This window comes from Frigoribacterium sp. Leaf186, assembly GCF_001423905.1.
GTDB lineage: Bacteria > Actinomycetota > Actinomycetes > Actinomycetales > Microbacteriaceae > Frigoribacterium.
Map to the genome: position 1 here is coordinate 156368 of NZ_LMPQ01000001.1, position 57671 is coordinate 214038.

A 57671-nucleotide genomic window follows, 5' to 3' on the forward strand; every position below is an offset into this window, starting at 1 on the left:
GGCCGGGGGCAACGACATCATCCGCCCGGGCACCGACCCGGACGAGGTCGCCGCGGGCTTCGAGGGGCTCGTGGCACGCCTGCGCTCCGACGGCGCGACCGTCGTCGTCTTCACGGGGCCCGACATCGGTCTCACGCCCGTGCTCGGCCGCCTGCGGGGCAAGGTCGCGATCTACAACGAGCACGTCCACGCCATCGCCCTGCGGCACGACGCCGTCGTCGCCGACATGTGGGCCCTGCGTCAGCTCGTCGACCCGCGCATGTGGGCGCCCGACCGGCTGCACTTCAGCCCCCTCGGCCACCACACGATCGCCCGGATGGTGCTGCAGGCGCTGGCCGTCGAGAACGACCTCGAGCCCTACGACCCCGAGCCGCTCGAGCGGCGCCCCTGGCGGTCGGCCCGAGCCGACGACATGGGCTGGGCCCGTGAGTACCTGGTGCCGTGGGTGGTCCGTCGCATCCGCCACCAGTCGTCGGGCGACCTCATCCGGGCCAAGCGACCCGACGCCGTCACGATGCTGCACCGCGACGCGCCCTGAGTCGTCACGCCGCGAGGGTCGAGTCGCCCACGACGAGCCTCAGAACACCTCGTCGGGGTGCGTCAGCCGCCACCAGGCGCCCGGTTCGGCGATGGTCGCGTCGAGTTCGAGCGGGACGACGTGTCGCTCGCCGTCGACCGTGAAGGTCACCTGACCCACCCGGCTGCCGGCCGGGGCCGCCCCCACATCGTCCGTCTCGACCGAGGCCTCGACGGTCTCGTCGCCCCAGACGAGCACGCTCGCGTCCTCGGCGGCGACCGCGCGGGCGCCGTCGCCCCAGGGCAGCTCGTAGCCGGCGAAGGCGTCGCCGCGGCTGGCCAGCGTGAGGGTCTGGAACCGATCGGCGACGCTGGCGAGCAGGGCCTGCACGTCGCGGTCGAGCGAGTCGTGGTCGACCCCGCCGAGCATGGCGCCGACCACGGTGACCTGCTGCCCGCCGACGGTGTAGTCGGCCGCGAACAGCAGGCAGGCACCCGCCTCGTCGAGGGTGCCGGTCTTGATGCCGACCACGCCGTCGAGGCCGAGCAGTTCGTTGCTGTTGCTGATCTCGCCGATGCCCGGCACCGAGGCGGTCGTGGTGCCGACGGTGCGGGCGACGTCGGGGTCGGCCAGCGCCAGGCGGCCGAGGGCGACGAGGTCGGTCGAGGTGCTCGTGTTCTGCGGTGAGAGCCCGGTGGGTTCGACGAGGGTCGTCGCGGTGAGGTCGTGCTCGGCCAGCCACGCGCGTGCTGCCTCGACGAACGCCTCGTCACTGCCGAAGGCCCAGCGTGCCAGCACCTCGGCGTAGTTGTTGGCCGACTCGATCAGCATCACCTCGAGCACCTGACGCTCGGTGAGGGACTGCCCGGCCGCCATGGGCGCCACCTTGCCGTTCCGGGCCCGGTACGAGTCGACCAGGGCGGCCTCGGCCGGGCCGAACGTCAGCGTCGGTCCGTCTCCCCCGTCGAGCGGTTTCTCGTCGAGCACGACGAGGGCCGTGACCACCTTGCTGATGCTGGCGATCGGACGAGGGAGTTCGTCGCCGCTCGTCGTGAGGCTGTCGTCCCAGCCCACCGCCTCCACCGCGGTGGCGCCGTAGCCGGGGAAGCTCAGGTCGGTGCTCCGCTCGGCCGGTGCGGTGTACGCGGCCACGTCCGCCGCGGCCGGGGCCAGCGGGCTGAGCAGCGCCAGGGGGACGTACCCGCCGACCGCGACGACGAGCGCGAGCAGCGCGGTCACGCCCACGCGCCTCCGGACGGCCCCCGGGCGCCGACGTCCGACGCGGGTCACGAGGCCACCGTCGGCCCGTCGGTCGGCACCCGCAGGGCCCACAGGGCCACGGCCGAGGCCGCGGCCACGTTGAGGCTGTCCACCCCGTGCAGCATGGGGATGGTGACGACCGCGTCGGCGGCCTGCAGCGCCGCCCGGCTGAGGCCGTCGCCCTCGGTGCCGAGCAGCAGGGCGACCCGTGCGGGAGGCGCGGCCGCGTAGGCGTCGAGGGTCACGGCGTCGTCGCTCAGCGCCAGGGCCGCCACCTCGAACCCCGCCTCGCGCAGCAGCCCGGCGCCTGCCGGCCATTCGGGGAGGCGCGTCCACGGCACCTGCAGGACGGTGCCCATGCTCACGCGCACGCTCCGGCGGTACAGCGGGTCGGCGCACCGCGGCGTGATCAGGACGGCGTCGGCCCCGAGGCCCGCCACGGCCCGGAAGATCGCCCCGACGTTGGTGTGGTCGACGATGTCCTCGAGCACGACGACCCGGCGGGCGCCGTCGAGCACCGACCCGACCGAGGGCAGCTCGGGACGGTGCATGGCGGCGAGGGCTCCGCGGTGCAGGTGGTAGCCGGTGAGGGTTTCGAGCAAGGCGGCGTCGCCGACGAAGATCTCGCCGTCGTGGTCGGCGACCAGCGGCTCGATGTCGGCCAGCCAGCGGTCGGTCATCAGCACCGACCGGGGCACGTGGCCCGCCCGCAGCGCCCGCTCGATGACCTTCGTCGACTCGGCGATGTACAGGCCGCCCTCGGGCTCGGACACGCGTCGGAGCGCGACGTCGGTGAGCCGGTTGTAGTCGGCCAGGGCCTCGTGGTCGAGGTCGGTGATGCGGGTGACGTGCACGGTGCTCCACGGGGGACGGCCCCGGCGGGCGGACGGCCGGCGGAATCGAATCGGAGGGGGACGCGTTTAGGCTAGCGTCACCGCACCCGAAGGAGTCCCACCCGTGTCGAACGCCCCCGCGGCCCCCACCGACGAGCAGGCCCTCGAGGCCGCGGTCGAGGCCCTCCGCGGGCGCCGCGTGGCCGTGCTCACCGGGGCCGGGGTCAGCACCGACTCGGGCATCCCCGACTACCGGGGCGCCGGGGCTCCCCCGCGCAACCCCATGACGTTCCAGCAGTTCCTCTCGAGCGAGACCTACCGCAAGCGCTACTGGGCTGGCAGCCACCTCGGCTGGAAGTCCTTCCGCGCCGCCGGTCCCAACGAGGGGCACCGGGCCCTGGCCCGGCTCGAGGCCGCGGGCGTGACGAACGGCGTGATCACCCAGAACGTCGACAACCTGCACGTGCGTGCCGGGTCACGGCGCGTCGTCGACCTGCACGGCACCGTCGACCGGGTGGTGTGCCTCACCTGCGGGCAGGCCTTCGCGCGCGACATGGTCGCCGCCCGCCTCGCCGCCGAGAACCCCTGGATCGACGAGCCCGACCAGGTGCGCCTCGCGCCCGACGGCGACGTCGAGGTGCACGACATCGACGCGTTCGTCGTGCCGACCTGCACGGTCTGCGGCGGGCTGCTGAAGCCCGACGTCGTCTTCTTCGGCGAGTTCGTGCCCACCGAGCGCTTCGCCGAGGCGCGGTCGATGGTGGTCGGAGCCGAGGCCCTGCTCGTCGCCGGGTCGTCGTTGGTGGTCAACAGCGGCATCCGGCTGCTCGACCAGGCGACGCGTCGCAAGCTGCCCGTCGTCGTGCTCAACCGCGGTGCGACCAAGGGCGACTCGCGCGCCACGGTTAAGCTGGACGCCGGCACGTCGGAGACCCTGGCTGCCCTGGCCGAGCACCTGGGCGCGTAGCCTCCGGGGCCGCCCCACCGGAGGAACGATGACGCTCTTGTACCTGGTCCGCCACGGCGAGACCGACTGGAACCGCGCCCGTCGCATCCAGGGCTCCACCGACATCCCGCTGAACGACCTCGGCCGGTCCCAGGCCCGCGAGGCCGGTGACCTCCTCGCCCGTCGTCGCTTCGACGCCGTCGTCGCCAGCCCCCTGTCGCGGGCCGCCGAGACCGGCTCGATCATCGCCGAGCGCCTGGGCCTCGCCGCACCCGAGCTGGTGCGCGAAGTGGCCGAGCGACGGTACGGCGACGCCGAGGGCCTGACCGGCGAGCAGGTCGAGGCGAGGTTCCCGCACGGCACGCCGGTGCCCGGGCGCGAGAGCCGTGGTGCCCTGGTCGCCCGGGTGCTGCCCGCGCTGGCCGCGATCGCCGCCCGGCACGGGGCCGACGCCTCCGTCGTGGTCGCCACGCACGGCGCCGTCATCCGTGCGGTGGTCAACCACGTCTCCCCCGACACCGACGCCCACCTCGGCGTGCCGATCCGCAACGGGTCGGTCCACTCGTTCGAGTTCGCCGGTGACGCCCTCGTCCTGCGCGAGTTCGACGACCCGATCGAGGTCGAGTCCGAACGTCCCGGCACCTACGACTTCGATTACCAGAACGCGCTCGAGCGCGACGGCTCCGACCAGGCGTGACCGTCCCGGCGTGACCGTCCGGGCGGCGACCGTCGTGGCAGGCCCGCCGTCGTGGCAGGCCTGCCGCGCGCTACCGTCCGCTCGACCGGTGCCGGTGGCTGCCCGCCGCCGCGACGTCCGCCAGCGTGCGCAGCAGCACGTCGGCCGAGTCGCGCCAGCTGAAGCGGGCGGCCTGTTCGATCGACGCGGCCGAGCGCGCCTCCCACTCTCCCTCGAGGCGGCGGACCGCCGCGGCGATGGACGCGGGCGACGACGGGTCGAAGTACAGGGCAGCCGTGCCTCCGATCTCGCGGAAGATCGGAATGTCGCTGACGACCGCGGGCGTGCCGAGCGACATGCCCTCGACGAGCGGGATGCCGAAGCCCTCGGCGCGCGACGCCGTCACGACGGCCGTCGCACCGAGCAACGCCTCGCGGTACGCGTCGTCGCTCGCTCCGTCGTGGAACACCAGCGAGCCTGCGGGCGCCACGGCCTCCAAGGAGGCGCGCTCGGCGTCGGACACGCGGCTCATCAGGTGCAGTCGGCAGCCGTCGAGCAACGGCAGTGCCCTGGCCAGCGTGGCCACGTTCTTGTACGGCATGAACGAGCCCATGTAGACGAGGTCCCGGCGTTCGGGTGCCCGGCGGGGCGTCGCGCCGTCGACCGGGTCGGAGGCGTTGTACACGACCGTCACGGGTCGCCGGGTCAGCCGGTGGCGTCGCATCTCGTCGCGCGTGGTGCGGCTCACGGTCACGATCGCGTCGGCCCGGTCGAGCAGCACCCGCTGCGGCCACCACGCCAGGTGGTAGAGCCGCCAGAGCAGCCTGATCGGCAGCGCGAACTCGGGTGGGGGCGTGCGGTTCGTGTAGTAGATCAGGTCGTGCAGGGTGAGCACGAGCGGGTAGCGACGCCCGAACGAGCCCATCGTCTGCATCGGCGACCAGACCACGTCGGGCCGCAGCCGGTTCACCTGGAGCGCCACGAGCGGCTCACGCACGCTCGTCGGCGAACTGACGAGCAGGTGCGGCTGGTCGGGCAGCTTGTCGAGCTGCCGCGGGTCGCTGACGAGCATCGTCACCTCGTGACGCTCGGCCACCGCCCGGACGACCCCGGCGCTGAACCGGCTGATGCCGTCGTGGCGTCCGACCCGCACGTACCGGCAGTCGACGACGATCCTCATCGGACGAACGCCTCGATCGCCGCGGCCGCCTGGCGGGGCTTCTCGTAGTGGATCAGGTGGCCGACCCCCTCGATCACGTCGAGGGTCGCGTCGGGGAAGACCGCCCGCAACCGGTGCTGCGCGGGCAGGGCCGTGATGTCGTCGCGGTCGGCGGCGACCAGCAGCGTGGGCACGGTGACGCGCGCCGCGTACGTGCTCACGTCGCTCGACACGGAGGCTCGGAAGGCGTCGAGCACGACGCGACGGTCCGAGAAGCGCGAGAAGTAGCTGTCGTGCTGGTCGTGGATCCACCGACGCAGCGACCGGTCGTGCGTCTTGACCATCGCGAGGCTGGTGATCCGCGTCACGGCGGCGTTCTGCAGCACCTGCTGGCCGGCGCGCTCGGGCAGGGCGGCCCCGGCCCAGTAGTAGAAGACGGCCAGGCGCGTCACCACGCCGCGCGGCCCCTGCAGGGCAGGCGCGGCGATCGGGTTGACCAGCACCAGCCGGGAGGCGCGGAGCCCGTCGGCCACCGCGGCCGACGTGACGATCGAGCCGAACGAGTGCCCCAGCACCACGACGTCGTCACCGAGCGAGAGGGCCGCCACGAAGGCGGTCAGCCAGCGGGCGTAGGCCGCGACGCTGTGCTCGCCGTCGAGCGGGGTCGACTCGCCGAAGCCCGGCAGGTCGGGCATCACCACCCGGGCGTGCCCGAGGTGCGCCACGACCGGTTCGAGACCGTGGTGGTCACCGCGGAAGCCGTGGACCGCGACGATGGTGACCCGCGCCTCCTGCCCCTCGGGGGGGTCGTAGGTCCAGTACCGGGTGGTGCTGCCGGCGACCTCGACGACGTCATCGCGCACCGGTCGGGCGTCGAGGCGGGCACGGTACGGCGACTTCACGCGCGGGGGTCGGACGATCACGCGCCCGAGTCTACGAGCGACGCGCTGATCGGAGTGCGCGCCCCACGGCGTCCGCCCGTAGGGTGGGCGCGTGAGCTTCACTGCCCCGATCCAGCAGCCCGGACTGACCCTCGACCCCAACTGGCACCGCCGTGCGGTGTTCTACGAGGTGATGGTGCGGTCGTTCGTCGACAGCAACGGCGACGGGGCGGGTGACCTCCAGGGGCTGCTCACCCGGCTCGACTACCTGCAGTGGCTCGGCGTCGACGCCCTCTGGCTGCCGCCGTTCTTCCAGTCGCCCCTGCGTGACGGTGGCTACGACATCCAGGACTACAAGGCGATCCTGCCCGAGTTCGGCACGCTCGACGAGTTCCGCGACCTGGTGACCAAGTCGCACGAGCGCAACATGCGCATCGTCATCGACATGGTGCTGAACCACACGAGCGACCAGCACGAGTGGTTCCAGCAGAGCCGAGAAGACCCCGAGGGCCCGTACGGCGACTTCTACGTCTGGCGCGACACCGACGACGAGTACTCGAACATCCGCGTCATCTTCGTCGACACCGAAGAGAGCAACTGGACCTTCGACCCGGTGCGTCGTCAGTTCTTCTTCCACCGCTTCTTCTCGCACCAGCCCGACCTCAACTTCGAGAACCCCGCCGTGCAAGAGGCCGTGTTCGACGTCGTCCGCCATTGGCTGGCGATGGGCGTCGACGGGCTCCGGCTCGACGCGATCCCGTACCTCTTCGAGACCGAAGAGGGCAACGGCGAGGGCGAACCCGCGACCCACGACTTCATCAAGCGGCTGCGCACGATGGTCGACGAGGAGTTCCCCGGTCGCGTGCTCATCGCCGAGGCGAACCAGTGGCCCGCCGAGACGGCGGCCTTCTTCGGGACCGAGGACGAGCCCGAGTGCCACATGGCGTTCGACTTCCCGGTCATGCCGCGCATCTTCTATTCGCTGCGCGCCCAGAGCGCCGACGAGCTGAAGCGCATCCTGTCCGAGACCACCGAGGTGCCGCCGGGGGCCGCCTGGGCCGTCTTCCTCCGCAACCACGACGAGCTCACCCTCGAGATGGTCAGCGAGGAGTACCGCCAGGCCATGTACGGCTGGTACGCCTACGACCCGCGCATGCGCTCCAACATCGGCATCCGACGTCGCCTCGCCCCGCTGCTCGACAACTCGCGCGCCGAGCTCGAGCTGGTGCACGCGTTGCTGTTCTCCCTGCCGGGCAGCCCGTTCCTCTACTACGGCGACGAGATCGGCATGGGCGACAACATCTGGCTGCCCGACCGTGACTCGTCGCGCACGCCCATGCAGTGGACGCCCGACCGCAACGCCGGCTTCTCGACGGCCGACCCGGGCAAGCTGTTCCTGCCGGTCGTCCAGTCGCTCGTCTACAACTACAACCTGGTCAACGTCGAGAGCCAGCTGGCGCAGTCCCGGTCGCTGTTGCACTGGGTGCGCAACGTCATCCACGTGCGGAAGGCCCACCCGACCTTCGGCCTCGGCACGCTCGAGGTGCTCGAGACGAACCAGGAGTCGGTGCTGTCGTTCGTCCGCTCGTACGCGGGGGCCGGCACGCAGTTCGGCGACTCCGCAGAAGACATCCTCTGCGTCTTCTCGTTCGGTCACAACCCGACCTCGGTCGACATCGTGGCTCCGCAGTTCGCCGGGCGCACGCTGTACGACCTGTTCGGCGGGGCGCAGTTCCCGTCGTTCGACGACGAGGGCAAGGTCACGCTCACGCTCGGCACGCAGGCGTTCTTCTGGCTGCACGTCGGCGACGTGCCCGTCGCGGCGGTGCCCGCTGTCGGTGGCGCCTCCTAAACTCATGGCGTGACTGACACAGAGACGACCGGCACCGCTCCCGACCTCACGGCCGTGGGCGAACCGCCGGCCTCGTGGTGGCAGGCCCTCGGCGTCTTCGACCTCGAGACCACGGGCATCGACGTCGAGACGGCCCGCATCGTCACGGCGCACGTGGGCCTCATCGACGCCACGGGGGCGACCGTCGCGCACGGTGAATGGCTGGCCGACCCGGGGGTCGAGATCCCCGAGCAGGCAAGCGCCGTGCACGGCATCTCGACCGAGCAGGCCCGCGCGGAAGGGCGCCCGGCGGCCGAGGTCGTCGCCGAGATCGTCGCGGCCATCCGGGCCGTCTTCGCCCGGGGCGTGCCGCTCGTCGTCTACAACGCCCCCTACGACCTCACCCTGCTCGACCGCGAGGCCAGGCGCCACGGCGTCGAGCCGCTCGGCGAGGTGGGCGACATCGGTTGCGTCGTCGACCCGCTCGTCATCGACAAGGCGGTCGACACCTACCGCAAGGGCAAGCGCACGCTCGAGGCGGCGGCTGCGGTCTACGGCGTCTCCCTCGACGACGCCCACGACGCGGGGGCCGACGCCGTCGCCGCGGGGCGGGTCGCCCAGGCCATGGCCAAGCGGTACCCCGACCGGCTCGACGTCCCGGTGACCGAGCTGCACGACCTCCAGGTCGGCTGGTGCTCGACCCAGGCCGAGAGCTTCCAGCAGTACATGCGTCGGGCGAAAGACCCCACGTTCACGGCCCACGGCGACTGGCCGCACCGCCCGCTGCCGTTCGCCTGAGTCGGCCGCGGCACCGCGCCTCCAAGGCTGCCGGTCCGAGCGGGCTGCCGGTTTCGCCGGGCTGCGGGTTTCGCCGGGCTGCCGTTCTCGCCGGGCTGTCGTTCTCGCCCGCCCCGGGGCATGCGAAAGAGGCGGCCCACCGGAGTGGACCGCCTCGTTCTGGCGCGTGGGCTGGTGCCTACTTGCCGAAGTTCTTGTAGCGCGAGTTGAACTTCTCGACGCGACCGGCCGAGTCGAGGATGCGCTGCTTGCCCGTGTAGAACGGGTGCGACTCGGACGAGATCTCGACGTCGATGACCGGGTAGGTCTCACCGTCGAGCTCGATGGTCTTGTCGCTGGTCGTCGTGGAGCGCGTGAGGAACGTGGCGCCCGACGCGAGGTCCCGGAAGACGATCGGCTTGTACTCGGGGTGGATGTCGGTCTTCATGATTGTCCTAGGTCTAGCGAACGAGTGATGATGGTGAGTTCAGGAGGCACGCGCAGCATCGCTGCGGACCAGCTGTCAACGATACCAGACCGAGGGCCCGGATCGTAGGAGGTGCGGCTCAGTCGGCGGCGCGTGCCGAGTACCGGCCGCCGTCGGACTCGACGCTCAGTTCGAGGCCGAACGTGGCCCCGAGCGTCTCGGCCGTGACGACCTCGTCGAGCGGGCCGGCGGCGACGACCGAGCCGTGGTCGAGCAGCAGGGCATGCGTGAAGCCCCGCGGGATCTCTTCGACGTGGTGGGTGACCATGACGATGGCCGGCGCTCCCTCGGACGACGCGTAGCCCGAGAGCATCCGGAGCAGCTCTTCGCGAGCACCGAGGTCGAGGCTGGCAGCGGGCTCGTCGAGCAGCAGCAGCTCGGGGTCGGTCATGACCGACCGGGCGATCTGCACGCGCTTCTGCTCGCCGTCGCTCAGTTCGCCGAAGGCCCGGTCGGACAGGTGGTCGAGCTGCCATTCTTCGAGCACCCGGTGGGCTCGGCGCACGTCGACGCCCTCGTACTCTTCGTTCCAGCGACCGGTGACCGAGTACGCCGCCGTCAGGACGACGTCGACGACCTTCTCCTTCGCGGGGATGCGTCGGGCGATCGCGGTCGAGGCGAACCCGATGCGGGTGCGCAGCTCGAAGAGGTCGACGGAGCCCAGGTCGCTGCCGAGGATGCTCGCCTGCCCGCTGGACGGGTGGCTCTGTGCCGCGGCCACCTGCAGCAGGCTCGTCTTGCCGGCGCCGTTCGGGCCGAGGACGACCCAGCGCTCGTCGGAGTCGACCGTCCAGGTCAGCTTGTCGACGACGGGGGTGCCGCCTCGGACGATCGAGACATCGGTGAGCTGCAGGACGGTAGGCATGCCGCTCAGCCTAGTTGAGCAGACCCTGGTAGATCCGCAGGGTCTGTTCGGCGATCCGCCCCCACGAGAACTCTTCTTCGGCGCGCATGCGACCGGCCCGACCCATCAGGCGGGCCAGGGCCGGGTCGGAGACGACCTCGGTCAGCGTGGCCGCCAGGTCGGCGACGAAACGGTCGGGGTCGACGGGGGTGCCGGTGCCGTCCTGCACCTGCTCGAGGGGGACGATGCGGCCGGTGAGGCCGTCGGCCACGACCTCGGGGATTCCGCCGGTGTCGGAGCCCACGACGGGCACCCCGCACGCCATGGCCTCGAGGTTGACGATGCCGAGGGGCTCGTAGACCGAGGGGCAGACGAACGTGGTGGCCTGGCTGAGCACGGCGCTGAGCTGGTGGCGGGGCAGCACGGTGTCGATCCACACGACCCCGGTGCGCTCTTCTTGCAGCTCGCGGACGAGACCGGTGACCTCGGCCATGATCTCGGGGGTGTCCGGTGCGCCGGCGCAGAGCACGAGCTGCACGTCGGCGGGCAGGAGCTTCGCCGCCCGCAACAGGTACGGCAGGCCCTTCTGACGGGTGATCCGGCCGACGAAGACGACGGAGGGTCGGTCGGGGTCGATGCCCAGGCCGCGCACCAGCTCGGCGTCCTCGACGCGCTGCCAGCCGTCGAGGTCGATGCCGTTGTAGACGACCTCCACCTTGGACTCGTCGATCGAGGGGTACGACCGCAGGATGTCGCGGCGCATGCCGTCGCTCACCGCGATGACGCGGTCGGCCGTCTCGTACGCCTGACGTTCGATCCAGCTCGAGACGCGGTAGCCGCCTCCGAGCTGTTCGGCCTTCCAGGGGCGGAGCGGCTCGAGGCTGTGGGCGGTCAGGACGTGCGGCACACCGTGCAGCATCTGGGCGAGCTGGCCCGCCGCGTTGGCGTACCAGGTGTGGCTGTGGACGACGTCGGCTCCGGCGACGTCCTGCGCCATCGTGACGTCGACGCCGAGGGTCCGCAGGGTGGCGTTCGCCTGGTCGAGCTGGGGCAGGTCGGGGTAGCCGGTGGTGTCGGGCTCGGGGTCGACCTCGCCGAAGGCGCGCACCTGCACCTCGACGCCCTGCCGCAGGGCCTTGACGAGCTCGACGACGTGCACGCCCGCGCCTCCGTAGACGTTGGGCGGGTATTCCTTGGTGATGACATCGACTCGCACGTCGTTCACCGTAGTCGTGCGGGCCCGAATCGTGCCATTCTGGCCCCATGGCATCAAAGAAGATCTTCGGCATCGTCCTGGCTGGTGGCGAGGGCAAGCGCCTGATGCCCCTGACCGCGGACCGCGCGAAGCCCGCAGTCCCGTTCGGTGGCAACTACCGTCTCATCGACTTCGCCCTGTCGAACCTGATCAACTCGGGTCTCCGCCAGATCGTCGTCCTGACCCAGTACAAGTCGCACAGCCTCGACCGCCACGTGTCGCAGACCTGGAGCATCGAGGGCCTCCTGGGCGCCTACGTCGCCTCGGTCCCGGCCCAGCAGCGGCTCGGCAAGCGATGGTTCGCCGGCAGCGCCGACGCCATCCTGCAGAGCCTGAACCTGCTGCGTGACGAGAAGCCCGACATCGTCGTGGTCGTCGGAGCGGACCACGTCTACCGCATGGACTTCTCCCAGATGATCGAGGCGCACATCGCCTCGGGCGCGGGGGTCACCGTGGCCGCGATCCGTCAACCCATCTCGCTCGCCGACCAGTTCGGCGTGATCGAGGTCGACTCAGACGACCCGACCCGCATCGGGCGCTTCCTCGAGAAGCCCAAGGATGCGACGGGCCTGCCCGACTCCCCCGACGAGATCCTCGCCTCGATGGGCAACTACGTCTTCGACGCCGACGTCCTCATCGACGCCGTGCTGCGAGACGGCGAGAAGCCGGACTCCGACCACGACATGGGCGGCGACATCGTCCCCGACTTCGTCTCCCGTGGCGACGCGGCGGTCTACGACCTCAACCGCAACGAGGTCCCCGGCTCGACCGAGCGCGACCGGTACTACTGGCGCGACGTCGGCACCATCGACTCGTTCTACGACGCGCACCGCGACCTCATCTCGGCGCTGCCGATCTTCAACCTCTACAACACCGACTGGCCGATCTTCAGCCAGCAGCTCAACTCGCCGCCGGCGAAGTTCGTCCGTGACGGGCACGGCAACCTCGGCACGACGATCGACTCGATCGTCTCGCTCGGTTCGCTCCTCTCGGGGGCGCACGTCGAGCGCAGCGTGCTGGGCCCCTGGTGCACCCTCGACAGCGGTTCGCGCGTCGTCGACTCGGTCGTCTTCGAGCGGGCCCACGTCGGTCCGAACGCCGTCGTGAACCGCGCGATCCTCGACAAGGACGTCGTCATCGCGGCCGGCGCGTCGGTCGGCGTCGATCCCGAGGCCGACCGGGCCCGCGGCTTCACGGTCACGCCGTCCGGCATCACGGTGGTCGGCAAGGGAGTCCGGGTCGACCAGTAGCGGTCCGGAGTCACACGAGCGACGCGGTGCGTCGGCGGCCCTAGGCTGTCGGCGTGCCGCGTTTCCTCATCGTCCTCGACGTCGACTCCACCCTGATCGAGGACGAGGTGATCGAACTGTTGGCCGACGCCGCGGGCTCCCGCGAACGCGTCTCCGACATCACCTCGAGGGCGATGGCCGGCGAACTCGACTTCGCGGCGAGCCTCGCCGAGCGGGTCGCCACCCTCGAGGGTCTTCCCGAGTCGGTCTTCGCCGACGTCCGGCAGCGTCTGACCCCGACCCGCGGCGTCCGCGCACTCGTCGACGGCGTCCACGCCGCCGGCGGCCTCGTCGGCGTCGTGTCGGGCGGGTTCCACGAGACCCTCGACCCCTTGGCCGACGACCTCGGGCTGGACTTCCGCCGGGCGAACCGGCTCGAACTGCGCGACGGTCGGTTGACCGGACGCGTCACCGGCCCGGTGGTCGACGCCCACGCGAAGGCCGACGCCCTCCGGGGGTGGGCCGAGGAGGCGCGGGTCGACCTCGCGCACACGGTCGCGGTCGGTGACGGGGCGAACGACCTCGAGATGATGGCCGTCGCCGCGCTCTCCGTGGCGTTCAACGCCAAGCCGACGGTCCGTCGACGGGCCGACGTGGTGGTCGGGACGAACGACCTGTCGCACGTGCTGCCCTTGCTCGGGCTGCGAGGCTGAGCCGCCCACCGGCCGGGCCGCGTCGCGGGGCGACCCGCGCCTCCTGCGGTCGGCGTCCCTAGTGCCCCATGCCGAGACCGCCGTCGACGGGGATCACGGCGCCCGAGATGTAGCCGGCGTCGTCGCCGGCGAGCCACGCGATGGCCTTCGCGACCTCGGCGGCCGTGCCGTACCGGCCGGCGGGGATGCTCTTCTTGTACTCGGCCTGCTGGGCCTCGGGCAGGACCGCGGTCATGTCGGTCTCGACGAACCCGGGGGCGACGACGTTGGCGGTGATGCCCCGGCCGCCGAGCTCGCGGGTGAGCGATCGCGCGAAGCCGACGAGGCCGGCCTTCGACGCGGCGTAGTTCGCCTGGCCGGGGCCGCCGTAGAGGCCGACGACGCTCGAGACGAGGACGATGCGGCCGAACCGGGCCTTGAGCATTCCCTTCGAGGCACGCTTGACGATGCGGAAGGCGCCGCCGAGGTTGGTGTCGACGACCGAGGTGAAGTCGTCCTCGGTCATGCGCATGAGCAGGCCGTCCTTCGTGATGCCGGCGTTCGCGACGACCACCTCGACCGGGCCGAGCTCGGCCTCGACGGTGGTGAAGGCCGCGTCGATCGACGCAGCGTCCGTGACGTCGGCGACGACCGTCAGGGTGCCCTCCGGCCCCTGACCGCTGCGGGCCGTGACGGCGACGCGGTGGCCCTGGGCGACGAACTCCTCGGCGATGGCGAAGCCGATGCCTCGGTTGCCACCCGTGACGAGGACGGTGCGGGGCGTGGTCATGGTGGTCTCCTCGTGTGCGATCTCGACGGTCGCCGTCCGGGACGGCGGCGGGGACGGCGAACCTGTGATCGGCAGGCCGCCGACCAGCCTACTGTCGGACCCGGGTCTTAGGATCGAGACGATCCCTCGGACGTCTGGTCCCCGAGATCCATCCGGCACCCGTCCGTGGTGCGTCCACCCTCTCCCGACATCGAGGTGTGCCCCGTGAAGGCCTCGAACACGATCACGTCCCTCCCGCCCTCCCCCACCGACGACCGGCACTCCCGCATGGTCAAGTACCTGGTGGCGATGGGCATCCGGTTGGTCTGCATCGCCCTCTGCTTCGTCTTCCCCCTCGGGTGGTGGACGCTGTTGCCGATCGTCGGTGCGGTCGTCATCCCCTACGTCGCCGTCGTGTTCGCCAACGTGGGCCACGAGTCCGGCGACGCCGTCGAGAGCCCCGGCGGCATCGAGGTGTACCGCGAGCCGCAGGCCCCGTTCCGGCCCACCGTCGTCGACGGCGACGCGGGGCCCGCCGGCCCGGCTCCCGCCGGTGAGGGCGTGCCCGACGGGTCGTCCGGTGAGGCTCCCGGGCAGGCGGGCACCGATCGGAAGAGCGCCTGATGCTCGGCCTCGACCCCGTCGGCGTGCAGTGCTCTCGCGCCTCGTGTCGAGCCGAGGCACGGCATAATGTGCACTGGCGCAACCCCAAGATCCACGGCATCGACCGGGTCAAGGTGTGGTCGGCGTGCGACGAGCACGTGGACTTCCTGCGCGAGTTCCTCGAGGCACGTGACTTCCCGGTCGTCGTGACGGGGGTGTCAGAGGTCGTCGAACAGGTCGGAACGGAGGCGCGGTGACGAACATCCGCTTCGCCCTCTCGCGGAGATGGCTGGGCTACCTCGCCGTCGCCGTCGTCTTCGCGATCGTCTGCGTGTTCCTCGCCCACTGGCAGTGGTCCCGGCACGACGAGAAGCTCGCGGTGGTCCACCAGCTCGAGCAGACCTACGACGCCGACCCCGTCCCGCTCGCTCAGGCCCTGCCCGACCTGTCGTCGTACGACGCCGCCCAAGAGTGGCAACCCGTCGAGATGACCGGCCGCTACCTCGCCGACGACGAACTCCTGGTGCGCAACAGGCCGCTCAACGGTCAACCGGGCTTCGAGGTCCTCGTGCCGTTCCGCACGACGCAGGGCGACGTCTTCGTCGTCGACCGCGGCTGGGTGCCGACCGGCAACGCCCAGGACTCCCCCGACGTCGTCCCCGCGCCTCCGTCGGGTGACGTCACCGTCGTGGCGCGCCTCAAGCCCGGCGAGCCGGCCGTGGGCGATCGCACCGGCGTGCCGGGCACGAACCAGATCGCCACGATCCAGCTGAGCGAGGTCGAGTCACGGGTCGGGCAGCCGATCTACTCGGCTGCCTACGGCCTGATCGTCAGCGAGAGCCCTGCGCCGGCGACGGCTCCGGTGCCGTCGACGAAGCCCGAGGTCGACACCGGACTCAACCTGTCGTACTTCGTGCAGTGGCTGATGTTCGCCGTCGGGGCGTTCGGGTTCTTGTTCTACGTCTTCCGGCAGGAGTACCGCAACCAGAACGCCGACGACGACGAACTCGTCGAGCGCGAGGCCGAACGGCAGCGCCGTCGCGACGCGCGACCGCGTCACGACAACGACGTCGAGGACGAGATCCTCGACGGTGTCCGCCGCTGAGGCCGCCTCAGGCCAGGTTGATCAGGTCGGAGTAGTCCGGCGTCCAGTGGTCCTCGGTGCCCTCGGGCATGATCAGGACGCGCTCGGGGTTCAGCGCCTCGACCGCTCCCTCGTCGTGGCTGACGAGGACGACCGCACCCTCGTAGTTGCTCAGGGCGTCGAGGATCTCGAGGCGGCTGGCCGGGTCGAGGTTGTTGGTGGGCTCGTCGAGCAGCAACACGTTGGCGCCCGAGACCACGATCATGGCCAGGGCCAGTCGGGTCTTCTCGCCGCCGGACAGCACGCCGGCCGGCTTGGCCGAATCGTCTCCGGTGAAGAGGAAGGAGCCCAACACGCGCCGCGCCTCCATCTCGGTGATGTTCGGTGAAGACGACACCATGTTCTCGAGCACGCTGCGCTTGACGTCGATCGTCTCGTGCTCCTGCGCGTAGTAGCCGACCCGCAGGCCGTGGCCGGGTTCGAGCTGCCCCGTGTCGGGGGCGTCGACGCCGGCGAGGATGCGCAGCAGGGTCGTCTTGCCGGCACCGTTCAGGCCCAGGATCACGACCTTCGACCCCCGGTCGATGGCGAGGTCGACGGCCGTGAAGATCTCGAGCGAGCCGTAGCTCTTCGAGAGGTTGGACGCCATGAGGGGCGTCTTGCCGCATGCGACCGGCGTGGGGAATCGCAGCTTCGCCACGCGGTCGACCGCGCGGACCTCGTCGAGGCCGGAGAGCAGCTTCTCGGCGCGGGCCACCATCTGGTGCGCGGCCGCGGCCTTCGACGCCTTGGCGCCGAAGCGGGCCGCCTGCTTCTGCAGGGCCGAGGCCTGCTTCTCGGCGTTCGAGCGCTCTTTCTTGCGGCGCTCCTCGTCGGCTGCCCGCTGGCGCTGGTAGTTGCGCCAACCCATGTTGTAGACGTCGATGGCCTGTCGGTTCGCGTCCAGGTAGAAGACCCGGTTCACGACCTCCTCGACGAGTTCGATGTCGTGGCTGATCACGATGACGCCACCCTGGTAGGTCTTGAGGTACTCGCGGAGCCAGACGACCGAGTCGGCGTCGAGGTGGTTCGTCGGTTCGTCGAGGATCATCGTGTCGGCCGCCGAGAACAGGATGCGCGCGAGCTCGATGCGTCGGCGCTGACCACCCGAGAGGGTCGAGAGCGGCTGGTCGAGGATGCGGTCGGGCAGGCTCAGGTTGCTGGCGATCGACGCGGCCTCGGCCTCGGCCGCGTAGCCGCCGAGGGCGTTGAAGCGGTCGTCGAGGTCGCCGTAGCGCTTCATGGCACGCGCGGCCACGTCGGCGTCGGGGTCGCCCATGGCGAGGGTGGCCTCCTGGATGCCGAGCAGCAGCTGGCCGAGCCCCCTGGCGTCGAGGATGCGCGTGCGGGCGAGGTCTTCGGGGTTGCCGCTGCGGGGGTCCTGCGGGAGGTAGCCGATCTCGCCGGACCGTTCGATCTTGCCGCCAGTCGGCATGGTCTCGCCCGCCAGCGTCTTGGTCATGGTCGTCTTGCCGGCGCCGTTGCGGCCGACGAGGCCGATCTTGTCGCCCCGGTCGACCCGGAACGAGACGTCGGCCATGAGGAGGCGCGCGCCGACGCGGATCTCGAGATCGTGCACGGAGAGCACAGCAGATGTCCAATCGATTGGTGAGGAGTCCACAACGGGGCCCGGAGGAGAGCCGCCCATAGGATGGGGACGTCGTGTGGAGAGGGTCGCAGCACTGCGCTGCCGACCAGCCGCTCGGCCGATCAACCTACCCATTCTAGGAGTCCCCATGACGAACACCGCCGCATCGACCTCACGGCCGGTCCTCGCCGACCGTCTGGTGGCCCGGGGCGCGGCCACCGACGTGGCCCTCGTGCTCGGCGGCGTGGCCGTCGTCTCGGCCCTCGCCCAGGTGCAGATCCCGCTCTGGCCGGTGCCCGTCACGGGTCAGACCCTCGGCGTGATGCTCGTCGGCGCGTCCCTCGGCGCCCGGCGTGGCGCCCTCTCGCTCGCCGCCTACCTCGTCCTCGGGGTCGCGGGCCTGCCGATCTTCGCCGAGTTCTCGGGCGGTCCGCTCAGCGTCCTCAAGCCGAGCTTCGGCTTCGTCATCGGCTTCGTCATCACGGCCGCCGTCATCGGGTGGCTGTCCGAGCGCGACTGGGACAAGAGATGGGGTCGCTCTGCCGCCGCGTTCTTCCTCGCCAGTCTCATCCCGTTCGCCGTCGGGCTGCCCTACCTGGCCGTCGTCCTGGGCTCGCTCGGCCTGCCGAACGATCTGCCGAGCGTCCTCGCGGCGGGCCTCTACCCGTTCGTCGTGGGCGGCATCGCCAAATGGCTCATCGCCGCGGCGGCCCTGCCCCTGGCCTGGCGTGCGCTGAAGCGCCTCGGCGACTAGCGCCTCCCGCCGTCGACACGACGAAGCCCCGTCCCTCTCGCGAGGGACGGGGCTTCGTCGTGTGGACGGTCGACCGAGGTCAGATGGAGAACCCGATGGCCCGCATCATGTCGCGGCCGTCGTCCGTGATGCGGTCGGGGCCCCACGGCGGCATCCACACCCAGTTGATGCGGAACGCGTCGACCACGCCGTCGAGGGCGTTGGCCGTGTCGCCCTCGATGACGTCCGTCAGCGGGCAGCCCGCACTCGTGAGCGTCATGCTGATGATGAGCGCGTTCTCGTGCTCTTCGTCCATGGCCAGGTCGTAGATCAGGCCCAGGTCGACGATGTTGACGCCCAACTCGGGGTCGACGACCTCTTTGAGGGCCTCGATCGTCTCGTCGAACTTCTCGGGGCTCAGCGCGACGGCCACGGTCAGACCGCCGTGGTCGCGGCGGCCTCGGCGGCGGCTGCCGTGACGTACCGGTCGTAGCCCTCGTTCTCGAGGCGGTCGGCCAGCTCGGGCCCACCCTCGTCGGCGACGTGGCCGTCGACGAAGACGTGCACGAAGTCGGGCTTGATGTAGCGCAGGATGCGCGTGTAGTGCGTGATCAGCAGCAGCCCGAGACCCGTGTTGGCCTTGGCGCGGTTGACGCCCTCGGACACGATCTTGAGCGCGTCGACGTCGAGGCCGGAGTCGGTCTCGTCGAGGACGGCGAACTTCGGCTTGAGCAGCTCGAGCTGCATGATCTCGTGACGCTTCTTCTCGCCGCCCGAGAAGCCCTCGTTGACGTTGCGCTCGGCGAAGGCCGAGTCCATCTTGAGAGCACTCATCGACTCGCGCAGGTCTTTGATCCAGCCGCGGATGGCGGGGGCTTCACCGTCGAGGGCCGTCTTGGCGGTCCGCAGGAAGTTCGAGACGGTGACGCCAGGGATCTCGACCGGGTACTGCATGGCGAGGAAAAGACCGGCCTTGGCGCGCTCGTCGACGCTCATCTCGAGGACCTCTCGGCCGTCGAGCAGGATGGAGCCGCCGTCGACGTTGTAGCGCGGATGGCCGGCGATCGTGTAGGCGAGGGTCGACTTGCCCGAGCCGTTGGGGCCCATGACGGCGTGGATCTCGCCCTCGTTGATGGTGAGGTCGACGCCCTTGAGGATGGGCTTCGGGCCCTGGTCGGTGTCGATGCTGACCTTGAGGTCGCGGATCTCGAGAGTGGACATGCGTTTCTGTTCCTTTACTGTGCGGCGCCGGTGACGGTCGAGGCGGTGTCGACGTACACCTCGCCGTCGATGACGGAGACCGAGAAGACCGGTACGGGTTCGTAGGCGGGCAGCGTGAGCGGCTTGCCGGTGGTGAGCTCGAACTTCGAGCCGTGGGCCCAGCACTCGAGCGTGTCGTCCTCGACGAAGCCCTCGGAGAGCGAGATGTCGCCGTGGGTGCAGGTGTCGCCGATCGCGTGGATGGTGCCGGCACTGTCTTTCACGACGGCGACGGCGACGCCGTCGACGACGACCCGCAGGGCCTGTGCCGGGCTGACGTCGTCGACGCCGCAGACCTTCGTCGCCATCAGGCGACCGTCTCGGTCGACGTGGCCTCGCCCGCGGCCAGTTCGGCCTCGATGGCGTCCACCAGACGGGTCTGCAGGTCGGCGTCCCCGATCTTCTGGACGACCTCGACCAGGAACCCGAGCACCACGAGACGGCGTGCCTCGTGCTCCGAGATGCCCCGGGACTGCAGGTAGAAGAGGTGCTCGTCGTCGAAGCGACCGGTGGCGCTCGCGTGACCGGCGCCCTCGATGTCGCCGGTCTCGATCTCGAGGTTGGGGATCGAGTCGGCTCGCGTGCCCTCGCTGAGCACGAGGTTGCGGTTCTGCTCGTAGCTGTCGGTGCCGGGGGCGGTGCGGGCGATCAGGACGTCGCCGATCCACACGGTGCGTGCACCGGCACCCTGCAGGGCGCCCTTGTAGTTGACGCGGCTGCGGGTCTTCGGCGCGTCGTGGTGGACGTACACCTGCTGTTCGAGGTGCTGGCCGGCGTCGGCGAAGTACACGCCGTAGAGCTCGGCGTCGGCTCCCTGCTCGGCCAGGTGGGCCGACGGGTTCACCCGGACGACCGAGCCTCCGAGGCTGACGACGAAGTGCTTGAGCTGGGCGTCGCGCCCGATGCGTGCGTGGTGGCTCGCGAGGTGGACGGCGTCGTCGTCCCACTCCTGCAGGGTCACGACCGTGAGGTGGGCCCCCTCGTCGACGACGATCTCGACGTTCTCGACGAGGTGCGCCGCCCCGGTGTTGCGGAGCACCACCATGGCCTGGCTGTTCGCCTTGGCGTGGATCAGCGTGTGACCCGCCCGGGGTTCGCGGTCGAGGCCCGACCGGCCGATGGTGATCGCCGAGGGCTCGTCGCCGTCCAGGGTGACGGAGAGCACCTTCTCGGCGCTCGCCCACGCGTTGGCGGCCGCCTTGTCTTCCGGTGTTCCCGCCGTGCCGACCCGGGGGTCGGCACGGTCGATCCACTCGACGGTCGCGCCGGGGGTCTCGCGCGCCAGGTAGGCGTAGGGCGAACCGTCGAGGTCGCCGTCGATCAGGGCCCGGAGGCGCGCCACGGGGCTGAGCTTCCAGTCGACCTCTCGACCGGTGACGTCGGGGAAGGCCGAGGGGTCGACCGAGGTGAACCGCTCGGACCGCGTCTGCACGGGCACGAGGCCCCAGCCGCCGTCGGTGTGCGCCCCGGCTCCGTGCTGCACGCCGGGTGTGGTGGTGGACTGTGGTGTGGTGGTGGGTGCTGCGGCGGACATCTAGCCGACTGATCCTTCCATGCTCATCTCGATGAGCTTGTTGAGTTCGAGCGCGTACTCCATCGGGAGTTCACGGGCGATGGGCTCGATGAAGCCACGGACGATCATGGCCATGGCCTCGTCTTCCGCCATGCCGCGCGACATGAGGTAGAAGAGCTGCTCTTCGCTGACCCGGGAGACCGTCGCCTCGTGGCCGAGCTGGACGTCGTCGACGCGGATGTCGATCGCGGGGTACGTGTCGGAGCGCGAGATCGTGTCGACGAGCAGCGCGTCGCAGCGGACCGTGTTGGCCGCGTGGTGAGCGGCCTCGTCGACGCGGACCTCGCCACGGTAGCCCGCACGACCGCCGCCGCGGGCGATGGACTTCGAGACGATCGACGACGTCGTGTACGGCGCCATGTGGACCATTTTCGCGCCCGCGTCCTGGTGCTGACCGGGGCCCGCGAAGGCGACCGACAGGGTCTCACCCTTGGCGTGCTCGCCCACGAGGTAGATCGACGGGTACTTCATCGTCACCTTCGAGCCGATGTTGCCGTCGATCCACTCCATGGTGGCGCCCTCGTGGGCGATGGCCCGCTTCGTGACGAGGTTGTAGACGTTGTTCGACCAGTTCTGGATGGTCGTGTAGCGGACGCGCGCGTTCTTCTTCACGATGATCTCGACGACGGCCGAGTGGAGCGAGTCGGACTTGTAGATCGGGGCCGTGCAGCCCTCGATGTAGTGCACGTAGCTGTCCTCGTCGGCGATGATCAGCGTGCGCTCGAACTGGCCCATGTTCTCGGTGTTGATCCGGAAGTAGGCCTGCAGGGGGATCTCGACGTGGACGCCCTTGGGCACGTAGACGAACGAGCCCCCGGACCAGACGGCCGTGTTGAGGGCGGCGAACTTGTTGTCGCCGGCCGGGATGACCGTGCCGAAGTACTCCTGGAAGATCTCGGGGTGCTCGCGCAGCGCGGTGTCGGTGTCCATGAAGATGACACCCTGCTGCTCGAGGTCCTCGCGGATCTGGTGGTAGACCACCTCGGACTCGTACTGGGCCGCGACGCCGGCCACGAGGCGGTTGCGCTCGGCCTCGGGGATGCCGAGCTTCTCGTACGTGTTCTTGATGTCGTCCGGCAGCTCGTCCCAGGTCGTCGCCTGCTTCTCGGTCGACCGGACGAAGTACTTGATGTTGTCGAAGTCGATGCCCGAGAGGTCGGCACCCCACGTCGGCATCGGCTTGCGCTCGAAGAGGGCCAGGCCCTTGAGCCGGTTCTTGAGCATCCACTCGGGCTCGCTCTTCAGGTTCGAGATGTCGGTGACGACCTCGGGTGACACCCCGCGGCGCGCCGAAGCACCCGCGGTGTCGGAGTCGGACCAGCCGAACTCGTACTGCCCCAGGCTCTCGAGCTCGGGTCGATCGATCAACACGTCTGACATGACTACCTCTTTCTCTGCCGGACCGAACACGGGTGGGCCGAACGGCATTCCCCGGGTGGTGGAGCGGTCCAGCTGCTCGCGGTGCGAGTCGAACACGTCGGTGGCCTCCGCCTCGTTCGCCGACGCCCGAGTTGATCGAGACGTCAGGTCGCGCTGCTTAGACTGGTGGTGAGGGCCGCGTACCGCTTCTGCGGATCTCGCGGTCTTCGGATGTCTCCGTCGACACCCTGCCGGGTCGTGTTCCTGAACCCGTCGATTCTACAGGGCAGACCGCCGAAAGTGACGAAAGGCAGCAAGTCGTGAGCAACGCACAGGTGGGCACCACCGGAGTCCTGACCCGAGCCTGGTCGTGGTTGCCCACGACGGTCGACCGTCGGGTGCGTTTCATCGCCTGGGCCTCGTTCGTCTGCCAGGTGCTGCTGATCGGCACGGGAGGCGCGGTGCGGCTCACCGGTTCGGGCCTCGGTTGCCCCACCTGGCCCCGGTGCACGACCGACTCGTTCGTCAGCACGCCCGAGATGGGCATCCACGGTGCCATCGAGTTCGGCAACCGCCTGCTGACCTTCGTGTTGACCCTGGTGGTGATCCTCGCCTTCCTGTTCGTGCTGCGCCAGCGCAAGGTCCGGCGTGACTTCTTCTGGCTCACCCTGTTGCAGGGCCTCAGCATCCCGTTTCAGGCCGTCCTCGGCGGGATCACCGTCCTGACCGGCCTCAACCCCTACATCGTGGGGGCACACTTCGTCGTCTCGATCGTGCTCGTCGGCCTCACGACGACGCTCCTCTGGCGGGTGCATCGCGGGCCGCGGGGCCACCACGCCGCGACGCCGCCCGGTTACGCGCGCCTGGTCCACGTCCTCGCCGCCGTCGTGGCCGTCACCGTCGTCGTGGGCGTCCTCACGACCGGCTCCGGTCCGCACGCCGGCGACGCGGCCACCCCGCGCAACGGCCTCGACCCCGCGATCATGGACCACGTCCACAGCTGGCCGGCCTACGCCACCCTGGCGCTGACCGTCGCCGTCGTCGCCTGGACGATCCGAGCGGGCCTCCCCCGCCGTTTCCCGTTCGCCCTCCTGGCCGTCGAGCTCGTGCAGATCGCCGTGGGCATCACGCAGGCCCGCACGGGGCTGCCGCCCCTCCTGGTGGGGACGCACATGGTGCTCGCCGCGCTCCTCGTCGCGGCGACGACCGCCGTCGTGCTGTCCTTGCACAACGACCAGGCACCCGACGAGGTCGAGCCGATCGTCGAGGCCGCGGCGGTCCGGGCCTGATCGTCCGAGACCGACGGTCCGAGCCCGGTGGTCCGCCCGACCGCCCCGCATCGCCTGCGCCGGTCGGTCCCCGGGTCGGCTACGCGCGGCGCATGACCGTGTCGACGGGGTCTCGTCCGATCTCGACGAAGCCGGCGCGTTCGTAGAGCGACACGGCCCGGCTGCCCGTCAGCACGTCGAGCGTGATCGACCCCGGGGCGACCGACGCGATCGCCTCCGAGAGCAGGGCCGTCCCGATGCCGCGACCTCGCGCCTCCTCGGCCAGGTAGAAGTGCCGCAGCCAGGTCGTGTCGGCCTCGGGGTGCAGGGCGATGCACCCCAGGAGGCGCCGGCCGCCTTCGACGACGCGCGTCTCGTGGGCCGTGAACTCGCGTTCGAAGCGCGCCCGGTGACGGGGTGGGTCCCAGATGGCGAGCCGTTCGAACTCGGGACGCAACACCTCGAGCTTGAGGTCGGAGAGCGACTGGAGGTCGTCAGGGCGCGCCGGACGGACCGACCACTCGACCGTGCCCACCGGTCAGAAGGGCAGCAACGGGTCGACGCCGACGGCGACGAAGAGCAGCGTGAGGTACGTGATCGAGCTGTGGAAGACCCGCATCGGGCGGACCTCGGAGACGTGCTGGATGGCACGGCTGTACAGGCGGTGGGACTCCCAGACGAACCAGGCACCACTGGCGAGGGCGACCACCGTGTAGAGGGCGCCCATGCCGGCGACGGGCACGAGGATGAGCGAGCACGCCACGGTGGCCCACGCGTAGAGGACGACCTGCAGTCCGACGATGGAGCGCCCGCGCACCACGGCGAGCATGGGCACGTCGGCGGCGGCGTAGTCGTCGCGGTACTTCATCGAGAGCGGCCAGTAGTGCGGGGGCGTCCAGAGGAAGATCACCATGAACAGGATGACGGCGGACCACGACAGGTCGCCCGTGACGGCGGCCCATCCGATGAGCACGGGCATGCAGCCCGCGATGCCGCCCCAGACGATGTTCTGCGGCGTGCGGCGCTTGAGCCAGAGCGTGTAGACGACGACGTAGAAGAGGATCGCGCCGAGCGAGAGGGCCGCCGAGAGCAGGTTGACCGTCAGGGCCAGCCAGACGATCGACGCGACGCCCACCACGTACGAGAAGACGAGTGCCTCGCGGTCGGTGACGTCTCCCGTCACCAGGGGGCGGCCCTGCGTCCGCTTCATGATGCGGTCGATGTCGCGGTCGATGTAGCAGTTGAAGGCCGAGGCGGACCCGGCGCTCAGGGCGCCGCCGATCAGCGTCGCTGCCACCAGCCAGAGGTTGGGGACGCCGCCTTGGGCCAGGAACATCGTCGGTGCCGTCGTGACGAGCAGGAGCTCCATCACGCGGGGCTTCGTGAGGGCGACGTACGCCCGAGCCTTGCGACGGAAGCCCCGGGGTGACGTGTCGGGGCGGATGTCTACGGCTGCGGTCATGAGTCCTCTAACGAGACGAACGGTTTGCCCGAGAAGTCTAGGCGATGAACGTCGACGCTGACGGCGAACCCCGCCCGGTTGCGGACGGCCACGGGGGGTTCGTCCCTATACTTGCAGGTGCTTGCCAGTCGCACGCCCCCTCGGTGCCCGAATCACCGGACGAACCGTCCTGATCCCCGCCCCCCAGCGTGTGTGCGACCCAGCCGACGACGTCTCGGCAGGCGCACGTCAGCGCGGGAGCGAATCGACCCCGCGCAGTTCGCATCAAGAAGGGTCAACTTCCAGTGGCAGATCTGCAATGGGAATCCATTGACAACAAAGCAGTAGACACGGTCCGCGTCCTCGCGGCCGACGCGGTCGAGAAGGTCGGCAACGGCCACCCCGGCACCGCGATGAGCCTGGCGCCCGCCGCCTACCTGCTCTTCCAGAAGGTCATGCGTCGTGACCCGAGCGACAGCACCTGGATCGGTCGCGACCGGTTCATCCTGTCCGTCGGCCACAGCTCGTTGACGCAGTACATCCAGTTCTACCTGGGTGGCTACGGTCTCGAGCTCGACGACCTCGAGGCGCTGCGCACCTGGGGCTCCAAGACCCCCGGCCACCCCGAGTACGGCCACACCGACGGCATCGAGATCACGACCGGCCCCCTGGGCCAGGGCTTCGCCAGCTCCGTCGGGTTCGCCTACGCCGCCCGCTTCGAGCGCGGCCTGTTCGACCCCGAGGCCGCCCCCGGCACGAGCCCCTTCGACCACTTCGTCTACGTCATCGCGGGCGACGGCGACATGCAAGAGGGCGTCACGAGCGAGGCCGCCTCGCTGGCCGGTCACCAGAAGCTCGGAAACCTCGTCGCGATCTACGACTCGAACCAGATCTCGATCGAGGACGACACCAACATCGCCTTCACCGAGGACGTCCACAAGCGCTTCGAGTCCTACGACTGGGACGTCCAGGTCGTCGACTGGAAGAAGACCGGCGAGTACGTCGAAGACGTCGCCGAGCTGAACGACGCCATCGAGAAGGCCAAGGCCGTCACCGACAAGCCCTCGCTGATCATCCTCAAGACGATCATCGGCTGGCCGTCGCCGAAGAAGCAGAACTCCGGCAAGATCCACGGTTCGGCGCTCGGCGCCGACGAGGTCGCCGGCCTCAAGTCCGTCCTCGGGTTCGACCCCGAGAAGTCCTTCGACGTCGACCCCGCCGTCCTCGAGCACACCCGCAAGGCCGTCGAGCGCGGCCAGGCCCAGCACGCCGAGTGGGACGAGAAGCTCGCCGCCTGGGCATCGGCCAACCCCGACAAGAAGGTCCTCCTCGACCGCATCCTCGCGAACGAGCTCCCCGAGGGCGTCGAAGAGGCGTTGCCCGTCTTCGAGGCCGGCAAGGACGTCTCGACGCGCGCCGCGTCGGGCAAGGTCATCAACGCCCTCGCCGGCGTCGTCCCCGAGCTCTGGGGCGGTTCGGCCGACCTCGCCGAGTCGAACCTCACGACCATCACGGGCTCGAAGTCGTTCGTGCCGACCGAGTGGTCGACCGACGAGTGGAGCGGTGACCCCTACGGCCGCGTGCTGCACTTCGGCATCCGCGAGCACGCCATGGGCGCCATCCTCAACGGCATCACGCTGCACGGCAACACGCGTCCCTTCGGTGGCACGTTCCTCATCTTCAGCGACTACATGCGCCCCGCGGTCCGCCTCGCCGCGCTGATGAAGTCGCCGGCGATCTACGTCTGGACCCACGACTCCGTGGCCCTCGGCGAGGACGGCCCGACCCATCAGCCGATCGAGCAGCTCGCGTCGCTCCGCGCCATCCCCGACCTCGACGTCGTCCGCCCCGCGGACGCCAACGAGACCGCCTGGGCCTGGGCGACCATCCTCGAGCGCCACCACGGCCCCGCCGGCATCGCGCTCAGCCGCCAGAACCTGCCCGTCTTCGAGCGTGGCACGGGCGACGCCGAGGGCGACACGTTCGCGTCGGCGAAGAACGTCGCCAAGGGTGCCTACGTCCTGGCCGAGGCGCCGGGCGGCACGCCCGACGTGATCTTCGTCGCCACCGGTTCCGAAGTTCAGATCGCCGTCGAGGCCCGCGAGGTCCTGCGGGGCGAGGGCATCAACGCCCGCGTCGTCTCGGCACCGAGCATCGAATGGTTCGACGAGCAGAGCGTCGAGTACAAGGAGGCGGTCCTCCCGTCCGCCGTCAAGGCTCGCGTCTCGATCGAGGCCGGCGTGGCCATGCCGTGGCGCGGCATCGTCGGTGACGCCGGTCGCAGCGTGTCGCTCGAGCACTTCGGTGCGTCGGCCGACTACAAGACGCTGTTCAAGCAGTTCGGCATGACGACCGAAGCCGCCGTCGCCGCCGCGAAAGACTCGATCGCCGCTCTCTGAGCGTCGACAGGAAGAAGAGAAGACACCATGACAGACACCAACACCGCACAGCTCTCCGCCGCGGGCGTGAGCATCTGGCTCGACGACCTCTCGCGTGAGCGCATCAACGCCGGCGGCCTGCAGAAGCTGATCGCCGAGCGCAACGTCGTCGGGGTCACCACCAACCCCACGATCTTCGCCTCCGCGCTCGCCAAGGGCGAGGCCTACGACGACCAGGTGGCCCTGCTCGCCAAGACCGGCGTCAGCGTCACCGACGCCGTCTTCGAGATCACCACCGACGACGTGACGCGCGCCAGCGACATCTTCCGCGAGATCTACGACACGACGGGCGGCTTCGACGGTCGCGTGTCGATCGAGGTCGAGCCGGGTCTCGCCCACGACGCCCAGGGCACCATCGACCAGGCGGTCAAGCTCGCCGCCAAGGTCGGCCGCCCCAACGCGCTGATCAAGATCCCGGCGACCGTCGAGGGCCTCGAGGCCATCACCGCCGTCATCGCCCAGGGCATCAGCGTCAACGTCACCCTGATCTTCAGCCTCGAGCGCTACCGCGCGGTCATCAACGCGTACCTGACGGGGCTCGAGCAGGCCAAGGCCGCGGGCATCGACATCACGCAGATCCACTCGGTCGCGTCCTTCTTCGTGTCGCGCGTCGACACCGAGATCGACAAGCGTCTCGACGCCGTCGGCACGGACGAGGCCAAGGCCCTCAAGGGCAAGGCCGGCGTCGCCAACGCCCAGCTCGCCTACGAGGTCTACCAGCAGGCGTTCGACACCGAGCGTGCGAAGGGCCTGCTCGCCGCGGGTGCCAACAAGCAGCGTCCGCTCTGGGCCTCCACCGGCGTCAAGGACCCCGCCGTCCTCGACACGACGTACGTCGTCGAGCTGGTCGCCCAGGACGTCGTCAACACGATGCCCGAGAAGACCCTCGAGGCGACCTTCGACCACGGTGAGGTCCGTGGCGACACCATCAGCGCCTCCTACGCCGCGGCCAACGAGGTCATGGACTCCATCGCCGCGCAGGGCGTGTCGTACGACGACGTGACCGAGACCCTCGAGAAAGAGGGCGTCGAGAAGTTCATCGTCTCGTGGAACGAGCTGCTCGACACCGTCACCGCTGCGCTCGAGGCCGCCAAGCCCGCCGAGGTCGCCAAGTGACCATCACCATCGCAGCCAGCGGCGACGCCGCACAGGCGGTCGAGACGGTCGTCCCCCAGCTCGTGAGCGACCTCGTCGCCTCGGGCATCACGGCCCAGAACCCCACCCTGTGGGGTCCGGACGCCGAGGACGAGTCCGCGAAGCGACTCGGCTGGACCGAGGCCGTCGTGGTCTCGACCCCCCTGCTCGACGAGATCGACGCCCTGCGCGACGAGCTCGCCGCGAAGGGCGTCGACCACGTGGTGCTCGCCGGCATGGGCGGATCGTCGCTCGCGCCCGAGGTCATCACCCGCACCTACGGCGTCGAGCTCACCGTGCTCGACGCCACCGAGCCCGGCCAGGTCCTCACGGCCCTCGCCGACCGCCTCGAGCGCACCGTGCTCGTGGTGTCGTCGAAGTCGGGTTCGACCGTCGAGACCGCGAGCCAGCGCAAGACGTTCGAGAAGGCGTTCACCGACGCCGGCATCGACCCCGTCGACCGCATCGTCGTGGTCACCGACCCGGGTTCGCCCCTCGACGGTCAGGCGCGTGAGGCCGGCTACCGGGTCTTCAACGCCGACCCCAACATCGGTGGGCGCTACTCGGCCCTGTCGGCCTTCGGTCTGGTGCCCTCGGGTCTCGCCGGAGCCGACATCCGTGAGCTCCTGGCCGAGGCGGACGCCGTCACGGTCGAGCTCGCCCAGGACCGCGCCGACAACCCCGGGCTGGTGCTCGGTGCCGTCCTGGCCGGCACGAAGCCGCTGCGCGACAAGATCGCGATCGTCGCCGACGGCACCCACATCGTCGGGTTCCCGGACTGGGCCGAACAGCTCATCGCCGAGTCGACCGGCAAGCAGGGTCGTGGTCTGCTCCCCGTCGTGATCGACGGTTCCGCCCCCGAGATCACGGCCGGCCTGCACGACGTGCAGATCGTCCGACTCGTGGCGAACGCCGCCGAGACCCGCGAGGTCGCACCCGGCGAGGTCGAGATCTCGGGCTCGCTCGGTGGTCAGATCATGGTCTGGGAGTACGCCGTCGCGGTGGCCGGGCGTCTGCTCGACATCAACCCGTTCGACCAGCCCGACGTCGAGTCGGCCAAGGTCGCCACGCGCGCGTTGCTCGACGACCGGCCCGAGCCCACTCCCCCGGCCTTCACGGCCGAGGGCGTCGAGGTCCGCGAGGTCGGTGGCGTCGAGCTGGGCGACTCGCTCGAGTCCGCGGTGGCCGCCCTGCTCACGCACCTGACCGACGACGGCTACGTCTCGATCCAGGCCTACGTGGACCGCGTGGCGAACCCGCAGCTCGACGAGGTGCGCGACCTCCTGGCCGCGCGCACGCAGCGTCCCGTCACCTTCGGGTGGGGTCCGCGCTTCCTGCACTCGACCGGTCAGTACCACAAGGGAGGCCCGGCCAACGGCGTCTTCCTGCAGATCACGCAGGTGCCCGAGACCGACCTCGAGATCCCGGACAGCCCGTTCACGTTCGGGCAGCTCGTCCAGGCGCAGGCCGCGGGTGACGCGAAGGTCCTGGCCGAGCACGGTCGCCCCGTGCTCACGCTGACCGTGACCGACGTGGCCGCCGCGCTGCCCGTCATCACCGCCGCACTCCGCTGAGTCGAGAGGGTCGGCGTCCCTCGGGACGCCGGCCCTTTCTCCTTCCCCTCGGACGCCCTCGTCCCGGTACCTCGTGCCGGGTCGTGGGGTGGCCCTCGAACGACAGAACGGAAGCCCATGTCACCGGTGCCGATCACGCCGGAGTCCAACCCGCTGCGGTTGCCCTCCGACCGCCGCCTCAACCGGATCGCCGGCCCGAGCGGCCTCATCATCTTCGGTGTGACGGGTGACCTCTCGCGCAAGAAGCTCATGCCGGCCGTGTACGACCTGGCCAACCGCGGGCTGCTCCCGCCGGGCTTCGCGCTCGTCGGATTCGCCCGCCGTGAGTTCGAGGGCCAGGACTTCGAGCAGGTCGTCTACCAGGCCGTCAAGGAACACGCCCGCACGCCCTTCGACGAGGACGTCTGGCGCCAGCTCAAAGAAGGGTTCCGCTTCGTGCAGGGGGTCTTCGACGACGCCGACGCCTTCGCCCGCCTCAAGGACACGATCGAAGAGCTCGACCGTGAGCGCGGCACCATGGGCAACCACGCCTTCTACCTCTCGATCCCGCCCAAGGCCTTCCCCATGGTCACCGAGCAGCTGCGCAACTCGGGCCTCGCCGAGGAGAAGGACGGCGCCTGGCGACGCGTCGTCATCGAGAAGCCGTTCGGCAGCGACCTCAAGACGGCCCGAGAGCTGAACGCCGTCGTCGAGACCGTCTTCGAGCCCGACAGCGTCTTCCGCATCGACCACTACCTCGGCAAGGAGACCGTCCAGAACCTGCTGACGCTCCGCTTCGCCAACCAGATGTACGAGCCCCTCTGGAATGCCAACCACGTCGACCACGTCCAGATCACCATGGCCGAGGACATCGGGGTCGGTGGTCGTGCCGGGTACTACGACGGGATCGGCGCCGCTCGTGACGTGATCCAGAACCACCTCCTGCAGTTGCTCGCGCTCACGGCCATGGAGGAGCCCGTGACCTTCGCCGCGCGTGACCTCCGGGCCGAGAAGGAGAAGATCCTGTCGGCGGTGCGCCTGCCCGCCGACCTCGCCACGGGGACGGCCCGCGGTCAGTACGCCGGTGGCTGGCAGGGCGGTGAGAAGGTCAGGGGCTTCCTCGACGAAGAGGGCATGAACCCCGAGAGCACCACCGAGACCTTCGCGGCCATCAAGCTCGAGATCGCCACGCGACGGTGGGCGGGCGTCCCGTTCTACCTCCGTGCCGGCAAGCGGCTCGGACGTCGGGTGACCGAGATCGCCGTCGTCTTCAAGCAGGTGCCCGAGAACATCTTCGGCACGCAGACCTCGCTCGGGCAGAACGCCCTCGTGATCCGCGTGCAGCCGGACGAGGGCGTGACCCTCCGGTTCGGGTCGAAGGTGCCGGGCATCGGCACCCAGGTCCGCGACGTCACGATGGACTTCGGCTACGGGCACGCCTTCACCGAGGCCAGCCCCGAGGCCTACGAACGACTCATCCTCGACGTGCTGCTCGGCGACCCGCCTCTGTTCCCCCGGCACGAGGAGGTCGAGCTCTCGTGGAAGATCCTCGACCCCATCGAGGAGTTCTGGGCCACGCAGGGCCAGCCCGAACAGTACCGACCCGGCACGTGGGGCCCCGCCTCCGCCGATGAACTCATGGCCCGAGACGGCCGCACCTGGAGGCGTCCGTGATCGTCGACCTGCCCGACAGCACCATCAGCCGCGTCCTGAAGACGCTCGTCAAGATCAGGGAAGAAGGAGGCGCGGTCGCGTTGGGCCGCGTCCTCACGCTGATCATCTCGACCGACCTCGGTGACGAGGAAGAAGCGATCGAAGCGGCCAACGACGCCTCGCGTGAGCACCCGATGCGGGTCATCGTCGTGTCCACGTCGACGGAGTCCGACCGTGTCGACGGTCGGCTCGACGCACAGATCCGCGTCGGCGGAGACGCCGGGGCGAGCGAGGTCATCCTGTTGCGCGCCTACGGCGAGACGGCGAGCGACGAAGAGGGGCTCGTCACCGGGCTGCTGTTGCCCGACGCCCCGGTCGTCGCCTGGTGGCCCAAGACCGCTCCGGCCGTCGTGTCGGAGTCACCCCTCGGACGCATCGCGCAACGCCGCATCACCGACGCCGCGAGCCAGCCGAACCCCCGTCAGTCCATCGTCGACCTCGCCCGTAGCTACGCGCCGGGCGACACCGACTTCGCGTGGACGCGGTTGACCCTCTGGCGAGCCCAGCTCGCCGCCGTGCTCGACCAGCCCCCGTACGAGTCCGTCACCGCGGTGGGGGTCTCCGGGTCGCCCGACTCGCCCTCGACGTTGCTGCTGGCGGCCTGGCTGCGGCTGCAGCTGCAGGTGGTGGTCGACGGTGAGCTGCCGACGAGCGCGACCGGCTCGAGCGGCATCCACGGTGTCCGACTCGTCCGCGCCTCCGGACCCATCGTCCTCGAGCGTTCGCTCGACGACGTCGCCACCCTCACGCAGCCCGGGCAGCCCACGCACGACCTCGCGTTGCCACGCCGGTCGCTGCGCGACTGCCTCGCCGAGGAACTCCGTAGACTCGACCCCGACGACCTGTTCGGGAACGTCGTGAGACACGGGGTCGGCCAGCTGAGCGAACCCGTCCAGAACAACTAGAGCAGAAGAGAACCGTGACGAACGAACGCCGGGTGCTGGTCCACCCCGACAAAGAATCGCTGGGCGCATCCGTGGCAGCCCGCTTCATCACCAAGATCATCGACGTGCTCGAAGAGCAGAACTATGCGTCGGTCGTCGTGAGCGGTGGATCGGTCAGCACGCTCGTGCTGGCGGCCATCAACGCCTCCCCGGCACGCGACAGCGTCGACTGGTCGAAGGTCTCGATCTGGTGGGCGGACGAGCGCTGGGTGCCGGCGGGCGACGCCGACCGCAACGACACCCAGGCGGGCCTCGACCTCCTCGACCACATCGGCCTTTCGCCCGAGAACGTGCACCGTTTCGGTGCCGTGGGCGACTTCGACGACGTCGAGGCGGCGGCCGTGGCCTACCGGGCGGAGCTGCTCGAACACGCCCAGGCCGACGACGACGCGCCGCGTTTCGACATCACGCTCCTCGGCGTCGGACCCGACGGCCACGTGGCGTCGTTGTTCCCCGACAAGGCGCAGATCCGCCAGACCGAGCCCACGGTCCTGACCATCGACGACTCCCCCAAGCCGCCGCCGGTCCGCCTCACGCTGAGCCTGCCGGTCATCAACAACTCCCAGCGCGTCTGGATGATCCTCGCCGGAGCCGAGAAGGCCTCGTCGCTGGGGTTGGCACTGGCGGGAGCCGGGGCCGACCAGGTGCCCGTCGCCGGGGTCAAGGGGCGCAAGCGCACGGTCTTCTTCGTCGACCAGGACGCCGCCGCCGAGGTCCCCGAGAACCTGATCGCCTCGACGTACTGACGCCTCCGGCTCCGCGCCGCCGGTCGGTGGCATGACGAAGGGCCCTGCAGCTCTCGCTGCAGGGCCCTTCGTCGTGCCCGGTGGGTCAGGTGCCGGGAGGCGCGCTCGGCGCCTCAGGCCTTGCCGCGTCGGACGCGCAGCTGCTGCAGGGCCTCTTCGAGGAGCTGCTCGGCCTCTTCTTCGGTACGACGTTCTTTCACGTACGCGAGGTGCGTCTTGTACGGCTCGAGCTTGGCGACCGTCGGCGGGTTGGCCTTGTCTCGGCCGGCCGGGAGGCCGCTCGAGGGTGAGTCGACGGTCTCGGGGATCTCTTCTTCGGGCACGTTCGCCGCGAAGTGACGGACGACCTCGTTTCCGAGGGCGTCCCAGTACGAGATGGTGATGCGTTCGGCGTGAAAACCACGATCTTGTTCGCCCATGGGGCCCGCGCCGACGCGCGAGCCACGGATGGCGCTGCCGCCCGAGGCCATCAGCTGACCGCCGCGAACTTCGTGATGAGCCCGAGGACGACGATGCACGTGATCCAGACGAGCCCAAGGAAGACCGTGATGCGGTTCAGGTTGCGCTCGGCGACACCGGAAGCCCCGAGGTTGCTCGTGACGCCACCGCCGAACATGTCGGACAGACCCCCGCCGCGTCCGCGGTGGAGGAGGATGAGGAGGGTCAGCAGGAGGCTCGTGATGCCGAGCAACACCTGCAGGATGACCTGGAGAATTTCCACGTAGGACCTTTCGATGCGGTGAGACCGCTGAACAGTATAACCGCGAGAGGCCGTGGCCCGTGGAGTCGGAGTCGGTGGGGCGCCGCGGGACGGCACCCCACCGGATCAGACGCCGACGTGCGCCTGGAAACGGACGATGCTGGCGAACTCGTCGACGTCGAGGCTGGCCCCGCCGACCAGCGCCCCGTCGACGTTGGGCTCACGCATGAACGAGGCGATGTTGGACGACTTCACCGATCCGCCGTAGAGGATGCGCGTCGCGGCGGCGGCGTCGGACCCCGTGATCTCGGACAGGGCCGTCCGCAGGGCGGCACAGACCTGCTCGGCCTGGTCCGCGGTCGCGGCCTGACCCGAACCGATGGCCCACACGGGTTCGTACGCCACGACGATCTCGGCCGAGGCGGGCACCTGGGCCAAGGCGGCACGCAGTTGGGCGACGGGCACGGCGCTCGGGCCGTGCTGCTCGAGATCGTCGGCGGTCTCGCCGACGCAGATGACGGGCACGAGCCCCGACCGGTGCGCCGCGGCCACCTTCGTCGCGATGACCTCGTCGTCCTCGGCGTGGAGGGTGCGCCGCTCCGAGTGACCCACCAGGACGTACCGGACGTCGAGGCGGGACAGGAACTGGCCGGACACCTCGCCCGTGTAGGCACCGGAGTCGTGGGCCGAGAGGTCTTGCGCACCGAGAGCCAGGTCCAGCTTGTCGGCGTCGAGCAGGGTCTGAACGCTGCGGAGGTCGGTGAACGGGGGGAACACCGCGGCCTCCACCGACTCGAAGTCGTGCTTCGCGTCCTTGAGCGACCAGGCCAGCTTCTGGACGAACGCGATCGCCTGCAGGTGATCGAGGTTCATCTTCCAGTTGCCGGCGATGAGGGGCGTGCGCGTGGTCACCATCCGAGGACCTCCAGTCCGGGGAGTCGTTTGCCCTCGAGGAACTCGAGGCTGGCTCCACCACCGGTGGAGATGTGGCCGAACTGGTCGTCGGAGAACCCGAGGGCCCGGACGGCGGCCGCGGAGTCGCCCCCGCCGACGACGCCGAGACCCGAGACGTGGGTCAACGCCTCGGCGACGGTCTTGGTGCCGTGTGCGAAGGCGGGGAACTCGAACACACCCATGGGGCCGTTCCAGAAGACCGTCGCCGACGTCTGGACGATCTCGGCGAACCGAGCAGCCGTCTCGGGGCCGATGTCGAGCCCGAGGGCCCCGGAGCCGAGCGACGAGGATTCGATGCCGTCGGACGCGACCACCGTGTGCTCGGCGTCGGCGCTGAACGACGAGGCGACCACGACGTCCACGGGCAGCACCAGGTTGACGTCCCGACGTGCGGCCTCGTCGACGTACCCCCTGACCCGGTCGAGCTGGTCCTTCTCGAGCAGACTGCCCCCGACGGGCAGTCCCTGTGCGGCGAGGAACGTGAAGAGCATTCCGCCACCGACGAGGAGGTTGTCCACCCGCGGGAGCAGGTGCTCGATGACGCCGAGCTTGTCGGAGACCTTGGAGCCACCCAGCACGACCGTGTACGGCCGGGTGGGCGACTCGGTGAGCTTCTCGAGGACCTCGAGCTCACGCGAGATCAGCGTGCCGGCGGCACTCGGCAGGAGGGTCGCGAGTTCGTAGACGCTGGCCTGCTCGCGGTGCACGACGCCGAATCCGTCCGAGACGAAGACGTCGCCGAGTGCGGCCAGGCGGCCGGCGAATTCGCGGCGCTCGGCCTCGTCCTTCGACGTCTCGGCGGCGGTGAAGCGGAGGTTCTCGAGGACGATGACCTGGCCGTCCGTCAGGTCGCGCACGGCCGCGGTCGTCTCGTCACCGACGGTCTCGGGTGCGAAGGCGACGCTCTTGCCGAGCAACTCGCTGAGTCGTTGGGCCACGGGCCGGAGGCTGTACTCGGACTTCGCTTCTCCGTCCGGGCGCCCCAGGTGCGAGACGACGATGACCCGCGCCCCCTGATTGATCAGCAGGTCGAGGGTCTCGAGTGAGGCACGGACGCGTCCGTCGTCCGTGATCTCGCCGTCTTTCAGGGGGACGTTCAGATCGCATCGGACGATGACGCGTCGGCCCGCCAAGGGGCCGAGGGAATCGAGGGTACGCAGGCTCATGGGTTCGTTTCGTGTCGAGAGGACGGTGCCCCGGCCACTGGGGGCCGGGGCACCGGGATCGGACTAGAGGCGGTCTGCCACGTACTTCGTCAGGTCGACGAGGCGGTTCGAGTAGCCCCACTCGTTGTCGTACCACGAGGTGATCTTGACGAGGTTGCCGATGACCTTCGTGAGGCCCGAGTCGTAGATGGACGAGTGCGGGTCCGTCGTGATGTCGGTCGAGACGAGGGGGTCCTCGGAGTAGGCGAGGATTCCCTTGAGTTCGCCCTCGGCAGCGGCCTTGTAGGCGGCGTTGATCTGCTCGACCGTCACCGGGGTGCTGGTCTCGAGGGTGACGTCGGTGATCGAGCCGGTGGGCACGGGCACGCGGAGGGCGTAACCGTCGAGCTTGCCGGCGAGCTCGGGGATGACGAGGCCGATGGCCTTGGCCGCACCCGTCGAGGTCGGGACGATGTTGAGCGCTGCGGCGCGGGCACGGCGGGGGTCCTTGTGGGGGCCGTCCTGCAGGTTCTGGTCGGCCGTGTAGGCGTGGACCGTCGTCATGAGGCCGCGCTCGACGCCGAAGTTGTCGAGGAACACCTTCATCAGGGGCGCGAGGCTGTTCGTCGTGCACGAGGCGTTCGAGATGATGTGGTGGTTCGCGGGGTCGTAGATGCCCTCGTTCACACCCAGCACGATCGTCGCGTCGTCACCCGTGGCGGGCGCCGAGATCAGGACCTTCTTGGCACCGGCCGTGATGTGCTTGCGGGCGTCCTCGGCCTTCGTGAAGAATCCGGTCGACTCGACGACGATGTCGACGCCCAACTCGCCCCAGGGCAGGTTGGCGGGGTCGCGCTCGGCGAGGACCTTGATCGGCTTGCCGTCGACGACGATCGAGTCGCCGTCGAGCTCGACGGTGGCGTCGAGACGACCCGTGATGGAGTCGAACTTGAGGAGGTGCGCGAGGGCGGCGTTGTCGGTCAGGTCGTTGACGGCGACGATCTCGATGTCGGTGCCCTTGGCGAGCGCCGCGCGGAAGTAGTTACGGCCGATGCGACCGAAGCCGTTGATGCCGATCTTGACGGTCAATGAAACTCCTGATGATCAGGCGTCGTGGGGACGCGTGGAGGGTGTGGGCGACCAGGCCCGTGGCGTCACCCGAACTCTCGATGACCTCGGGCTGGACACCGTTTACGACAGTAGCAGCAGGCCTTCGGTGTTCGTCGTCCCGTGTCGCCCCGAACTGCGCCGGGAACTCAGTCCAGGTCGAGGTCCGACGGCAGGTTCGCGTCCGTGCCGGGCAGGCCCAGGTCGCTCGCCTTCTTGTCGGCCATCGCGAGCAGCCGTCGGATGCGTCCCGCGACGGCGTCCTTGGTCATCGGCGGATCGGCGTGGTGCCCCAGCTCGTCCAGGCTGGCGTCACGATGGGCCAGGCGGAGCTCACCGGCGTACTTCAGGTGGTCGGGGATGTCGTCGCCGAGGATCTCCATGGCGCGGTCGACGCGGGCACAGGCCGCGACGGCCGCCTGGGCGGAGCGACGCAGGTTGGCGTCGTCGAAGTTGACCAGGCGGTTCGCCGTGGCGCGCACCTCGCGGCGCTGACGCATCTCTTCCCACTCGGTCACGCTCTTCTCGGCACCCATGGCCTTGAGCATCGTCCCGATGGCCTCACCGTCACGGATGATGACCCGGTGGACGCCCCGGACCTCACGCGCCTTGGCCGCGATGCCGAGCCGTCCGGCAGCCCCGACGAGCGCCATCGCGGTCTCGTTGCCCGGGCACACGACCTCGAGCGACGCCGAGCGTCCCGGGTCGGTCAGGGAGCCCTGGGCGAGGAAGGCGCCGCGCCAGACGGCCGCGAGGTCGTCTCGGGACCCCGTCGTGAGTCGGTTGGGCAGCCCCCGCACCGGTCGGCGACGAGCGTCCATGAGACCGGTCTGTCGCGCGAGCGTCTCACCGGCCTCGTGCACCCGGACGAGGTAGCCGGGGGTGCGGCGTGCACCGGACGGGGCGGTCATCGCGACGTCGCTGCGGGCGCCGTACAGCTCGGCCAGGTCTTTGCGGACCCGACGGGCGATGAGGGCCGAGTCGAGCTCGGCCTCGACGGCGATGCGGCCCGAGATCAGGTGCAGTCCCCCGGCGAAGCGCAGGACGGTCGCCAGCTCGGCAGCACGGATCGTCGTCCGGCTCACCTCGACGCGGGCGAGTTCTTCTTTGACGTCGGCAGTCTGAGCCACTCCGGTTGTTCCTTTTCGTCGGGTCGACCTCTGGTCGGCTTCACGGGCGTGCTGAACGACCTCGTGGGGTCATTCTCGGCCGAGGTCGCGGTGTTTCACGCTGACGGCCACGCCCGGGAGTCCACGCAGACGCGCTGCCAGTTCACCCACGAGGGTGACCGATCGATGTTTGCCCCCGGTGCAGCCAATGGCGATCGTAGCGTGTCTCTTGTTCTCACGCTGGTAGCCGGCCAGCACCGGGACGAGCGACGCGGCGAAGGCGTCGACGAACTCCCTCGCCCCTTCTTGCTGCATCACGTAGCTCGTGACGGGCTCGTCGAGCCCGGACTGGGATCGGAGCGCGGGCACCCAGAAGGGGTTCGGGAGGAACCTCGCGTCGCCCACCATGTCGGCGTCGGTGGGCAGGCCGTACTTGAAGCCGAAGCTCAGGACCGTGACCTGGACCCCTGCCCGATCGGACTCGGCGAACTTCTCGGAGATGGTCGTCGCGAGCTGGTGGATGTTGAGCTCGGACGTGTCGATGATGACGTCGCTCGTCTCGCGTAGTTCTTCCATGCGCGCCCGCTCGGCCAGGATGCCGTCGAGCAGCGTCCCGTCACCCTGCAGCGGGTGGGGTCGCCGGACCTGCTCGAAGCGTCGGACGAGCGCGGCGTCCGTCGCGTCCAGGAACAGCACGCGCACCTTGCTCGGCATGCTCGCCCGGAGGGTGCGGACGGCCTCTTGCGCCTCACTGAAGAGCCGCCCACCCCGCACGTCGACGACGGCTGCGATCTTCGGCAACGAGTCACCGGCCCGCTCGGCCAGGTCGAGCAGGGGGCGGAGCATCTGCGCGGGCAGGTTGTCGACGACGTACCAGTCGAGGTCCTCGAGGGCGTTGCCGACGGTCGACCGGCCGGCCCCGGACATGCCCGTGACGATCAGGACTTCTTGCTGTTCGCTGGCGTCGCTCATGTCGGTGGTGTCTTCCGGGTCGGCGGGCGGTGCATCGATTCTAGGTGGGGCTCGAGGGAGGCGCGGGGGCGTCGACGTCGACCTGCTCGTCTCCGCGGAGACGCTCCACCACGGCGGACGCGAGCGTCGGGCCGATCCCGCGGACGGCCGAGATGTCGGCGGCCTCGGCCTCTTTCAGGCGTTTGACGGATCCGAAGTGCTTGAGCAGCACGGCGACCCGCGACGGACCCAACCCCGGGATTTCGGCGAGCTGCGTCGAGATGTCGCGCTTTCGTCGCTGTCGCTGGTGGGTGATCGCGAAGCGGTGCGCCTCGTCGCGGATGCGCTGGATGAGGAACAGCGCATCGCTGTTGCGAGGGAGGATCACGGGGAAGTCGTCGTCGGGCAGCCAGATCTCTTCGAGGCGTTTGGCGATGCCGCAGAGGGCGATGTCGGTCACGCCGGCGTCGTCGAGGGCCCTGCGGGCCGCCGCCACCTGGGGTTGCCCGCCGTCCACGATCAGGAGGTTGGGGCGGTACGCGAAGCGCTTGCGTTGCTCGCCGACCTCCTCGACGGGCGCGAGCTCGTCGTCGAGACGGGACAGCCGCCGGCTCAGGGTCTGGTAGATCGACTCGGTGTCGTCGGTGGACTGCGGGATGTTGAACCGCCGGTACTGGTCCTTGCGGGGCAGACCGTCCTCGAAGACGACCATCGAGGCCACGATGTTCGTGCCCGAGAGGTGGGAGACGTCGTAGCACTCCATGCGGAGCGGCGCGTCTTCCATGCCCAGTGCCTCCTGGATGTCGGCGAGGGCCGTCGACCGTGTCGCGAAGTCGGCACTGCGACGCGTCTTGTAGAGCATGAGCGACTGCTGCGCGTTGAGCGTCGCCGTCTGCATGAGGTTGGCCTTCTCTCCCCGCTGCGCCGTGTGGATCTGGACCCGTCCGCGTCCACGGATGTCGCTCAGGACGCTCTCGAGCGCGTCGTTGTCGTCCGGCGTCGTCGTCACGACGATCTCGCGGGGCAGCTCGGCCCCTGCCGTGTAGATGCCCTGCAGCACCTGCTCGACGAGGTCGCCCGTCGAGATGTCGATCTCTTTGTCGACCACCCAGCCGCGAGACCCCCGGATGCGTCCGCCGCGCACCGTGAAGAGCTGCACGGCCGCCGCCAACTCGTCCTCGGCGAGGGCGTAGAGGTCGAGGTCGACGTTGTCGCGGAGGACGACCGCCGACTTGTCGAGCACGGCCTCGAGGGCCTGCACCTGGTCGCGGTAGGCGGCGGCGTCCTCGAAGCGCTGCTCGAGGGCGGCCGCCTTCATCGATCGCTGCAGGTCGGCGATGACCTTCTTGTCGTAGCTGCCCATGAACTTGACGAACTCGTCGACGATGGCCCGGTGCTCGGCGATGGAGACCCTGTGCGAGCACGGGCCACCGCAGCGCCCGATCTGACCCGGGAAGCAGGGCTTGCCCGTCTGCATGGCCTTCTTGTAGCTGCTGTCCGAGCAGGTGCGGATCGGGAACACCTTGATCATCAGGTCGATGGTGTCGTGCACGGCCCAGATCTTGGGGTACGGACCGAAGTACTTCGCCCCCTTGATGCGGGAGTTCCGCGTGACCATCACCCGGGGGGCCTCGTCGGCCAGCGTGACCGCCATGAACGGGTAGGTCTTGTCGTCGCGGAACTTGACGTTGAAGGGCGGGTCGAACTCTTTGATCCACGTGTACTCGAGCTGGAGGGCCTCGATGTCGCTGCCCACCACCGTCCACTCGACCGAACGGGCGGTCAGGACCATCCGACGGGTGCGCTCGTGCAGGGACGGCAGCGGGGCGAAGTAGTTGCTCAGTCGGGCCCGGAGGTTCTTGGCCTTGCCGACGTAGAGCACCCTGCCCCGCTCGTCGCGCCACCGGTAGACGCCGGGGTCGGTGGGGATCTCGCCCGCCTTGGGACGCCAGGAGACGGTGTTGCTCATCGTGCTTCGACGGCCTCCCGACGTCGCGCCGTGGTGGGCTTCTTCTTCTGCACCCGGGGCACGGTGTGACCCGACTCGAGGATCTCCTTCAGGAAGACGCCCGTGTGGCTCTCGGGGACGGTGGCGAGGTGCTCGGGCGTTCCGGTGGCGATGACGGTACCGCCACCCGCGCCTCCTTCGGGGCCCATGTCGATCAGCCAGTCGGCCGACTTGATGACGTCGAGATTGTGCTCGATCGTGATCACGGTGTTGCCCTTCTCGACGAGGCCGTTCAGGACGAGCAGGAGTTTGCGGACGTCCTCGAAGTGCAGCCCGGTCGTCGGCTCGTCGAGGACGTAGACGCTGCGCCCGTTGGAACGCTTCTGCAGTTCGGTGGCGAGCTTGACGCGCTGCGCCTCGCCACCGCTCAGCGTGGTGGCGCTCTGACCCAGTCGGACGTAGCCGAGGCCGACGTCGACCAGCGTCGACATGAACCGCGAGATCGCGGAGATCGGGGCGAAGAACTCGGCCGCCTCACTGATCGGCATCTCGAGGACCTCGGAGATGTTCTTGCCCTTGTACCGCACCGCGAGGGTGTCACGGTTGTAGCGGGCGCCGCCGCAGACCTCGCAGGCGACGTAGACGTCGGGCAGGAAGTTCATCTCGATCTTGATCGTGCCGTCACCGGCGCAGTTCTCGCACCGACCGCCCTTGACGTTGAAGCTGAACCGCCCCGGGAGGTACCCGCGCGCCTTGGCGTCGGTCGTCTCGGCGAAGAGGGTGCGGATGCGGTCGAAGACGCCGGTGTAGGTCGCCGGGTTCGAGCGCGGGGTGCGACCGATCGGTGCCTGGTCGACGTGCACGACCTTGTCGAGGGCGTCGAGGCCCGTGACCCGCGTGTGCTTGCCCGGGATCTGCCGCGCCCCGTTGAGCTGGTTCGCCAGGACCTTGTAGAGGATGTCGTTCACCAGCGAGGACTTGCCCGAGCCGCTCACGCCGGTCACCGCGACGAAGGTGCCGAGAGGGAAGTCGACCGTGACGTCGCGCAGGTTGTTCGCCTTCGCCCCGACGACGGAGATCATGCGCTTCTTGTCGATCGGTCGACGGGTCGTCGGGGTCTCGATCGACCGTCGGCCGGCGAGGTAGTCCCCCGTGTACGAATCCGTGTTCGCGACGAGGGCCTCGTAGCTGCCCGAGTGCACGACGGTGCCGCCGTTGACGCCGGCGCCCGGTCCGATGTCGACGATCCAGTCGGCCGTCTTGATCGTGTCTTCGTCGTGCTCGACGACGATCAGCGTGTTGCCGAGGTTCTTCAGCTTGACGAGGGTGTCGATCAGCCGACGGTTGTCGCGCTGGTGGAGCCCGATGCTCGGCTCGTCGAGGACGTAGAGCACGCCCGTCAGGCCGGAGCCGATCTGGGTCGCGAGGCGGATGCGCTGGGCCTCGCCACCGGAGAGGGAGCCTGCGGCCCGGGCCAGGGACAGGTAGGTCAGGCCGACCTCGAGGAGGAACTCGAGGCGTACCCGGATCTCACGCAGCACCTGTGCGGCGATCCGCGCCTCGCGCGTGGTCAACGTGAGGCTGTTCATGAACTCGAACGCGTCGGCCAGGCTCAGCTCGGAGACGGCGGCGATGTCGTGGCCGTCGACCAGGACGGCCAGCACCTCGGGCTTGAGCCGCTTGCCCTTGCAGACGACGCACGGGATCTCACGGAGGTAGGACGCGTAGCGCTGGCGCTGCGTGTCGGTCTCGGCCTCGGCGTACTTGCGTTCGATGTAGGGCATGACGCCCTCGAAGCCCGTCGAGTACGTCATCTCACGCCCGAAGCGGTTGCGCCACTTGACGGTGACCTCGAAGTCGTTGCCCTTGAGGACGGCCTGCTGGATCTTCTCGGGCAGGTCGTGCCAGGGAGTCTTGAGACTGAAACCGAGGTCGCCGGCCAGGCCCTCGAGGAGCTTCTGGAAGTAGTTGTAGAGGCCCTTGCCGGACTGGGTCCACGGGAGGATGACGCCGTCGGCGAGGCTCAGCTCGGGGTCGCCGAGCAGCAGGTCGGAATCGACCGACATCTTGGTGCCGAGGCCGGAGCACTCGGGGCAGGCGCCGAACGGGGCGTTGAACGAGAACGTGCGCGGCTCGATCTCGGTCAACTGCACCGGGTGGTTGTTGGGGCACGACAGCTTCTCGGAGAACGTCCGGTACTTGCCGGCCGCCCCCTCGTCGGTGTCGACGAAGTCGATCGTGACGAGGCCGTCCGTCAGTCGGAGAGCGGTCTCGAGCGAGTCGGTGAGGCGAGTCAGGGCCTGGTCGGAGGCCACGAGGCGGTCGACCACGACGGAGATGTCGTGCTTGATCTGCTTCTTCAACTTGGGCGGCGAACTGAGCTGGATCTGCTCGCCGTCGACGATGGCCCGGGAGTACCCGGTGGACGCGAGTTCGGCGAACAGGTCGACGAACTCGCCCTTCTTCTGTGACACGACCGGGCTCAACACCTGGTAGCGGGTGCCCGTCTCGAGGGTCATGAGCTGGTCGGCGATCTGCTGCACGCTCTGCTTGCTGATCTTCTCGCCGCAGACGGCGCAGTGCGGCACGCCGATGCGTGCCCAGAGCAGACGCATGTAGTCGTAGATCTCGGTGATCGTGCCGACCGTGGACCGCGGGTTGCGGTTGGTGGACTTCTGGTCGATGGAGACGGCCGGACTGAGGCCCTCGATGAAGTCGACGTCGGGCCGGTCCACCTGACCCAGGAACTGCCGCGCGTAGGCGGACAGGGACTCGACGTACCGTCTCTGCCCCTCGGCGAAGATCGTGTCGAACGCGAGGGACGACTTGCCGGAGCCGGACAACCCGGTGAAGACGACCAGCGAGTCACGAGGGATCTCGAGGTCGACGTTGTCGAGGTTGTGCACACGGGCACCCCGGACGCTCAGCGTGGAGGAACCTTCTACAGGTGAGATTGACACTCTTACCATTCTGTCGATGTGGACGACGCTCGTCGTCGTGGCGGGCAGGCCCGCGGGTGGTGCGGCCGGCGGCGAGGGCTCAGGGGGCCGGGGACGAGAGGGCCGGTTGTACGCCCGTCAAACCGGCGGACACCTGCCACAGACGCGCTGCGACCGACTCGTCACGGGTGTGACGCTTGGCGGGTACGCGAGCCGGAGCGCCGGTCAACTGGAACCATCCGGCCGGACCCCAGTATTCCCCGCCGACGACGTCTTCGCCCACGAGCGCGTGGACCAGGGGTTCTGCCCCGACCTCTTTGCCCTGGGAGAACGTGTGCATCATCGAGGTGAGGACGGCGGGAGGGCGGTGCGGTTCGACGACGGGCGGGCGGGGGTCGCTGAGGGACTCCCACGAGAACCCGGGATGGGCGACGACGCTCGAGACCGACGAGCCGGAGGCGCGGAGCCGTCGGTCGAGGTCGAGACCGAAGGTCATGACGGCGAGCTTGGATCGCGCGTAGGCGACGGCGCCGGAGTAGCTGGAGACCATCATCGGGTCGTCCAGGTCGAGTCGCACCCACCGGTGGCTGATGCTGCCGAGGTGCACGACGCGAGCACGCCCGGACGCCTCGAGGGCCGGCAGGAGGTGCGAGACCAGAGCGAAGTGGCCCAGGTGGTTGGTGCCGAACTGCAGCTCGAATCCGTCCGCCGTGGTCTGACGCCGGCGCGAACCCACGACGCCCGCGTTCGCGAACAGACCGTCGACCGGACCACCTGCAGCCACGGCCGCCGCCCCGGATCGGACGGATGCGAGATCGGCGAGATCGAGCTCCACCGTGTCGACGTCGGCGCCCGGCACCCGATCGCGCAGGAGGTCGGCTGCCCGGACGGCCCGCTCGGCGTCACGGGCGGCGAGGACCACCCGGTGGCCGTCGGCGGCGAGACGTTCGGCGGCGTAGTAGCCCAGACCTGCGGTCGCCCCGGTCACGACGACACGCCGTCGCTCAGCGGGCATGACCGGCTGCTTCCATCTGGCGGAGGTCTTTCTTCAGGTCGGCCACCTCGTCGCGCAGGCGACCCGCGAGCTCGAACTTGAGCTCGGCGGAAGCCTGCAGCATCTGCTCGTTGAGGTCGGCGATGATGGCCTCGAGGCCGTTCGCCGCACTGGCCGCCTTGCCCTCGCGTCGGAGGTTCGGCGTCGGGGCGCGCTTGCCGCCCTGTCGATCGGCCAGGAGTCGTGCGGTGTCGGCACCCTCGCGGGCCAGGACCTCGGTGATGTCGGCGATCTTCTTGCGCAGTGGTTGGGGATCGATGCCGCGTTCGAGGTTGTAGGCCACCTGCTTCTCGCGTCGCCGGTCGGTCTCTTCGAGGGCCTGCTTCATCGAGTCGGTCATCACGTCGGCGTACATGTGGACCTGGCCGGAGACGTTGCGAGCCGCGCGACCGATGGTCTGGATGAGCGAGGTGGACGACCGGAGGAAGCCTTCTTTGTCGGCGTCGAGGATCGCGACGAGCGACACCTCGGGCAGGTCGAGCCCCTCGCGGAGCAGGTTGATGCCGACGAGCACGTCGTAGACGCCCTGGCGCAGTTCGGTCAGCAGCTCGACCCGCCGCAGTGTGTCGACGTCGGAGTGCAGGTACCGCACCCGGACCCCGGCCTCGGTGAGGAAGTCGGTGAGCTCTTCGGCCATCTTCTTGGTCAGGGTGGTGACGAGGACGCGTTCGTCGATCTCGACCCGGGTGCGGATCTCTTCGAGCAGGTCGTCGATCTGGCCCGCGGACGGCTTGACCACGATCTCGGGGTCGATCAGGCCGGTCGGACGGATGATCTGCTCGACCACGCTGTCGGTGATGCCGAGCTCGTACTTGCCCGGCGTCGCCGAGAGGTAGACCTTCTGACCGACCCGGTCGAGGAACTCCTCGAACTTGAGCGGCCTGTTGTCGAGTGCGCTCGGCAGTCGGAAGCCGTGGTCGACGAGGGTGCGCTTGCGCGAAGCGTCGCCCTCGTACATGGCACCGATCTGTGGCACCGTCACGTGCGACTCGTCGATGACCACCAGCAGGTCGTCGGGGAAGTAGTCGAGCAGGCAGTGCGGCGCCTCGCCCGGCGAACGGCCGTCGATGTGGGCGGAGTAGTTCTCGATGCCGTTGCAGAAGCCGATCTGCTCCATCATCTCGAGGTCGAAGGTCGTGCGCATGCGCAGCCGTTGCGATTCGAGGAGCTTGCCCTGCTTGTCGAGCTCGTCGAGACGCGTGGCGAGTTCGTCTTTGATGGTGCCGATGGCCCGGTGCATGACGTCGGTGCCCGCCACGTAGTGCGAGCCGGGGAAGACCGACACGGCGTCCATCGTCTTGACCACGTCGCCCGTCAGCGGGTGCAGGGCGTAGAGCGCCTCGACCTCGTCGCCGAACATCTCGATGCGGATGGCCAACTCTTCGTACATCGGGATGATCTCGATGGTGTCCCCGCGCACGCGGAAGTTGCCTCGGGAGAAGTCGATGTCGTTGCGTTGGTACTGCATGGACACGAAGCGGCGGATGAGGGTCTCGCGGTCGATGCGCATGCCGACCTGGAGGGCGATCATGGCCTCCATGTAGCCCTCGGGGGTGCCGAGGCCGTAGATGCACGAGACCGTCGAGACGACGATCACGTCGCGCCGGCTGAGCAGCGAGTTGGTGGTGGAGTGCCGCAGACGCTCGACCTCGGCGTTGACCGAGCTGTCTTTCTCGATGAAGGTGTCGGTCTGCGGGACGTACGCCTCGGGCTGGTAGTAGTCGTAGTACGACACGAAGTACTCGACGGCGTTGTTCGGGAAGAGCGACCGGAACTCGTTGGCCAGCTGGGCCGCGAGGGTCTTGTTGTGGGCGAGCACCAGCGTCGGGCGTTGCACCTGCTCGACGAGCCACGCCGTGGTCGCCGACTTGCCCGTTCCGGTGGCACCCAGCAGGACGACGTCGGTCTCGCCGGCGTTGATGCGCCCCGCCAGCTCGGCGATGGCGGCCGGCTGGTCGCCGCTCGGTTCGAACTCGCTGATGACTTCGAACGGGCGGACGCTGCGGGTCGGTTCCATGGATTCCAGCTTACGAGGGACCACCGACACTCGCGTCGCGGGAGGCGGCCTGCTTCGCCGCTGACAGCGAACGCAACTCGTCGTAGAGGTCGTCGGCCTGCCGCAGCGTGTCCTCCAGCGAACCCGAGGAGTCGACGACGAGGTCCGCGACGGCGAGCCTCGTCCGGTCGTCCGCCTGCGCGTCCACCCGGCGCCGCGCCTCCTCGTCGCTCATCCCCCGGAGCTCGACGAGCCTCTGCAGGCGCAGCGCGCGCGGGGCGTCCACGACGACGACCACGTCGAAGCCGTCGGTCCCCCGCGCCTCGACGAGGAGCGGAACGTCGTAGACGACGACGCGGCCCGGGTCGTCGGCGACGGCGTCGGCCATGCGTCGGGCCGAGAGGTCGTGGACGGCGGGGTGGGTGATGCCCTCGAGGTCACGGCGGGCGTCGGGGTCGGCGAACACGACGGCCCCCAGAGCGGCCCGGTCGAGCGAGCCGTCGGGGCGGAGCACCCCGCCCCCGAACCGCGCGACGACGGCGTCCAGCCCCGGGGAGCCCGGCGCGACCACCTCGCGAGCGAGGGCGTCGGCGTCGACGTGGGCCGCACCCCGCTCGGCGAGTCGGCGGGCCACGACGGACTTGCCGGCGGCGATGCCACCGGTCAACGCACAGACGAACACGACGACGAGACTACGCCGCGAACGCCGGAAGGCGGCTCCCCCGAGGGGGAACCGCCTTCTGGTCGAGACCGGACGGACTCAGTTGTTGTTCGACAGCTTCTCGCGGAGCGCGGCGAGCGACTCGTCGTCAGCGAGGGTGCCGGCGCCCGAGGCGGACTCGGCCGAGAACGACGAACCCGTGGGAGCGTCGAACGTCGTCTCTTCGACGAGCGAGGCAGCGACCTGCTTCTTGTGGGCTTCCCAGCGCGCCTGGGCGGCAGCGTAGTCCTGCTCCCACTTCTCGCGCTGCGAGTCGAAGCCCTCGCGCCACTCGTTCGTCTCGGGGTCGAAGCCCTCGGGGTACTTGTAGTTGCCCTGGTCGTCGTACTCGGTGAGCATGCCGTAGAGCGCCGGGTCGAACTCGGTGCCCTCGGGGTCGACGCCCTCGTTGGCCTGCTTGAGGCTCAGCGAGATGCGACGGCGGTCGAGATCGATGTCGATGACCTTGACGAACACCTCGTCGCCGACGGCGACGACCTGCTCGGCCAGCTCGACGTGCTTCGCCGACAGCTCGGAGATGTGCACGAGACCCTCGATGCCGTCGGCCACGCGGACGAACGCACCGAAGGGGACGAGCTTCGTGACCTTGCCCGGAGCGACCTGACCGATCGCGTGCGTGCGGGCGAACACCTGCCACGGGTCTTCCTGCGTGGCCTTGAGCGAGAGCGACACGCGCTCACGGTCGAGGTCGACCTCGAGGATCTCGACGGTGACCTCCTGGCCCACCTCGACGACCTCGCTGGCGTGCTCGATGTGCTTCCAGCTGAGCTCGGAGACGTGGACGAGACCGTCGACGCCACCCAGGTCGACGAACGCACCGAAGTTGACGATCGACGAGACGACGCCCTTGCGGACCTGACCCTTGTGGAGGTTGTTGAGGAACGTGGTGCGGCTCTCGGACTGCGTCTGCTCGAGCAGCGCACGGCGCGACAGGACCACGTTGTTGCGGTTCTTGTCGAGCTCGAGGATCTTGGCCTCGATCTCCTGGCCCAGGTAAGGCGTGAGGTCGCGGACGCGACGCAGCTCGATGAGCGAGGCGGGGAGGAAGCCGCGGAGGCCGATGTCGACGATGAGGCCGCCCTTGACGACCTCGATGACCGTACCGGTGACGACGCCGTCGGCGTCCTTGATCTTCTCCACGTCGCCCCAGGCACGCTCGTACTGAGCACGCTTCTTGGAGAGGATCAGGCGGCCTTCTTTGTCTTCCTTCTGGAGGACGAGGGCCTCGACCGTGTCGCCGACCTCGACGACCTCGGTGGGGTCGACGTCGTGCTTGATCGAGAGTTCGCGCGAGGGGATGACGCCCTCGGTCTTGTAGCCGACGTCGAGGAGGACCTCGTCGCGGTCGATCTTCACGACGGTGCCTTCGATGAGGTCGCCGTCGTTGAAGAACTTCAGGGTCTTCTCGACCGCGGCCAGGAAGTCATCAGCGGATCCGATGTCGTTGATGGCGACCTGCTTGGGTGCCTTGGTCGTTACGGTTGTCATGTAGTTAGTGCTCCAGTACGGGCATGAATCGGGCCGTGTTCGTCCATCGAACGGTGTTCGGGTGGGGGTGTCGAACGCAGCGTGCGGACAGATCGACGCAGAAAGCGTCGCATCATCTTAGCGCGGCGTCCCGGGTGCGGGCAACGACGTGCCGGGGGCGCCGATGATGCCGTCGGGGCCCCGGCGATGCCGTCTCGGGCTCGGGCTCGGGCTCGGGCGCCGGCATCAGACGAGCAGGGCCCGCCGCAGCGTGTCGAGCCCCACCCCGCCGAGCTGCAGGGCGTCGCGGTGGAAGGCCTTGACGTCGAACGCGGCTCCGTCACGCCGAGCGCGGTCGGCGCGGAGGTCCTCCCAGATGCGCTGGCCGACCTTGTACGAGGGGGCCTGGCCGGGCCAGCCGAGGTAACGGTCCACCTCGAAGCGCACGAACTCGGTGTCCATGTTGACGTTCTCCGACATGAACGCGAAGGCGTTCGCCGCGTCCCACCGACCACCGCCGCCGGGGAACGGCTTGCCGAGGTGCACGCCGATGTCGAGGACCACGCGGGCGGCTCGCATCCGCTGGCCGTCCAGCATGCCCAGCCGGTCGCCCGGGTCGCCCAACCAGCCGAGTTCGTCCATCAGGCGTTCGGCGTACAGGGCCCAGCCCTCGGCGTGACCGGACGAGCCGGCGAGCTGACGGCGCCAGGTGTTCAACGTCGCCCGGTTGTACACGGCCTGTCCGAGCTGCAGGTGGTGCCCCGGCACCCCCTCGTGGAAGACCGTCGTCGTCTCGCGCCAGGTGCCGAAGCGGGTGACTCCCTCGGGCACGGACCACCACATGCGCCCCGGGCGCGAGAAGTCGTCGCTCGGACTCGTGTAGTAGATGCCGCCGTCCTTCGTCGGGGCGATGCGGCACTCCAGCCGGCGGACGGGCTCGGGGATGTCGAACTGGTCCCGCCCCAGCTCGGCGACGGCCCGGTCGCTCAGGCCCTGCATCCAGTCACGCAGCGCGTCGGTGCCGTGCAGCTGCCGGGCGGGGTCGGCGTCGAGCAGCTCGATGGCCCGGGCGACCGAGGCACCCGGCTCGATCTGCCGGGCCACGGCCTCTTGTTCGCTCACCATCCGGGCGAGCTCGTCGATGCCCCACTCGTAGGTCTCGTCGAGGTCGACCGTCGCGCCGAGGAAGCGCCTCGAGTGCAGCGCGTAGGCGTCGCGCCCCACGGCGTCCTCGGGGGTGGCGGCCGGCAGCAGCTCGTCGAGCAGGAACCGCCTCAGCCCGTCGTAGGCGGCGGCGGCCGACGAGGCCCCCGCCGTGAGGTCGCGGGCGAGTGCGCCGCCCGGGGCACTGTCGTCGCCGAGCCGGGCGCCGGCGACGAACTCGGTGAAGAACCCGTCGTCGGCACCGATGCGCGCGCACTGCTCGGCCACCTTCTCGACCTGCCGTCGAGCCGGGGTCACTCCCCCGGCGATGCCCGCCCGCAGCGTCTCGACGTACTGACCGAGGGCCGTGCCGACGTGCCCGAGGCGCGACGCGACGTCGGCCCAGTCGCCCTCGGACTCGGTCGGCATGAGGTCGAACACGTCGCGGACGCCCTGCGCCGGCGATGCGATGACGCTGAGGTCGCGCAGTTCGAGCCGCTGCTCGGCGTACTCGAGTTCGAGCTCGAGTTCGCTGGTCAGGTCGTCACGGGTGACGCGGTCGACGTCGTCGACGGGGGCCGTCGCCGCCAGCTCGGTCAGCGTGGCCCGGACGGCGTCCACGTGGCGGGCGTGCCCCTCGGGCGAGTAGTCGCCGTACTCGCCGGTCCGTCCCTCTCGGCCGATCCAGGTGGCCGTCATGGGGTCGAGCTCGCACAGGGTGTCGACCCAGCGTTCGGCGACCGCGTCGACGGGGGTGGGTGTGCGCGGGCCGGGCGTCGCTGCAGGATCGGTCATGGCGACGAGCCTAACGACCGAGGAGGCGCGGTGCCGGACGACCCGCACCGCGCCTCCTCGGCCCCCTCACGACGGACGGGGCGTCCACCGACCAGGTCGGTGGACGCCCCGTGCGCGTCGTGGTGTGGTGCCTACTCTTTGTCGAGGTCGGTCGCGAGGAGCGCGACGAGCTCGTCGAGGGCGGCCTCGGCGTTGTCGCCCTCGGTCGCGACGACGACCTCTTCACCGTGGCCGATGCCGAGCGAGAGCACGCCGAGGATGCTGGCGGCGTTGACGCTCTTGCCGGCGGCGGAGGTCAACGTGACCTTCGCACCGGTCTTGCCCGCGGCCTGGCTGAAGAGCGAGGCCGGACGGGCGTGCAGCCCGACGCTGGAGGCGATGGTGACGGAACGTTCTGGCATGTCTTCTCCTCTGGAGGGGGTGGGGGTCAGTCGTCGTCGTCGGTCGACGCGAGCAGCTCGTAGACCTCGGCGGACGTGGTGGAGCCGCGCAGGGCGGCCGCCTTGTCGGGGTCCATCAGGATGCTCGCGAGCTGGCTGAGGATCGCGATGTGGCCGTTGCCCTTGGCGGCGATGCCCACCGTGACCGAGACCTCGTTGCCGTCCCAGTCGACCGGGGTCGGGAACCTCAGGACGACCAGGGCGTCCTCTTTGACCGAGTCCTTGCCGGCGAGGGTGCCGTGCGGGATCGCCACACCCTCGCCGACGTAGGTGGACACCGAGTTCTCGCGCTCGAACATCGCGTCGACGTACGTCTCGTCGATCGCACCCGCGTCGACGAGGGCCTGCCCCGTCTTGCGGATGGCCTCGTCGCGCGAGGCGGCGACCTCGTCGAGCCGGATGGACGACTCGGCGAGCAGCGTCGAGAGCTCGGGTGCCTGCTGATCGGTCATCGTCAGACCTCGACCGTCGAGCCGTCCTGGATCGCCTTGACGACCTTGGCGACGTTCGGGTCTCCCATGAACAGCTGGAACGGCACGACGGGCACGTTCGGCACGACGCCGCGGGCACGCTCGGCCAGGTTGTTCTGGGTGACGACGACGTCGGCGTCGGACGGGATCGACGCGACGGGCGAGTGCTCGACGGTGACACCGCTCTTCTTCAGCTGCTTCTTGAGCGTGGAGGCCAGCATGACGCTGCTGCCCATGCCCGCGTCGCACGCGACGATGAGTTTCTTGATGCTGGAACCGTCGAGGGTTGCCATGACCTTCTCCTTGTGTGGTGGTGGTGCTGACTGGTGGTGCGGCCGGGCTAGGCGGTGGGTGCCGCGGTGCCCTTGCTGGTCGCCTTGTTGGCCGCGGTGGCGGCCTGGGCGTCGGCGAGAGCCTGCTCCTGAGCGGACGCGTCCTCGGCACGGGCCTCGCGGTTCTCCTTGCGGCCGAAGCCCATCAGGAGGGACGAGACGACGAACGAGACGGCCGCCGAGAGCAGGATACCCAGGTAGATCGGGAGAAGGTCCCCACGGGCGGCGACCAGCGTGTAGGCGATGATGCTGCCGGGCGACGCGGGGCCGACGAGGCCGACGTTGAACAGGGCGAAGGTCGCGATGCCGGTGGCGCCACCGAGGACGGCGGCGACGAGCAGGATCGGCTTCATCAGCACGTAGGGGAAGTAGATCTCGTGGATGCCACCGAAGAAGTGGACGATGATCGCGGCCGGGGCCGAGGGGCGGATGGCGCGGGGACCGAAGAACAGGTACGCCAGCAGGATGCCGAGGCCGGGGCCGGGGTTCGACTCGAGCATGAAGAGGATCGACTTGCCGGCCTCTTGCACCTGGGTGCCACCGAGCGGGGTCAGGATGCCCTGGTTGATCGCGTTGTTGAGGAACAGCACCTTGGCGGGCTCGATGATGATCGAGGCCAGGGGCAGCAGGCCGCGGTCGACGAGGAACCCGACGGCGCCACCGAACACGTTGGTGATCGCGGTGGTGACGGGGGCGAGGCCGAAGAAGGCCAGGACGCCCATGGCGCCACCGATGATGCCGAGCGAGAAGTTGTTGACGAGCATCTCGAAGCCGGACTTGATGCGGCCGTCGACGAGCTTGTCGAACTGCTTGAGCACCCAGGCTGCCAGCGGGCCGACGATCATCGCGCCGAGGAACTGCGGCACGTCGGTGGCGACGATGACGCCCATGACGGCGACGGCACCGATGACGGCACCGCGCTGGCCGTGGACCATGCGACCACCCGTGTAGGCGATCAGGATCGGCAGCAGGTACTTGATGATCGGGCCGACGAGCCCGGGCCACGGGGTGCCGTCGGACATCTCGCCGAAGCCGCCGAGCTGGGGCACCGGCGTCCAGCCGGTCTGGATGAACAGGGCCGTGATGAGGCCCCAGGCGATGAATGCGCCGATGTTCGGCATGATCATGCCGGCCAGGAAGCCTCCGAAGCGCTGGACGCGCGCGCGGGCTCCCGTACCGGTGACGGTGGGGGTGAATTCGGACATGGTGACGGGTTCTCCTTGTCTCTCAGCGACGAGAGGGATGTGGGGTGATGGAGGTGGTGCGGGGGGCTGTGGTGCGTCGGGGTGGAGCGGTGGTGGCCGGCCGGTCTCGCGTCATGCGATCACGACCCGGGGGCCGGCCTGTTCGACGTCGTCGGCCAGCTCGGCGTCCACGCCGGAGTCGGTGATGACGGTGTCGACGTCGGTGAGCGGCGCGACCTTGGCGAAGTCCTCGCGACCGAACTTGGTGTGGTCGGCGAGGACGACGGTGCGTCGCGACGCGGCGATGAGAGCGCGCTTGACCCGCGCCTCCGCCAGGTCGGGGGTGCTGATGCCGCGTTCGACCGACACGCCGTTCGTGCCGATGAAGGCGACGTCGGCGAAGACGTCGGCGATCTGGGCTCGCGTCCAGTCCCCCACGGCCGAGTAGGTGCGGGTGCGGATCAGGCCGCCGAGCAGGTGCAGCGTGACGTTCGGCCGGCTGATCAGGATCGTCGCCACGGCCAGCGAGTGCGTGACGACGGTCAGCTCGCGGTCGAGGGGCAGCAGCTCGGCCAGCCGGATCGTCGAGGTGCCGGCGTCGACGATGATGGACCCGCCGTCCGGCAGCTCGTCGAGGGCGGCGCGGGCGATGCGCTCCTTCTCGGCCGCGGCGGTTCCTTCACGGTCGACCACCGGGGGCTCGATGCCCAGGCGCTCGACGGCGATCGCTCCCCCGTGCACTCGACGCAGCACGCCGCGTCGCTCGAGGGCCGTCAGGTCGCGACGAACGGTCTCGGGCGCCACGGAGAGCTCGCGCGCGAGACCGGCGACCTCGACCCGGCCCCGGGACAGGGCCGTGTCGAGGATCTGCTGGTGACGCTCCGGTGCGTACATGGGAGACCTCGTCGTCGGACTGCACGGTGGCCCCGAGGGGTCGACCGGTGGTGCGGAAGTGCGGAAGGAGTTCAACTGCTGTTGATCTGCGCTTATATAAGTCCGTTTGTGTGGCCCGGTCAAGTCTGTGCCGCGTGTCGTGTCCGTTTGTGCCCGGGTCGGGGGATGTTTCGTTGCCCGATGGGCACCTTCATGCCCGCTCGAGGCCCTGATGGGTGCCCGAGCGGGTCCGTCCGGGCACTCTTCGACCACGGAGGCAGGGGGACGAGGAGGCGCGGCGGACGACGGGCGGACGCCCGGCGATCAGTGGGCGGCGGCGTCCCAGCTCTCGCCGAGGCCGACGCTGACGTCGAGTGGCACCCGGAGGTCGGCTGCGCCGCTCATGCGTCGCCGGACGATCTCGCGGACGTCGTCGACCTCACCCGGTGCGACCTCGACGATGAGTTCGTCGTGCACCTGGAGCAGGACGCGCGAACCCATCTCTCGCTCGTCGAGCTCGGACCGCACGCCGAGCATGGCGATCTTCATGATGTCGGCGGCCGAACCCTGGATCGGCGCGTTCAGCGCGGCCCGCTCGGCGTTCTCGCGGAGGACGCGGTTGGGTGACTTGAGGTCGCCGAACGGCCGACGGCGACCGTAGATGGTCTCGGTGTACCCGTCTTCGCGGGCCTGTTCGACGACGTTCCGGAGGTACTCGCGCACGGCGCCGAACCGCTCGAAGTAGTCCGTCATCAACTGGCGGGCCTCGGCGGTCTCGATGCGGAGCTGCTTCGAGAGGCCGAAGGCGCTCAGGCCGTAGGCCAGGCCGTACGACATGGCCTTGACCTTGGTCCGCATGGCGGAGGTGACGTCGGACGGTTCGACGCCGAAGATGCGGGCACCGACGAACCGGTGGAGGTCTTCGCCCTCGTTGAAGGCCTGGATCAGCCCCTCGTCACCCGAGAGGTGCGCCATGATGCGCATCTCGATCTGCGAGTAGTCGGCCGTGAGCAGGGTCTCGTAGTCGGGACCGTGGACGAACGCCGCACGGATCTCTCGACCGACCGCGGCCTTGATCGGGATGTTCTGGAGGTTCGGGTCGACGGACGAGATCCGCCCGGTGGTCGTGCCCGTCTGGTCGTAGGTCGTGTGGATGCGGGCGTCGTCGGCGATCGACTTCTCGAGCGTCTCGATGATCTGCCTCAGCTTGGTGGCGTCGCGGTGCTTCAGCAGGAGGTCGAGGAAGGGGTGGGGGTGCTTCTCCTGCAGGTCGGCCAACGACGCCGCGTCGGTCGAGTAGCCGGTCTTGGTCGCCCGGGTCTTGGGCATCTCGAGCTGGTCGAACAGCACCTCTTGCAGCTGCTTGGGCGACCCGAGGTTGACCTCGCGGCCGATCTCGGCGAAGGCCGCGGCGGCGAGCTCGCCGGCCTGTTCGCCCAGACGCAGGGACAACGCCTTGAGCGTGTCTCGGTCGGCGGCCACCCCGGTGAGCTCCATGTCGCCGAGGACGGCGACGAGTGGCAGCTCGATCTCGGTCAGGACCCGGCGGGACCCCTCGTCGAGGGCGTCGATCAACGACTCGGACAGCCGTAGGACGTACCAGGCCTCGGAGGCGACGCTGACCTCGTCGTCGGCGGAGACGAGCTGGTTCGGGTCGCCGACCGGAAGCGTCTCGCCGAGCTGCTCGTACACGAGGTCGGAGAGGGAGAACGAGGTGCGACCCGGGCGCAGCAGCCACGCGGCGACACGCGGGTCGCCCACGATCCCGGTCAGTCGGAGCCCGGCCCGGGACAGCGCCTTGTAGGCGCGCTTCGCGTCGTGGACCACCTTGGGCGTCTCGCCGTCGAGCCAGGCCTCGAGGGCGACGTAGTCACCCCGACCCGCCGCCCAGGGCACGTAGGCGGATTCGTCCGACGACGAGATGCCGAGCCCGACGACCCCGTCGGCGCCGTACTCGACCGTCAGGCCGACGGGCTTGTCGGGGTCGGAGGCGTGCTTCTTGAGCCAGAAGGCGAGCTCTTCGTCGATGAGCGTGCGGACGACCGGCAGGCCGGCCGGGGCGGCCGTCACCGGGGCCTCCGACGTGCCACCGGTCGTCGGGTCGGCGGCCTCGGAGAGCGCCAGGACCCGTTCGAGGAGCGTGCGGAACTGCAGTTTGTCGAAGAGCTCGCGGACGGCGTCCTCGTCGATGCCCCGGCGTTCGAGGTCGCCGGGGCCGACGGGCAGCTCGACGTCGGTGACGAGCCGGTTCAGGCGCCGGTTGCGGACGGCGTTCTCTTTCTGCTCGCGGAGCTTCTGACCGACGACGCCCTTGATCTCGTCGGCCCGCGCGATGATCTCGTCGAGGCCGCCGTAGAGGTTGATCCACTTGACCGCGGTCTTCTCGCCGACCTTGTCGATGCCGATCAGGTTGTCGCTCGTCTCGCCGACGAGGGCGGCGACCTCGGGGTACTGGTGAGGCTCGATGCCGTAACGCTCGAAGACCTTGTCGCGGTCGTACCGGGTGAGTTCGCTGACGCCCCGGGCCGAGGGGTAGAGCAGCGTCACGTCGTCGTTGACCATCTGGATGGCGTCACGGTCGCCCGAGACGACCAGCACGCGGAAGCCTTCGTCTCGACCGCGCGTGGCGAGGGTCGCGAGGATGTCGTCGGCCTCGAAGTCCTCTTTCGTGATCGTGGTGATGCCCATGGCGTGGAGGGCCTCTTGAAGCA

The 57671-nt window shown here is 69.6% G+C and carries 54 protein-coding genes (2 of these 54 running past the window's edge); 18 read left to right on the forward strand and 36 right to left on the reverse strand.

Features of this window, described 5'->3' with window-relative positions:
• Positions 1–538, forward strand: partial view of an SGNH/GDSL hydrolase family protein gene (locus tag ASG05_RS00785; RefSeq protein ID WP_056256233.1) — the 3' portion only. It extends 251 nt beyond the left edge of the window; 538 of the gene's 789 nt are visible here — the last part of the coding sequence; the start codon falls outside the window, past its left edge; it ends in the stop codon at positions 536–538.
• Between the two features lie 39 nt (positions 539–577).
• Here ASG05_RS00785 and ASG05_RS00790 read toward each other — a convergent pair whose 3' ends face one another.
• Together ASG05_RS00790 and ASG05_RS00795 are read right to left on the reverse strand one after the other, a co-directional pair.
• A complete protein-coding gene (locus ASG05_RS00790; protein WP_056258156.1) occupies positions 578–1807 on the reverse strand; it encodes a D-alanyl-D-alanine carboxypeptidase family protein in 1230 nt (409 codons plus the stop codon).
• Complete coding sequence (locus ASG05_RS00795; RefSeq protein WP_056256235.1) at positions 1804–2631, reverse strand: RNA methyltransferase; 828 nt, start codon at positions 2629–2631, stop codon at positions 1804–1806. Before ASG05_RS00795 ends, ASG05_RS00790 begins: the two co-directional genes overlap by 4 nt.
• A gap of 103 nt (positions 2632–2734) precedes the next feature.
• On the opposite strand from ASG05_RS00795, the gene ASG05_RS00800 reads away from it, so the two are divergent.
• Complete coding sequence (locus ASG05_RS00800; protein WP_056256237.1) at positions 2735–3577, forward strand: NAD-dependent protein deacetylase; 843 nt, start codon at positions 2735–2737, stop codon at positions 3575–3577.
• A 28-nt stretch (positions 3578–3605) separates the two neighbouring features.
• Complete coding sequence (locus ASG05_RS00805; protein ID WP_056256240.1) at positions 3606–4253, forward strand: histidine phosphatase family protein; 648 nt, start codon at positions 3606–3608, stop codon at positions 4251–4253.
• Positions 4254–4323: 70 nt separating this feature from the next.
• Here the strand turns inward: ASG05_RS00805 and ASG05_RS00810 are convergent, their stop codons facing one another.
• Both ASG05_RS00810 and ASG05_RS00815 read right to left on the reverse strand, forming a co-directional pair.
• On the reverse strand, positions 4324–5412 hold the full coding sequence (locus tag ASG05_RS00810; RefSeq protein WP_056256244.1) for a glycosyltransferase family 1 protein: 1089 nt from the start codon (positions 5410–5412) through the stop codon (positions 4324–4326).
• On the reverse strand, positions 5409–6314 hold the full coding sequence (locus ASG05_RS00815; RefSeq protein WP_235491347.1) for an alpha/beta fold hydrolase: 906 nt from the start codon (positions 6312–6314) through the stop codon (positions 5409–5411). Before ASG05_RS00815 ends, ASG05_RS00810 begins: the two co-directional genes overlap by 4 nt.
• A 70-nt stretch (positions 6315–6384) precedes the next feature.
• On the opposite strand from ASG05_RS00815, the gene treS reads away from it, so the two are divergent.
• Both treS and ASG05_RS00825 read left to right on the forward strand, forming a co-directional pair.
• On the forward strand, positions 6385–8124 hold the full coding sequence (treS, locus tag ASG05_RS00820) for a maltose alpha-D-glucosyltransferase (protein ID WP_056256249.1): 1740 nt from the start codon (positions 6385–6387) through the stop codon (positions 8122–8124).
• Positions 8125–8178: 54 nt separating this feature from the next.
• Positions 8179–8901, forward strand: a complete 723-nt coding sequence (locus ASG05_RS00825) for a 3'-5' exonuclease (protein WP_056256251.1) — start codon at positions 8179–8181, stop codon at positions 8899–8901.
• A gap of 178 nt (positions 8902–9079) precedes the next feature.
• Here ASG05_RS00825 and ASG05_RS00830 read toward each other — a convergent pair whose 3' ends face one another.
• The 3 genes from ASG05_RS00830 to glgA form a co-directional block, all read right to left on the reverse strand.
• On the reverse strand, positions 9080–9328 hold the full coding sequence (locus ASG05_RS00830) for a type B 50S ribosomal protein L31 (protein ID WP_056256254.1): 249 nt from the start codon (positions 9326–9328) through the stop codon (positions 9080–9082).
• A gap of 118 nt (positions 9329–9446) precedes the next feature.
• Positions 9447–10232 (reverse strand): ABC transporter ATP-binding protein, encoded by a 786-nt coding sequence (locus tag ASG05_RS00835; protein WP_056256256.1) that lies wholly within the window; start codon positions 10230–10232, stop codon positions 9447–9449.
• 10 nt (positions 10233–10242) lie between these two features.
• Positions 10243–11427 carry a glycogen synthase gene (gene glgA / locus ASG05_RS00840; protein WP_056258158.1) on the reverse strand — a complete coding sequence of 395 codons (1185 nt, stop codon included), beginning with the start codon at positions 11425–11427 and terminating at the stop codon, positions 10243–10245.
• Between the two features lie 47 nt (positions 11428–11474).
• On the opposite strand from glgA, the gene ASG05_RS00845 reads away from it, so the two are divergent.
• The gene (locus tag ASG05_RS00845; protein ID WP_056256261.1) at positions 11475–12716 is read left to right on the forward strand and encodes a glucose-1-phosphate adenylyltransferase; all 1242 of its coding nucleotides are present in this window, start codon (positions 11475–11477) and stop codon (positions 12714–12716) included.
• A 53-nt stretch (positions 12717–12769) separates the two neighbouring features.
• On the forward strand, positions 12770–13408 hold the full coding sequence (gene serB / locus ASG05_RS00850; protein WP_056256264.1) for a phosphoserine phosphatase SerB: 639 nt from the start codon (positions 12770–12772) through the stop codon (positions 13406–13408).
• 58 nt (positions 13409–13466) lie between these two features.
• Here the strand turns inward: serB and fabG are convergent, their stop codons facing one another.
• The gene (gene fabG, locus ASG05_RS00855) at positions 13467–14177 is read right to left on the reverse strand and encodes a 3-oxoacyl-ACP reductase FabG (RefSeq protein WP_056256266.1); all 711 of its coding nucleotides are present in this window, start codon (positions 14175–14177) and stop codon (positions 13467–13469) included.
• 204 nt (positions 14178–14381) lie between these two features.
• Between fabG and ASG05_RS16655 the strand changes: the two genes are divergently transcribed.
• The 3 genes from ASG05_RS16655 to ASG05_RS00875 all read left to right on the forward strand — a co-directional run bounded on the left by ASG05_RS16655 (position 14382) and on the right by ASG05_RS00875 (position 15864).
• Entirely contained in the window at positions 14382–14780 is a 399-nt protein-coding gene (locus tag ASG05_RS16655; protein WP_082486196.1) for a DUF3099 domain-containing protein, read from the forward strand.
• A 68-nt stretch (positions 14781–14848) separates the two neighbouring features.
• Entirely contained in the window at positions 14849–15016 is a 168-nt protein-coding gene (locus tag ASG05_RS00870; protein WP_369814023.1) for a hypothetical protein, read from the forward strand.
• Positions 15013–15864: an SURF1 family protein gene (locus ASG05_RS00875; RefSeq protein WP_056256275.1), complete on the forward strand. Its 852-nt coding sequence runs from the start codon at positions 15013–15015 to the stop codon at positions 15862–15864. The genes ASG05_RS00870 and ASG05_RS00875 overlap by 4 nt, the downstream gene beginning before the upstream one ends.
• A 7-nt stretch (positions 15865–15871) precedes the next feature.
• On the opposite strand, the gene ASG05_RS00880 is transcribed toward ASG05_RS00875, so the two are convergent.
• Entirely contained in the window at positions 15872–17470 is a 1599-nt protein-coding gene (locus tag ASG05_RS00880; protein WP_056256278.1) for an ABC-F family ATP-binding cassette domain-containing protein, read from the reverse strand.
• 148 nt (positions 17471–17618) lie between these two features.
• Between ASG05_RS00880 and ASG05_RS00885 the strand changes: the two genes are divergently transcribed.
• A complete protein-coding gene (locus ASG05_RS00885) occupies positions 17619–18224 on the forward strand; it encodes a biotin transporter BioY (protein WP_056256279.1) in 606 nt (201 codons plus the stop codon).
• 79 nt (positions 18225–18303) lie between these two features.
• On the opposite strand, the gene ASG05_RS00890 is transcribed toward ASG05_RS00885, so the two are convergent.
• From ASG05_RS00890 to sufB, 5 genes are read right to left on the reverse strand one after another with little or no spacing between them, the layout of a single operon-like run.
• Positions 18304–18636, reverse strand: a complete 333-nt coding sequence (locus ASG05_RS00890) for a metal-sulfur cluster assembly factor (protein ID WP_056256281.1) — start codon at positions 18634–18636, stop codon at positions 18304–18306.
• 2 nt (positions 18637–18638) lie between these two features.
• Complete coding sequence (gene sufC, locus ASG05_RS00895; RefSeq protein ID WP_056256284.1) at positions 18639–19424, reverse strand: Fe-S cluster assembly ATPase SufC; 786 nt, start codon at positions 19422–19424, stop codon at positions 18639–18641.
• Positions 19425–19438: 14 nt separating this feature from the next.
• Positions 19439–19771: a non-heme iron oxygenase ferredoxin subunit gene (locus ASG05_RS00900; RefSeq protein WP_082486197.1), complete on the reverse strand. Its 333-nt coding sequence runs from the start codon at positions 19769–19771 to the stop codon at positions 19439–19441.
• On the reverse strand, positions 19771–20997 hold the full coding sequence (sufD, locus tag ASG05_RS00905) for a Fe-S cluster assembly protein SufD (protein WP_082486198.1): 1227 nt from the start codon (positions 20995–20997) through the stop codon (positions 19771–19773). The genes ASG05_RS00900 and sufD overlap by 1 nt, the downstream gene beginning before the upstream one ends.
• Complete coding sequence (gene sufB, locus ASG05_RS00910) at positions 20998–22416, reverse strand: Fe-S cluster assembly protein SufB (RefSeq protein WP_056258167.1); 1419 nt, start codon at positions 22414–22416, stop codon at positions 20998–21000. It lies immediately after the preceding gene.
• A 299-nt stretch (positions 22417–22715) separates the two neighbouring features.
• Here sufB and ASG05_RS00915 point away from each other — a divergent pair, with 299 nt between their 5' ends.
• A complete protein-coding gene (locus ASG05_RS00915; protein ID WP_235491348.1) occupies positions 22716–23684 on the forward strand; it encodes a heme A synthase in 969 nt (322 codons plus the stop codon).
• A gap of 79 nt (positions 23685–23763) precedes the next feature.
• Here the strand turns inward: ASG05_RS00915 and ASG05_RS00920 are convergent, their stop codons facing one another.
• Together ASG05_RS00920 and ASG05_RS00925 are read right to left on the reverse strand one after the other, a co-directional pair.
• The gene (locus tag ASG05_RS00920) at positions 23764–24198 is read right to left on the reverse strand and encodes a GNAT family N-acetyltransferase (protein WP_056256285.1); all 435 of its coding nucleotides are present in this window, start codon (positions 24196–24198) and stop codon (positions 23764–23766) included.
• Positions 24199–24201: 3 nt separating this feature from the next.
• Entirely contained in the window at positions 24202–25125 is a 924-nt protein-coding gene (locus ASG05_RS00925; RefSeq protein WP_056256286.1) for a heme o synthase, read from the reverse strand.
• 284 nt (positions 25126–25409) lie between these two features.
• Between ASG05_RS00925 and tkt the strand changes: the two genes are divergently transcribed.
• The 6 genes from tkt to pgl all read left to right on the forward strand — a co-directional run bounded on the left by tkt (position 25410) and on the right by pgl (position 33632).
• The gene (gene tkt, locus ASG05_RS00930; protein ID WP_056256288.1) at positions 25410–27503 is read left to right on the forward strand and encodes a transketolase; all 2094 of its coding nucleotides are present in this window, start codon (positions 25410–25412) and stop codon (positions 27501–27503) included.
• A 27-nt stretch (positions 27504–27530) separates the two neighbouring features.
• The gene (tal, locus tag ASG05_RS00935; protein WP_056256290.1) at positions 27531–28658 is read left to right on the forward strand and encodes a transaldolase; all 1128 of its coding nucleotides are present in this window, start codon (positions 27531–27533) and stop codon (positions 28656–28658) included.
• The gene (locus tag ASG05_RS00940; RefSeq protein ID WP_056256293.1) at positions 28655–30250 is read left to right on the forward strand and encodes a glucose-6-phosphate isomerase; all 1596 of its coding nucleotides are present in this window, start codon (positions 28655–28657) and stop codon (positions 30248–30250) included. Before tal ends, ASG05_RS00940 begins: the two co-directional genes overlap by 4 nt.
• Positions 30251–30367: 117 nt before the next feature.
• Positions 30368–31903 carry a glucose-6-phosphate dehydrogenase gene (gene zwf / locus ASG05_RS00945; RefSeq protein ID WP_056256297.1) on the forward strand — a complete coding sequence of 512 codons (1536 nt, stop codon included), beginning with the start codon at positions 30368–30370 and terminating at the stop codon, positions 31901–31903.
• A complete protein-coding gene (locus ASG05_RS00950) occupies positions 31900–32847 on the forward strand; it encodes a glucose-6-phosphate dehydrogenase assembly protein OpcA (protein ID WP_056256300.1) in 948 nt (315 codons plus the stop codon). The genes zwf and ASG05_RS00950 overlap by 4 nt, the downstream gene beginning before the upstream one ends.
• A 14-nt stretch (positions 32848–32861) precedes the next feature.
• Positions 32862–33632, forward strand: a complete 771-nt coding sequence (pgl, locus tag ASG05_RS00955) for a 6-phosphogluconolactonase (protein WP_056256302.1) — start codon at positions 32862–32864, stop codon at positions 33630–33632.
• A 113-nt stretch (positions 33633–33745) separates the two neighbouring features.
• Here pgl and ASG05_RS00960 read toward each other — a convergent pair whose 3' ends face one another.
• The 20 genes from ASG05_RS00960 to polA form a co-directional block, all read right to left on the reverse strand.
• Entirely contained in the window at positions 33746–34102 is a 357-nt protein-coding gene (locus ASG05_RS00960) for an RNA polymerase-binding protein RbpA (protein WP_056256305.1), read from the reverse strand.
• Positions 34102–34353 (reverse strand): preprotein translocase subunit SecG, encoded by a 252-nt coding sequence (gene secG, locus ASG05_RS00965; protein ID WP_043595012.1) that lies wholly within the window; start codon positions 34351–34353, stop codon positions 34102–34104. Before secG ends, ASG05_RS00960 begins: the two co-directional genes overlap by 1 nt.
• 105 nt (positions 34354–34458) lie before the next feature.
• Positions 34459–35247 (reverse strand): triose-phosphate isomerase, encoded by a 789-nt coding sequence (gene tpiA / locus ASG05_RS00970; RefSeq protein WP_056256307.1) that lies wholly within the window; start codon positions 35245–35247, stop codon positions 34459–34461.
• Positions 35241–36452: a phosphoglycerate kinase gene (gene pgk, locus ASG05_RS00975; protein ID WP_056256309.1), complete on the reverse strand. Its 1212-nt coding sequence runs from the start codon at positions 36450–36452 to the stop codon at positions 35241–35243. Before pgk ends, tpiA begins: the two co-directional genes overlap by 7 nt.
• A gap of 63 nt (positions 36453–36515) precedes the next feature.
• Positions 36516–37520: a type I glyceraldehyde-3-phosphate dehydrogenase gene (gap, locus tag ASG05_RS00980; protein WP_043595015.1), complete on the reverse strand. Its 1005-nt coding sequence runs from the start codon at positions 37518–37520 to the stop codon at positions 36516–36518.
• A gap of 167 nt (positions 37521–37687) precedes the next feature.
• Entirely contained in the window at positions 37688–38668 is a 981-nt protein-coding gene (gene whiA / locus ASG05_RS00985; protein WP_056256312.1) for a DNA-binding protein WhiA, read from the reverse strand.
• 69 nt (positions 38669–38737) lie between these two features.
• Entirely contained in the window at positions 38738–39619 is an 882-nt protein-coding gene (rapZ, locus tag ASG05_RS00990; protein WP_056256315.1) for an RNase adapter RapZ, read from the reverse strand.
• A 40-nt stretch (positions 39620–39659) separates the two neighbouring features.
• On the reverse strand, positions 39660–41567 hold the full coding sequence (gene uvrC, locus ASG05_RS00995; RefSeq protein WP_056256317.1) for an excinuclease ABC subunit UvrC: 1908 nt from the start codon (positions 41565–41567) through the stop codon (positions 39660–39662).
• Complete coding sequence (gene uvrA / locus ASG05_RS01000) at positions 41564–44515, reverse strand: excinuclease ABC subunit UvrA (RefSeq protein WP_157489995.1); 2952 nt, start codon at positions 44513–44515, stop codon at positions 41564–41566. The genes uvrC and uvrA overlap by 4 nt, the downstream gene beginning before the upstream one ends.
• A gap of 70 nt (positions 44516–44585) precedes the next feature.
• Positions 44586–45500 (reverse strand): SDR family NAD(P)-dependent oxidoreductase, encoded by a 915-nt coding sequence (locus ASG05_RS01005; RefSeq protein WP_056256320.1) that lies wholly within the window; start codon positions 45498–45500, stop codon positions 44586–44588.
• Positions 45490–47556: an excinuclease ABC subunit UvrB gene (gene uvrB, locus ASG05_RS01010; RefSeq protein WP_043592809.1), complete on the reverse strand. Its 2067-nt coding sequence runs from the start codon at positions 47554–47556 to the stop codon at positions 45490–45492. The genes ASG05_RS01005 and uvrB overlap by 11 nt, the downstream gene beginning before the upstream one ends.
• Before the next feature lie 10 nt (positions 47557–47566).
• Positions 47567–48217: a dephospho-CoA kinase gene (gene coaE, locus ASG05_RS01015; RefSeq protein WP_056256322.1), complete on the reverse strand. Its 651-nt coding sequence runs from the start codon at positions 48215–48217 to the stop codon at positions 47567–47569.
• A 78-nt stretch (positions 48218–48295) separates the two neighbouring features.
• A complete protein-coding gene (rpsA, locus tag ASG05_RS01020) occupies positions 48296–49744 on the reverse strand; it encodes a 30S ribosomal protein S1 (protein ID WP_043592805.1) in 1449 nt (482 codons plus the stop codon).
• Between the two features lie 225 nt (positions 49745–49969).
• Positions 49970–51661 (reverse strand): DUF885 domain-containing protein, encoded by a 1692-nt coding sequence (locus tag ASG05_RS01025; RefSeq protein ID WP_056256327.1) that lies wholly within the window; start codon positions 51659–51661, stop codon positions 49970–49972.
• 131 nt (positions 51662–51792) lie between these two features.
• Positions 51793–52062 carry an HPr family phosphocarrier protein gene (locus tag ASG05_RS01030; RefSeq protein WP_043592801.1) on the reverse strand — a complete coding sequence of 90 codons (270 nt, stop codon included), beginning with the start codon at positions 52060–52062 and terminating at the stop codon, positions 51793–51795.
• Between the two features lie 26 nt (positions 52063–52088).
• Complete coding sequence (locus tag ASG05_RS01035) at positions 52089–52553, reverse strand: PTS sugar transporter subunit IIA (protein WP_056256329.1); 465 nt, start codon at positions 52551–52553, stop codon at positions 52089–52091.
• A 2-nt stretch (positions 52554–52555) separates the two neighbouring features.
• The gene (locus ASG05_RS01040; RefSeq protein WP_054146078.1) at positions 52556–52864 is read right to left on the reverse strand and encodes a PTS lactose transporter subunit IIB; all 309 of its coding nucleotides are present in this window, start codon (positions 52862–52864) and stop codon (positions 52556–52558) included.
• A 47-nt stretch (positions 52865–52911) separates the two neighbouring features.
• Positions 52912–54108, reverse strand: coding sequence for a PTS mannitol transporter subunit IICB (locus tag ASG05_RS01045; RefSeq protein WP_056256332.1), 1197 nt, complete (start codon positions 54106–54108; stop codon positions 52912–52914).
• A 111-nt stretch (positions 54109–54219) separates the two neighbouring features.
• Positions 54220–54981 (reverse strand): DeoR/GlpR family DNA-binding transcription regulator, encoded by a 762-nt coding sequence (locus ASG05_RS01050; RefSeq protein WP_056256334.1) that lies wholly within the window; start codon positions 54979–54981, stop codon positions 54220–54222.
• A 303-nt stretch (positions 54982–55284) separates the two neighbouring features.
• Positions 55285–57671: the 3' portion of a DNA polymerase I gene (polA, locus tag ASG05_RS01055; protein ID WP_056258173.1), read on the reverse strand. 286 nt of this gene lie beyond the right edge of the window; only the last 2387 of its 2673 coding nucleotides appear in the window; its start codon lies beyond the right edge, outside the window; its stop codon occupies positions 55285–55287.

Bases quoted from the DNA above. Each gene is read 5' to 3' on its own strand.
- ASG05_RS00830 (WP_056256254.1), bottom strand. From the start codon at position 9,328: ATGAAGACCGACATCCACCCCGAGTACAAGCCGATCGTCTTCCGGGAC.
- ASG05_RS00960 (WP_056256305.1), bottom strand. From the start codon at position 34,102: ATGGCCTCGGGCGGCAGCGCCATCCGTGGCTCGCGCGTCGGCGCGGGC.
- uvrC (WP_056256317.1), bottom strand. From the start codon at position 41,567: ATGAGCAACACCGTCTCCTGGCGTCCCAAGGCGGGCGAGATCCCCACC.
- ASG05_RS01050 (WP_056256334.1), bottom strand. From the start codon at position 54,981: ATGTACGCACCGGAGCGTCACCAGCAGATCCTCGACACGGCCCTGTCC.
- sufD (WP_082486198.1), bottom strand. From the start codon at position 20,997: ATGTCCGCCGCAGCACCCACCACCACACCACAGTCCACCACCACACCC.
- ASG05_RS01025 (WP_056256327.1), bottom strand. From the start codon at position 51,661: ATGACCGATCCTGCAGCGACGCCCGGCCCGCGCACACCCACCCCCGTC.
- tpiA (WP_056256307.1), bottom strand. From the start codon at position 35,247: ATGGTGACCACGCGCACGCCCCTCATCGCCGGCAACTGGAAGATGAAC.
- zwf (WP_056256297.1), top strand. From the start codon at position 30,368: ATGTCACCGGTGCCGATCACGCCGGAGTCCAACCCGCTGCGGTTGCCC.
- ASG05_RS01005 (WP_056256320.1), bottom strand. From the start codon at position 45,500: ATGCCCGCTGAGCGACGGCGTGTCGTCGTGACCGGGGCGACCGCAGGT.
- ASG05_RS01035 (WP_056256329.1), bottom strand. From the start codon at position 52,553: ATGACCGATCAGCAGGCACCCGAGCTCTCGACGCTGCTCGCCGAGTCG.
- ASG05_RS00885 (WP_056256279.1), top strand. From the start codon at position 17,619: ATGACGAACACCGCCGCATCGACCTCACGGCCGGTCCTCGCCGACCGT.
- sufB (WP_056258167.1), bottom strand. From the start codon at position 22,416: ATGTCAGACGTGTTGATCGATCGACCCGAGCTCGAGAGCCTGGGGCAG.
- rapZ (WP_056256315.1), bottom strand. From the start codon at position 39,619: ATGAGCGACGCCAGCGAACAGCAAGAAGTCCTGATCGTCACGGGCATG.
- pgk (WP_056256309.1), bottom strand. From the start codon at position 36,452: ATGAGCCTGCGTACCCTCGATTCCCTCGGCCCCTTGGCGGGCCGACGC.
- rpsA (WP_043592805.1), bottom strand. From the start codon at position 49,744: ATGACAACCGTAACGACCAAGGCACCCAAGCAGGTCGCCATCAACGAC.
- tal (WP_056256290.1), top strand. From the start codon at position 27,531: ATGACAGACACCAACACCGCACAGCTCTCCGCCGCGGGCGTGAGCATC.
- ASG05_RS01040 (WP_054146078.1), bottom strand. From the start codon at position 52,864: ATGGCAACCCTCGACGGTTCCAGCATCAAGAAACTCATCGTCGCGTGC.
- fabG (WP_056256266.1), bottom strand. From the start codon at position 14,177: ATGACCACGCCCCGCACCGTCCTCGTCACGGGTGGCAACCGAGGCATC.
- ASG05_RS01030 (WP_043592801.1), bottom strand. From the start codon at position 52,062: ATGCCAGAACGTTCCGTCACCATCGCCTCCAGCGTCGGGCTGCACGCC.
- ASG05_RS00900 (WP_082486197.1), bottom strand. From the start codon at position 19,771: ATGGCGACGAAGGTCTGCGGCGTCGACGACGTCAGCCCGGCACAGGCC.
- ASG05_RS00925 (WP_056256286.1), bottom strand. From the start codon at position 25,125: ATGACCGCAGCCGTAGACATCCGCCCCGACACGTCACCCCGGGGCTTC.
- uvrA (WP_157489995.1), bottom strand. From the start codon at position 44,515: ATGGTAAGAGTGTCAATCTCACCTGTAGAAGGTTCCTCCACGCTGAGC.
- ASG05_RS00810 (WP_056256244.1), bottom strand. From the start codon at position 5,412: ATGAGGATCGTCGTCGACTGCCGGTACGTGCGGGTCGGACGCCACGAC.
- ASG05_RS00835 (WP_056256256.1), bottom strand. From the start codon at position 10,232: ATGCCTACCGTCCTGCAGCTCACCGATGTCTCGATCGTCCGAGGCGGC.
- ASG05_RS01045 (WP_056256332.1), bottom strand. From the start codon at position 54,108: ATGTCCGAATTCACCCCCACCGTCACCGGTACGGGAGCCCGCGCGCGC.
- uvrB (WP_043592809.1), bottom strand. From the start codon at position 47,556: ATGGAACCGACCCGCAGCGTCCGCCCGTTCGAAGTCATCAGCGAGTTC.
- sufC (WP_056256284.1), bottom strand. From the start codon at position 19,424: ATGTCCACTCTCGAGATCCGCGACCTCAAGGTCAGCATCGACACCGAC.
- ASG05_RS00805 (WP_056256240.1), top strand. From the start codon at position 3,606: ATGACGCTCTTGTACCTGGTCCGCCACGGCGAGACCGACTGGAACCGC.
- ASG05_RS00845 (WP_056256261.1), top strand. From the start codon at position 11,475: ATGGCATCAAAGAAGATCTTCGGCATCGTCCTGGCTGGTGGCGAGGGC.